Source organism: Spiroplasma endosymbiont of Cantharis rufa (genome assembly GCF_964019665.1).
Taxonomy (GTDB): Bacteria; Bacillota_I; Bacilli_A; order Mycoplasmatales; family Mycoplasmataceae; genus Spiroplasma_A.
The window spans coordinates 1,095,761-1,153,431 of sequence record NZ_OZ026459.1; the positions used below are offsets into that span (position 1 = coordinate 1,095,761).

Genomic DNA, 57,671 nt, shown 5'->3' on the forward strand with positions numbered 1-57,671 from the left:
TCAGCTCTAATCTCAACACCTTTTTTTGGAGCTAACATCATTCCAATAAAAACTCATGAGGCTAATCTTAATAGTTTAAACATATATTAATACCTCCTCATCTAATCTTTTGAATTTGCAAATTCTCTTAATTTATCAACTAACTTATAAACAACATCCTTATTTTTAGTTGCAACTTTAACTCATGATTTAACATTTCTTTTAGCAAAAGCATCAAAAATATCTGCATAATTGGTAACTCTTGCAACTGTGTCAACTGTTGCATTTAGCATTTCTGACTTATAAGTTAAATCCTCAAAAAAGTAGTCAACTTTTTTTGCTGCAATACCTACTTTTCTTAAAGTAATTATTGTATATAAAGTTAAAATTATCGCTAAAGCTAATAAAATAATTATCATAACTGTTTGTGTTTTTTCAACTGCCGCTGATGCATAAATTAATGTTAAGTTCATATCTAAATCTCCTAATAATTATTAAAATTATATAACACTAACGTGGCTTTTCAAAAATAAATTGACATATAAAAATACCTGATAATAAAAAACTATTCATCATCAAGTATTCCAAGTCTCTCCATTCAATTTTCACTTTTTCTTTTTGAATTTTCCTTAACTTCTTTTTTAATTTGATTTGTTCAAGTAGCTCTATTTTTATTTCTTAATTCAATAAGCTTTCTTGCTCTTTCAGTTTCTGCATTGTAGGCTTTACTATAAATATGTTTTCTTCTATCTTTAAGAGGTATATTTTGCTCTCTCAACACAATTGTATCTATATTAACGCTAACCTTATCAAAGGCCTTTAAGTATTCCTCTTGCAATTCTACAGTTCTTTCTAATTGCTCTGTATCTTGTTTGAAAATTAAACTACCAATCTTTCTATTAGTTTTAAGAATTAATCTTGATAATTTTTGCTCTTCTTTTAAAAGTCTCTTTTCAAAAATTTTATTTGATTTATCAAATACTCTATATTCTGATTGTAAATTTGTAATTGTTTCTTCAATTTCTCTTTGTTGTTCAGGACTAAAAGGAAGGTTTTTTTTCTTTCTTGGCTTTATAATAGCAACTTTCTCTAAATGAGAACTTTTAGTTTTTCTTTTAGGAACATAAAAATCATTAGCTGTTGATTGTGAACTCATTAATATATTACTATTTTTAATTTCATCAAGTCGTTTTTTTGTTTCTTCAGTTTCATACGTTTTCTTATCTAAAATAAGATCATTATTTTTCTTGTCCATTTAAAATTCACCCTATTTCTTTTTATTTTGAACTCTTCTTGGCTTAATAAGTTCAAGTTCAGGTTTTCTATTTTCTTTAGTACTATTTTTCAATAACTTATCAAATTCCTTTAGTTTTTCTTCAAAAAACTCAGCTTTTTTATTGTCATCTTTAAATTGTTTTGAATCAATTTCTTGAATAGTAAGTTCAATTTCTTCTTCAATGTTTCTAAATTTTACCTTTTTAATTTCTAACAACTTATTTTTTAATTCCTGTTCTTTAGTAATCTCATATGTATAAGATCTTCTTGGTTCGATTTTAAAAATACTTTTAACAACACGCGGTTCTTTATCTACTCTCAATTCTTTAACAAATTCTCCATTTTCTCTTTTTTGTTCTTCTCTTCTAATTTGAGTTTCTTGGGATAATCTTCTTACTCTATCTAATTCACTTTCTACTCCCTTACTTGTTGTATGTTTTGAATAAAATTCTTTTGCTCTATCTGCATAGCTAACAGTGCTACTTTTAATTTTTTCAACATCAGTGTAAAGGTCTTCATCTACTCCTCCTGATTTTCTTAAATTCTCAATCTTAAGTAATTTAGCAATTACAGGATCATTTTCAAGTACCTGAGTTTGAATATCTTGTGAGTTTTTTCTTGCTCTATCAATAATTGAACCTAATACTCCCTCTGTTTTTTGAGCAGTTACTTGTTTTGCTCCGACAATTTTTCTTAACTGTATCAGCTTATCTCTTACAACTAAATCTGAGTTATTTGATTGGTCCATATTTGAAGAGGCAGAAAAGTTTTTAGAAAGTTTGCGAGCCTCAGGGTCATCTGAAAATAAAGGTTCCATATTCAATAAAGGGTCATCATTATAAGTTCAATGATTTGGAGCTCTGTCTTCTTGTTTTTCATTAGAATTTTCAAGTACACTAATTTTAGTTTTTTTCTTTCTAAATAAATTCATAAGAAACCGCTTTCTATACAATATTACCTATATTTTATACTTTTTATCTTGTTTGAAAAGGCATTTTCTCTACCAAATTTAGATTGTTTTTTACCATCAATTAATACAATATCTCCTGTAAAACCAATTTTATTTTTAGTAATAGCGTCTCCTACACCATAAATATCTACAGGAACCTTGTTTTTTTCAAAATAACTAATCTTATTTTCATCAAATCCTGAAGAAACAATAATTTTTACATCTTTATGACCATTTAAATCTAATTTTTCTCTTAACATTTTTACTAAGGTAGGATTGACTCCATGAAGCTCATTACCCTTTTCTTTTATATTTGCTAATGACTTATCTACTAAATTTGAAGAAGTATCCAATCTTAGCGCCTTAATCTCATTTTTAAAGTGATTACAAACCATTATAGAATCATTTATACAATCATTATTATAGTCAACAAGCACAACTAAGTCATTATTAGGAAAAACCTCTTTATAAGCCTTAGTAGCAGCAATCAAATCTCCATTAAATGATGCAATTAATGCATGAGGCATTGTTCCATTTAGAACTGTTTCTTCTTTCAAATACTCAAAAGATGCATATGTTACCAAATTTTTAATTCCTCCAATTGAAGAAGCATAACCATCAATTTGTTGATTTGTATAATAATCCATTCTATCATTCATATTTAAAACCTTTTTGCCATTTGCAGCAATTAAAATATTCCTTGCATTTGTTGCAACAGTAGAAGCTCTTGAAAGAATTCCATCAAAAAGACCTTCAAAATGTGCAAAATCACTATACTTCCCTGTTATTTTTAGAACAGGTTCTAGCGAATTTACAATTGCTCCTTCTTCAACTGCTTCAACAATTAGATTTTTAATATTAGATAATTTTAAAATTTCTTTTATTATTTCAATGCCACAAATCACTGTGTTTTCTTTTCTTTGAAACCATTGCATTGTAACTAATTGATTAGGTTTAAATTTATTAAGAATCTCTCTAGTTTTTTTAAAATAATCAGCTGAGTAATAATCTTCAAATATTCTTAAATCAATATTAAACTTATTTTTCATTTAAAACCTCTCAAATTGACTTACCAATATATGAATCATCAACTTCTCATTCCATAATTCCTTCATTATTATATTTTTCATTATTAATTTCTAGTTCCCTTGCTGAACATAACATGCCAAATGAATCAAAACCTTTAAGTTTCCCGGGTTTAATTTGAGTTCCATCAGGCATCCAACAACCTATTGTAGCCAATGTTGTATAAATATTTTTTCTTGCATTTTTAGCTCCGCAAATAATTTGAATTTCTTTTTTTCCAATATTAACTTTACATTTTGATAAATGAGTTTCAGGAATCTTTTCACATTCAGTTATTTTAGCAATAATAAACTGTCTCTCAAATTTAAAATCTCCTAAATATTTTTTTAAAATTGGTCTTACTTTTCTTTTTAAGTTTTTATCTTCTAAATGAAATACTTTATTAGATTTGAAATTAAATATATTGAAACCAACAATTTCTTTATGATGAAATAAAATTGCTAACTGTAAATCTTTTTCAGTTCTAGTAATTTTTTTATTACTCAAAATAACACTTATTGTACTAAAGTTTTTAATATACTTTATAAATAATTTCATATTAATTACCTGGCTTTTCTATTGGAATAATATCAAAACAATTATATAATATATTAAGTCTTTTATATAGAGGAGGAATTATGAAAATTGCAATTTTAATTGATTCTTCTTGTGGAATAAAGAATACTAAAGATTATAAAGACCTGTATTTAGTTCCACTAATGATCACAAAAGAAGATGGAAAACAAATAGCTGACGATCAAAAATTGAGTACAGATGATTTTTATAAATTAAATGATTCACAACTTTTGAAAACTTCTCAGTCGATTCCAGGTGATGTTATGACAAAATGAGACGAATTATTAAAGGAATATGATCAAGTTGTTTGTTTATTACTTTCAAAAGGTCTTTCAGGACAATTTAATACATTCAGAATGTTTTCTCAAGAGGAAAAATATATAAATAAAGTACACGTAATTGACAATAATGGCGTAAGTATCGTTATTAAGCGTCAATTAGAATTAGTTCAATCACTAATTCAAGAGGGTAAAACTGGAGAAGAAATTAAAGATATTATTGAAAAATATTATAATGATATACACGGTTATATCATTCCTAAGTCTCTTGTCCAATTAGTTAGAGGTGGTAGAATTAGTAAAGCTGCTGCTGGACTTGCAAAAATATTGAAAATAACTCCAATTCTAAAATACAATGGAGAAATTGATAAACAAGGTAAAACTAGAACTTTTAAAAAAGCTGTTGAAGAAGCATTAAGGTTATTAAAAGTACTTTATCCTGAAAATAAGAAAATAGATATTTCTTATTCAAGAACCGATGAAGAGACTATAAATCTTGTTAAAAAAATAGTAACAGAAGCCGGCTATGAAATTGGACTGTTAGATAATCTAGCAAATACAATTATTTGTCATACTGGTAGGGAAACGTTTGCTTTTATGCCGTTTCAAATATGAGGAGAAAAACTATGAAAATAGCTGTAATTACTGACTCGTCGTGTGGAATTAATGATATAAATAGTATTAAAGATCTTTATCTAGTACCTTTAATGATTACTAAAGAAGATGGAGAGCAAATTGCTGATGATGAATCTTTCAAACCAGATGACTTTTATAGTTTAAATGATTCACAACTATTAAAAACTTCACAATCAATCCCAGGTATAATGATGGAAAAATGAGATGAATTATTAAAGGAATATGACCAAGTTGTATGTCTATTACTTTCGAAAGGTCTTTCGGGACAATATAATACCTGCAAAATGTTATCAAATGAAGATGATTATAAGGGAAAAGTATTTGTAATTGATACAAATGGCGTAAGTATAATTTTAAAAAAACAAGTACATTGAGTTTTACAATTAATTAAAGAAGGAAAAAATGCGAAAGAAATATCTGATTTAATAGAAAAAGCAAATAAGGATTTTAGAGTATTTATCATTCCTAAATCATTAAATCAATTAGTAAGAGGTGGAAGAATTAGTAAGGCGGCGGCTGGACTTGCAAAGTTCTTAAAAATTACACCAATATTAAAATATGATGGAGAAATTGATAAACATGGTAAAACTAGAACCTTCAAAAAGGCAATTGAAGAAGCACTAGCAGCATTAAAACAATTTAGTACTAAAGATACCATAGATATTTCTTATTCAAGAATTGATGAAGAAACATTAAATATGGTAAAAGATGCAGCAATGAATTTAGGATTTAAACTTGGCTTTTTAGATGAAATGCCAAATACTATTACTTGTCATACGGGTAGAGAAACATTCGCATTAGGAATATGAAAATAAATAAGGAGAATATATATGAAAATAGGAATATTAGTAGATAGTTCTACTGGTTTCATTCCAGAAGAGCATAATTCAAAACTTATAAGGGTAATACCATTACATTTAATCGTTAACAACAAAGATGATTATTTTGATACACCAGAAGTTATTAAAGAAAATGACTTAATGAAAGTCTTAGCAAGTAATAATCGTACAACAACAAGTCAAGCATCGCCAGGGGAATTAATGGAAAAATATGATGAAATGTTAAAAGAATTTGATCATATAATTCATTTAACAATTCCTTCAAACTTATCTGGTATGCATCAAACTGCTGTGATGCTAGCAAATGAAGATGACTATAAAGGAAAAGTTACAATTATTAAACATTTTATTGCAGCTAATTGTGCACAATTATTAGCTTTAAAATTTGAAGAAATGATTTTATCTGGAATTAATGAAGCTTCAAAATTTCAAGAAGAAACAGATAAATGAGCTAAAGACTCTTGAACTGCAATCATACCAAGTGATTTAAAAAAATTTGCTGAAGGTGGTCGCGCAAATTCTTTGCTAATAGCAATTTTGAAATTTATGAAAACAAAAGTTTCAATTCAATGATTAGAAAAACCTAAGAAAATTGGAATGGGAAGAACTTACAAATCAGTATTAGATAAAATGACTACTGCTTTAAAAAAAGAAATGAAAAGTGAATATGAATTACTTCTTGTTTCATTAGAGGAAATAAATAATAAAATAATTGAACAAATAAAAAATTATTTAAACGAAAATGAATTTGAGTTTAAGGAAGCTAAAGTACCTACCGTGTTTCCTTGACATGCAGGTATTGATACAATAGCACTTATAGCAATTAAAAAATCTTTACTACCTAAAAAAATAAAATAACGTTTTGCATTTAAAAAAAATGCAAAACGTTATTTTTTCTTTTATTTGGCAAGGGTAGCAGGATTTGAACCCACGACACTCGGATTTGGAGTCCGATGTTCTACCAACTGAACTATACCCCTATTTAATAAAAAAATACCTAAAAATTATTTAGGTATAAATTAGTTTTTTATTTGGCAGGGGTAGCAGGATTTGAACCCACGACACTCGGATTTGAAGTCCGATGTTCTACCAACTGAACTATACCCCTATTTAAAAATACCTTTTAATTATATCATTAAAAAATATTATGTATAAATTCAACATTAAATTATTTACATTTTTTACAAATTCCATGGAGTTCTAATTTAAAATGCTCTAAAGTCATATCCTTATCTTTTAATATTTCAGAGAATCTTAAAAATAATTCATTTGCTAAGGAAGGACTTTCTAGATCTTCTAACCCTCCACAATTATCACAAAAAATGTGCATAAGTTGCGGCGAGATTGCTTCATAGATTATTTGCTTACCATTAATTGTATTTGCAAATAATAAATGTAATTCCAAAAATAGATCTATATTATTATATATTGACATTACGTTTACAGAGCCTAAATCATTTTTTACCATGTCAATTACTTCATTAATTGTAAAATGCTTCTTTGAGATTATAATATTTAACATAGACATTCTTACATCAGTAAGTTTTATTTTTTTACTTTTAAAAAGTTCCAAATACTCTTTAAGGTTCTTTCCCATAAGTTATTTTTTCAATTTCTCAATAATTTCTAAAAGATCGCTTACTTTTTTAATATCTAATAAGTCTTCATCTGAAACAGTAATATTTAATTTTTCCTCTAAAGTAACAATCATATCCATTAAATCAAGTGAGTCTAACCCCATAGATTTGAATTCTGTTTTATTAGTAATTGTACCTTTTGCACCCTTATTTAAAAGCGCCTTTTTAATTTCTTCAAAATAATTCATCTAAATCACCTATAATAATTATAACTTAAATAAGTTTAAAATTTCAAGTATATCTATGATTTTCACATTGATAAAGAACATAAATCTGCTTGGGATATTCTAAATTACTTACTGAAAACTTAATATCAATATTATTATTTTTAGGACCTAACTTATTAAACTCTAACAAAAAATAATATTTAAACTCATTTAAAATAAAATATCTCTCATTTGAAAAATTAATAATATACATTTTCTGCTCTAAAGTAAAATTTATTTTTAGATTAGTTTTAACAAAATCATTTTTATCATTTACTGGAGGATTTTTATCTTCTTCCACACTTGTATCAGTTTCAATAACAGAACTACTAGATTTTATATAGTAAAAAATTACAAAGCTAAAAGTAGAGATAATTGATAAGAAAAATATCAACAGGAATAAATATTTATAAAGTTTTTTGATTTTCATTTATGTAGTTTATAACGCTCTCTTTTTCATTTCATCCTATTGAATTTATCTCAGCTACTTTTCAATTTATTAAAAAATCAAATCTCCTATTTATGACCTCATCACTATAATTTATTTCATATGACTTTTTATTTAAGTTTTCCGAAATATAGTCTATTGATAATTCTCTTGAGTTAAGGTCAATAACTCTATTATAAATAATTGAATTATTATATAAAGGATTTCATAAAATCCCAGCATTTCCATTTTCATCCTCTTCAACAATGTTTTTTATAAATTTGTATGTAGTAAAATTATCATTATTTATAACATATTGATTATCTTGATATACAAATTTATCTTTAATTTTTTTTATATTATAATATTTTGAAAAATTATCTGAACTCTTTAATTTTGGTATTGAAGATAGTTTATTTGTTCTATTAACTCCTTCTAAAAACATACTAATAAAAGTATTCATTTTACTACCTAAAACTGGTAATTGAAGTTCATTTCATAAAGAATACTTACTTCTAATTTTCATTTTTGGGTCAATAGTATTCAAGGAATTTGATTCTACTCTAATATTTAAATCATTTTTTACTAAATCAAAGTAATTTTTTTTATATTTATAATTAAAATCATAATTCAAATAACCATAAGCAAGATTAGAGATTGTAATAGCAGTATTATTAGTTTCATATTTATGCTGAGTTAAATTTCTTCGGTCTATTTCAATTGTGCCATAATTTGAATGAGGTTTTAGTCTATAACCATTAATATTATAACTGGCACTATATGTTATAAATAATTGTTGTTGACCATCTACTAAATCAGCTGGTATATTCAATTGCATAAAATCAAAATTGCTTACGCGAAAGGTTTTATTACTTCATGCTGTTATGCTATAACTTGGAATAATAACTAAATCATCCTTACCCACTTTTATAACCTCAGCTCCTGTTGGCGTCTTTATGTAAAATTTAATTGCTGCAGACTTGAGATTAATAATTGTTTGAAGAGCAATCGAATGAGAAAAAAATGTTTGAAAATAATCATAACCATTTTTGTTTGATAAACTTGGACGTATAAATAATCTATAGTATTCTTTTTTATTAAATGTATATTTTTCATTAAAAAATATAGTATCTAAATTTAAAGTGTCATTTTTAACTTCACTTATCTTTATAAACTCTTTATCTTTAAATTCACTTGTAAATTTAATTTCATCTTTAATATTTATATCTAAAATAAAAATCACCTCAATTAAGTTATCGATATTTTAAATAAAAAAGTCTCTTTTTAATAAAAAGAGACTTTAAATTCTTTAATGGGGCGTATAAAGGGAATTGAACCCTCGAGTGCCGGAACCACAATCCGGAGCGTTAACCACTTCGCCATATACGCCATAAAATATTGCACTTACTTATTATACTAAAAAGAGCAAAAAAAATACAACAATTTTGTTGTATTTTAAGAAACTGTTAAAATTTCAGGTTTTTCAAGAATTGCTTTAACTTTTGATAAGAATTTACCAGCTTCTGCTCCATCAATTATTCTTTGATCAATTGTTAAACTCATATGCATAATTGCCTTAATTGCTAATTTTTCATTATCAACTACTACAGGTTTTTTAACAACTTTTCCTACTCCAATAACTGCAGCATTTGGGTAAAAAATTGTTGGTGTTGCTTGAATTGCGCCTATATTACCATAATTAGAAATTGTAATTGTACTTCCCTCTGATTCATAATTCAAAAGTTCTCCAGCACGAAGCCTTGATGTCATCTCTTTAATATCAATCGCAACTTCCTTTATTGATAATCTATCAACAAATTTTAAAACTGGAATAATTAAACCCTCACTTGTTTCAGTTGCAAGGCCAATATTATGATATTTTTTAATAATAACTTCGTTTGTTTCTGGATCATAACTTGAGTTCAATTTTGGATATTCCTCAAGAGCAATCGAGATAGATTTAGCTATAAATGAAATTGTTGTAAATTTAATATGATTTTGAGTTTGCTTCAACATATGTTTTAGTTTTAAGATAGAACTCATATCAATTTCTGTTGAAATTGTTAGTGGAGGAATAAAATTTTGGCTTAAAATCATTGATTTTACAGCAGAATTTCTATTTTTATTAACTTTTTCTCTTTCAATAACTTTATTTTCATCATTAGATTCAAATTGTAAATATCCTACAGAGTTATCTGGTTTATCAACTTCAAAGTTGATATCTCTAATATTTTCTTCTTTTCTTTCTAGTCTCCTTACTTCTTTTTGTTCCTGATGCAATTGTTCTTCTTGATATCTTTCTCTCTCATATTTTTCTCTAAACTGTCTTTCAACTTTTGCAATGACTTCTTGCTCTAAAAGAATTTGCTCTTCTTCTTTACATTTTTTTTCTTTTAGTTCATTAGCAAATGAATTAATTTCCTCTTTAATCACTGATTTTAAATCACTTGCACTAATATCTCTATTTGAAACTTTATTCTGATTCATATTTTGCATCATATTTTGCATTAACATATATTGCATCATTTGACCAAAAGTATCAGGACCAGCATTAAAATTTGACTGTTGATTTAATTTAGAAGTAGCAGCATGTAATTGATTTTGTTCTTTTAAAGTTCTATGTAACTCTTTAATTTCAGCCTTTAAAAAGTCCAATGTTTCATCAGCAATTTTTTTATCATAGACTTTCACTAATTCATCATCCTTTTTACTTATTTGAGTTTTAATTTCCTTTTGAATAACTTTTGGTGTTTCTTCAGGAATCTCATTTATATCAAATTCAGCTGTATTAACAGTTTCAAATGACATATTTTGGTCAAGTTCATTATCAATAGTTTTTAAGTTTTCATTTTCAGAAATTTTTAAATGTATTTTTTTATATAGATCATGTTCTCTATTTTTATATAAATCTTGTTCCTTATTTTGAGCTAAGTCTTTATTATTTATTTGACCATCAAATTCTAATCCTTGATTCCTTTCAATAAAACGCTTTTCAGCTTTATAAGCCGAATATAAATTTGTAGTTCTTAATCAATTTTCAAATTCTATTCTACCTTTTGGAGTCTCATTATATAAAACATATGTTGTAGCTCCACTTTCTGGATCTTGATATAAAACTTCTCTCAAAAATTCTTGAGGTATTCCTATTTCTTTTATTTTTTTACTAAAACTTAAATTATCTTCAGTTAAACCTTGTTCGATTGCTTCTCTTCTTTGTCTAATAGCTGCTCTATCATCATGATTTTTTATAACATTTCATCTTTTTCTTGTGTCATGAAGATTAGAGATTTTTGTATCTGCATAATTTCAGTTGCTTTTTGAGTTAATTTCTTTGTCAAATTTATTTGAATTGTCTTTACTCATTATGGCCTCACTATAATCAATTTCATCATCAGAATCTACTAATGTTGATTTTTTTTCTTTAAAATATGATTCATTTGATACATTACTTTCCCTTTTAAAAATTGCTTCAGTTTCAATATTTTGGTTTTTTACATCAGACCCTTGTTTAAATTCATTATTATTCTCTTGTAAGTGTTTTTGTTGCTCGCTATTATTTTCAACTCTCTGGTGGTCTAATATAGCATTATCTTTGGTAGCTACAATGTCAGATTGTAAAACTCTTGTGTCTCCCCCAGCACCATTAAGTTTTTCAATTCTTGCTTGAATTATATTTCTCATAATTAAAGGACGACCCTTTTCGTCTGTTTTTGACATTGCATTTATTTCACCTGCATTGTCTTTAAATTCTTTAAAATTATTTTCTTCAAGCAGCTTTTCTTTTCTTGCTTCTACAAGTTGTCTAAATTTACTTACGCCACTAACATTATCTGTTGAAAATAAATTAGTACTATCTGATTTTTTTACCTCTTCTGGAGTAATTTTTAGCAGGTCTTCTTTTGATAAATCACCATTATATTTATGTTGAGGAGCATTTTTAATTGATTCTTTAATACTTAATCTCATTTGAGCAAATTTATCTTTTGGTTGCATATTTGATTCACTCATAATTTCATTTACCTCTTTATTTTCTTGTAACTTTATTGAACTATTATCTATATCTTTTTTGTTAAAATCACTTATTATTGTTGATTCAATATTTTTATTAGAAATTGCATTATTATTAATAGTATTAAACTTTATATACTCAGTTTTTTCAATCTTATTTGAATTTAAGTTTTCACTTTTAATATCAAGTTCTTGCTTATTAATTAATTTAACTTCTGCTTTTTTAAGACTTTCCTTTTTATATTTTTCAATTTCTAAATCTCCAATAACAATATTTGCTAAAATACTACCATTCTTGATATGACTACCTATTTTAATGGTTTTTGCAATAAGACCGTTATAGTTAGACTTTATTTTAACTTCACTGCCATCTTCTAATTCAGCAAGGGCAAAGTCCTCACCAAAAATAACTTCTTCTCCAGAAAATAATCATCTTTTTAAAATTGCTTTTGACTTCAAATTTCTAGCTCTTAGATGCACCATAACCCCATTGCCCCTTTGATGTTTTATATACCAACTATTATTATATAAAAAATAAAGGTAAATTCCTACCTTTATTAGTTAACATATTTAGTTTTAAATATCAAAACTCCGTTTTTAACAAGTTTTTTGTATCGTTCAGCTTCTCTTAAGTTTTCCTTAACAAAAGATCTATCTTTATAATTAAGTGATAATATTCATTCCTTAATTTTAATTTTATTATTTTTTTGAGCCTTTTTTTCATTTTTAATAGAAGCAATTTCTAACTTATGTTTTAAGATTTTTGACTTGATATATTCATTTTTTTTCATTTTTCTTTCATTTTTTTCTAGTGATTTAATTCCCTTTAGAAAAACTCTATATTCTGTTTTTTTATGAATTATATCCATTTTATTTTGATTTTTTAATCTAATTTTTTGTAATTTTCTTTTTTGTATACGATATGCATGTTCTTCTCTTGTAATTAGCTTTCCTTCAATATCATGTCATCTATAAAACTTACCATTATTTCATTTTAGATAAATAAATTGCAATCCTACAACTATTAAAGTTATGCATAAACAAGCGAATAAAAAAGTACATATAACTAATCATTCTGGACCAAAACTTTCTCCAGCAATATATTTTTGCCCATCAACTGTATAAGATAATTCATACTGATGAATATTTAAAAATCAGTATGGATATCACATTTGATCAGTAAAATGTCTTGATTTATCAATAACTCCATTTTCTGGACTTCAAATATTATTTCAAAAATAATTATAACCAGGAGCAGTTGGATTTAGAATATCACTTGGGGGACTATAAATTCTTGAATAGAACTCAGGAGAATAAAATTTATATCTCAATTCTCCTCTTATCATTGCAAATATTAAATATCCTGTTGGATAAAAACAATTCATTGGTAACGAGAACTTTGAATATCTTCTAGGAGAATAATATTGATCTCCACAAGAAAAAATAAAATAACCAATCATAATACTTGGAATAAAAACATGTAAGACACTTGTTGAAACCCAACTTGACGGATAATAAGCACCCATTTCATCAACAGATGCTACTAATCCAAATCAGAAAACAATCATAGTCAAACTTATATATACTGTCATTGCTAATTCTACTGAGAATGGCGGTTTTGTATTATATATTTTTTTCATAAAAATAGCCATTGCTAAATAAAAAACTACAGCATAATTTGATTGAGTTGTAAAAAAAGAATAATAGATATTTAATCTCTCTAATGTAGGAATACCTTCAAGATTTTTTTTAGGTGCATAAATTTGTAAAACAAAATCGAAAGCCAAAAAAGAAAGTAAAACCATTAAAATCATTACTTTTAAAGAAAACTCAAAATCTTTATTAAATTTCATAATATATCACCTTACTTTTCATTGTAAAAATTATATCTAAATACAATAAAAAAACCAAATCGATATACTATTTGTATTAGACATTTTTTTATAAAAATTTTAGAGTCTGATTACAAATCATTAACTCTTCATTAGTTTTAACTTTTAAAACTGGAATTTTTGATTCATTAGAAGAAATTAATAAATAGTCAGAATATTTTTCATTATTTAATTTATATTCAATATGTAAATCTAATAACCTACATTTTTGAGATATTTTTTCTCTAATTACTCCTGCATTTTCGCCAATTCCTGCAGTAAATATAATTCCATCAATATTATCATTTATTTGGTTTGCAAATTTAACTATAAAATCAGCAACTATTTGAGTATAAAGTTCAACTGCTAAGGAAGCTTTTTTATTACCTTTTTCAGAAGCTGAAATTACATCTCTCATGTCACTACTTACTTCACTAACGCCTTGTAAACCAGATTGTTTATTTAAAATATCTGTAATTTCATAGATATCCTTGCCAGTTTCTTTTGAGATATATTGAATAATTGAAGGGTCAATATCTCCACTTCTTGTTCCCATCATTAATCCTGCCAATGGAGTTAATCCCATAGTCGTATTATAAGATTTACCATTTTTAATAGCACAAATACTTCCACCATTCCCCAAATGACAAACAATTAGATTTAATTTTTCTTGCTTTTTGTTAAATATTTCTTGAGCTTTATACGCAATATATTCATAACTAATGCCATGAAAACCATACTTTCTAACTTTATAATCTGTATACCATTGATATGGTGTCGTATACATATAGTTAATTTCTGGCATTGTTTGATGATATGATGTATCAAAACAACCTACAAGCTTAGCTTTTGGCAAACTTTCTTGAAAAGCATTAATTGATGTTAATGCTCCTGGATTATGTAACGGAGCCAACCTTATATTTTCTTCAATGGTTTTTTTAATTTCCTTTGTTAATTCTACTGTTTTAACAATTTTATCTCCACCATGAACTACTCTAAAACCAATTCCTTTAATATCATCAGCTTTATCAATTACTTTTAGTTCTGTAAACTTAGTTAAAATTAATTTAACTGCGTCTAAGTGATCTTTCATTTCATTTTCAAATACATGTTTTTTATCATTAATTTCAATTGTCAATTTGCCATCTACTGAAATTCTCTCTGCTAATCCCTCAACAGTTGAAATAGGATTTTTTTTATTTGCTATATCAAATAATTTAAATTTAATTGAACTACTTCCGGCATTCACTACTAAAATCATTACTTATCTCCTCCATTAAACATTGATGTATATATTGTTACTATTGATGTTTGTTTAATATCTTCTAAAGTTGCACCTCTTGAAAGATCATTTACTGGTTTATTTAATCCTAAAATAAAAGGTCCTGCAGCTTGAAAATTACCAAATCTTTGAGCAATTTTATATCCAATATTTCCAGAATTTAAATCTGGAAATACGTAAACATCTGGATGCTCTTTTGTAATTTTTGTTTTTGGGTATTTTTTTATTCTTACACTTTTTTCAAAAGCAGAATCAAATTGCATTTCTCCATCAAAAGTTATCCCTTTTGACTCTTTTGACTTTAATATATCCACAGCTTCTTTTACTTTTTCTACACTCGCACCCATACCTGAACCATTTGTCGAGTAACTCAACATTGCAACTTGAACATTTTTTTCATTTAATTGTTGAGCAAAATCAGCTGACATTGAAGCAATATCTGCCAATTGATTTGCATTTGGATCAACATTTAAAGCACAATCTGTAAATAAGTAAATCTCTTCTTCTTTTGACATTAAGAAAACAGATGAAGCTATTGAATATTTTTTACTTGTTTTAATAATTTGCAGAGCAGGTCTTAAAGTATCAGCAGTTGTATACTCCAAACCACAAATCATTGCATCAGCTAAATCTAATTTCATCATCATTACACCAAAGTAAGTTCTCTGCTCCATTAGTTTTTTTGCCGTTTGTTCATCAGCTTTATCTTTTCTTACTTCCAAAAATAATTTAATCATTTTATCTTTATCATATTGGTCCATAATAACAGTTTCTATTTTTTCGTTTAAATTATTTGGTACCTCATTTTTTGTATTAAATAATAATACAGGCATTGCTAAATCATTTTCTACTAAAAAATTAGCTGTTTGTTGTATTTTTTCTTGTGTCCCTTCAGGAAAAACAATTCTTTGTTTTTTCTTGATTGCTTTAATTTTATTCTCTATTTCTTTAATTGATCACATATAAATTCCTCACTTTTATACTTTTCTATTTCTTTTAATAATGTCGACGAAACTTTTCTATTTTTATTATCTGATAAAAATAATACAGTTTCTAATTCATCATAAATACTTTTATTTCCATCATAAAGCTCTATTTCATAATTTAAAGTTTGAGAATCTCTAATTCCCCTTACAATATATTTTATTTCTCTTTGTTTTGCAAAGTAAGCAGTTAATTCATTTTCATTTATTTCAATTTTTACATTTTTTAATCCTTTAGTCATAGATTTGATTTTATCAATTCTATACTTCAGATCAGGATTCTTATTTTTTGAAATATTTTTTGTAATAACAACTATAACTTCATCAAATAGCATTGCAGCTTTCACTAAAATATTTAAGTGTCCCTCATGAAAAGGATCAAAACTCCCTGGATAAATAGCTCTTTTCATATTAACCCTTCCTTAATACATTTATAATTTTATATTTATTTTAGTGAAAAAAGTGTCTTTATTTTATTTTATGTAATAAAATAAAATAAAGGAGTATATAAATGAAAATACTACTAGTTGATATTGGAAATACCACTGCAGATTTCCGTTTGTGAAATAAAAAAACAAATGAATTGAAAAAAATAATTAGGCCAGAAACAAAGGACCCTAAATGAAGAAGAAGTAAAGTTTTAGTTAAATATTTCTTAGACAATAATATAGAAATTGATAAAATTAGTTATGTTTCTGTTGTACCTGAATGAAATGATATTATGAGAGCATTTGCAAATAATATTGGAGTATCAATATCAAATTTAAGAGATGACTATGATATCGAAAGAGAATTATTTAAAGTAGACAATATTAATAAACTTGGAGCTGATTTTATATCAAACTTTTATGGAGCTATGGATAATTATGAAATTAAAAATGGAGCAATAATTTCTATGGGTACAACTTCAACTATTGCAATAATTGAAAATAAAGAATTTAGGGGAACAATAATTTGTCCAGGACTAAAAAACTCATTAAATTGTTTAATCTCTAGTGCAGTTCTTTTACAAAATAATAACTATAAAAAGTCAAATAAACTTTATGGAAAAAATACAATAGATGCTATAAATGTTGGCGCTTTTAATGCTCACTATTTAATGCTCACTTCAGTTATTAAAAAACTAAAATTAGATTTTGCAATTTTTACTGGTGGAAACTCAATAGAATTCAAAGAAGATATCATAAAAGATGGTTTTACTTTCGATGAGTCACTAATTTTTAAGGGACTTATAAAATTTAATAAATAAAAATTGATATAAATATTTATATCAATTTTTAAATTTTACTTAAAAAGTTTAGAGTATCTTCAAAAATTAATTCCTTATCAATATCAAAAAGTATTTCATGTCTTAAGTTTTCATATATTTTCATCTCTACATTTAATTTTACCTTTTTAAATTTTCTATAGGTTTTAATAACTTTTTTTCCATAATTTCCTACTGGATCATCCGAGCCTGAAACTAAAATTATTGGCAAATCTTTTCTAATTTTTAAAATATTTTTTTTATTTTGAATATATAAAAGACCCATAAAAAGATCTTTAAAGGCAGATGTTGTAAATATTTGACCACATAATGGGTCTTCATTAAAACTTTTAACATTGCTCGAGTCAATAGATAATCACTCATTCCCCGTATTTCCCTCTTTATTAAATTTTTTATTAAATTTTTTGTAACTTAAATTTCATATAAATTTATCAATATTTTTTGAACCATATTTTTTCTGTCTTGACTTTGCAACTTTAATACCAAACTTTAAAGATAACTTACTTTCCCAAGCAGTTCCACTAAGAACTAACCCATCAATTGATAATCCATAATCAATTGCATAATTTCTTGCTAAAAAACTTCCCATTGAATGACCTAACATAACTATTTTTTTGTCTGCGTAATTTTTTTTAATAAAAATATTTACTAAGTATAAATCATCAACTAGAATTTTCCAACCGTTATTATCTGAAAAATAACCTAGTTCTTGATTTTTTAAATCTGCTGTTTTACCATGACCTCTATGGTCATTTGAAATTACAACTCAATTATTTTTATTTAAGAAATTTGCAAATTCGTCATATCTTTTTGAGTGTTCACAACTTCCATGAACAACTTGCAGCACTCCTTTTACTTCTTTAACTTTATCTCAAATATAAGTATAGATTTTTTTACCATCTTGAGCTAATAATTCTATTTCTTTCATTAATGCACATCCTTCTTTTTATATTATATGATACAGAAAATAAAACCCCTTAAATTATTTTAAAGGGTTTTATCTATGCTATTGCTTGCTTTGCTGTATTAAATACTTCCTTTAATTGCTCACAAGATTTATTAAATAACTCCTGTTCATTATTTGCAAGTTTTCATTTAATGATTTTTTCAATTCCATTTCTTCCAATGATACAAGGAACACTTGTATAGATATCCTTATTTTCATATTCGCCATTTAAAAGAGCTCCAACTAATAGCATTTTCTTTTCATTTTTAAGAACTGCTTTTACAATTATAGTCAAACAAACTCCTACACCATAATATGTAGCTCTCTTTTTCTCAATAATTTTATAGGCTAAATGTGTAGCTTCATCTTTTATCTCTGAAAGATCCTTTTGAGTAATGCTACCTTCCTCTATATACTCTTGAACTGTTTTTCCCATTACAGTAGCTTTACTTCAAGCAGCAACACTTGAATCACCATGCTCTCCTAATAAATAAGCTTCTACACTATTTGGCATCACATCAAGTTTAGTTGCTAATAACCTTCTTAATCTTGCTGAATCCAAAGTTGTTCCTGAAGAAATGACTTTAGAACTATCATATCCAGTAACTGTTTTATATACATAAGTTAAAACATCTACTGGGTTTGAAGCTATTAATGTAATTCCATTAAATCCAGACTTCTTAATTTGTTCAGCAATTTCTTTCATAATTTTTGCATTATCTGCAACCATCTCTAATCTAGTTTCACCAGGTTTTTGTGGTCTTCCAGCAGTTATCACAATAATATCTGCATCTTTGCAATCTGAATAATCTCCTGCCTTTATTGAATTAAATGATATAGGTAAAACTGCCTGTGCATCTGCAATATCCATTTCATTTCCTTCTGCTGCATCTTTAAAAACATCTATTAACACATATTCTTGTGCAATTCCTTGGTTTACAGCTGAGTAAATAAAACTTGTTCCGACAGCTCCACAACCTACTAACACTACTTTTTTATTTTTTAACATATTTTTATCGCTCCTACACTTATATACTAATACAAACTACACTTATATTTTTATAAATAAATAATTAATACAAAAATGAAAAAAAATTTTATAGAAGTAAAAAAAAATACTCATAAATGAGTATTTTCATATGTACATCTGATAGTCAATTAACGTTTTGAGAATTGTGGTGCTCTACGTGCTCCATAAAGTCCGTATTTTTTACGTTCTTTCACACGAGCATCACGTGTTAATAAACCATTTCCTCTTAACTCTGGTTTGTAATCTTTGCTTGCCTCTAATAAAGCTCTTGCAATCCCTAAGCGAGCTGCACCAGCTTGACCAGTAAATCCTCCACCTTTAACAGTAATTTTGATTGAAAAATCTGATTTTGTACCTGTAGCATCTAAAGGTTGTTCCATATCTTGAACTAATGTTGGATATGGGAAAAACTCTAAAGCTGGTTTTCCATTAACTATAATCTCACCTTGACCGGGACTTAGTATAACTTGAGCAACGGAAGACTTTCTTCTTCCAGTTCCTCTATACATAACAACTTCTTTTTTTGCTGCCATTATTTACTATCTCCTTTTTTTGAATGAACCATTAAAATTTCTGGATTTTGTGCCTGGTGTGGATGTTCATTACCTGCATAAACGTGTAATGCACGGTATTGATTTCCTCCTTGAACATTTTTAGGTAACATTAATCTTACTGCACGCTCAATAATTCTTTCAGGGAATAATTTACGTTGTGTTGCAACGTTTCTAGATTTTAATCCCCCTGGGTGCATTGAGTGGTGGTAATAGTTTTTATCATTTTCTTTTTTACCTGATAAAACTATTTTTTCAGCATTAATTACAATTACATGATCACCATTGTTAATATGGGGTGTAAATGTAGGTTTATTTTTTCCTCTTAGAACCATAGCAATTTGAGTAGATAATCTACCTAAAGTTGCTCCAGTTGCGTCAACTACATATCATTTTTTAGCAATATCTGCTGTTTTAATAAGTGTAGTTTGTTTCATGTGCTTGTTCTCCTTACCTTCCGGGGCTAGTGAGTAAGCAAATATATTATACATTAATTATTAAAACTCACAAATAAAAAATGGAATAAAGTATAAAAAACCATTTAATATAACTATCAAACGGTTTATTTTCATCCTTCTTTTAATTAAAATAATATATAAAAATAGCTTAATCAAAATAACTAAAAGTTAATTCAATTCCCTGTTTATCATTTAAGTAATGAGCCTTTTTATCATAATCTCCATTTTGCTCTTCTGAAGTTTCTGGCAATGACATCTTTTGATAATCTTTTGAATAAAATCTAATCATATACTGATTTGAACTATTTTCAATAGGTTGTGCTTCAAAACTATCTAAGTCAAGGTCATTGACAAATAATGCTCAATAACTAGGATTTGATAAATTTTCAATAATAAAGTGCATTAGTACTGTATATTTATCTTTTCCTTCCAATTTACCAAAACTAGTTGTTGGTAATTTATTATTTGATATTTTTACCATTTCTGAAATAGTCATTGGAAATGGTTGGCCTCCAATTTCTTCTTCTAGAAATGGAGTTACTTGGTAATTTAAGTCTAAAGACCCATAGTAATTCTCTGGTCTTTGTTTGGGAACTTCATCATTAATTTTGATTATAGCCCCTTTATTATTTTTTTTATATTCAAATTTATTTACATCAGTTAACTCATCACCAACTTTTGATAATTGATTGATCATATCCATATTATTAAACATTAAAGCCATCATAATTGTTCTTGGTCGATTATCATAAATATTACCAATAGTTGATACTTTAAAAACATCTTGTAAATGAACTGAATTTGATATTTTAATTGCTGCAGTAATATTATCATTATTATTTTCTTTATTAGTAATAATAAATTTATATGAAGCATTTCTATACAAATCCTCATCTAAACTTATTTCACTGTTATTTTTAAAAACTTGTACCTTTAAGTTTTCCTCCTTATATCCTCCCAGTTCTAAACTTTCAATAAGAGCTTTTAGTAGTTCATCTGTATAATATATTTTTTCAATATTTATACTATCCAAGCTTGCTTTTTCAAAACCATTTTTAGTTATTGGCATAATTGGATCGGGTCTAAAAATATCATCATATTTATTATTTGTACATGAGACTACATTGGCAGTTATTGTTTGAATAAAAACAATTGAAGATAGTCCTACTAGAATTTTTTTAAATTTATTACTCATTTTTTTTATCCTCCTTGAACAGCTAACAACATACTAACTTTTTTAAGTGAAGTTCAACTTAAAGCATTACTTATGGAATATAATAATCAAGTTCCTAAAACTCCTGGAATAATATATCAAATATGAAAACTTAATGGTAAAACTAAGCTAACTGAAAGAGCTTTAACTACTAATAAAATTATTACCCAAGCAACTCCAAAACCAATAAATGAACTAATAATTGCAACTGGTATGTAGATACCTATAAACAATTTACTAATGTATAACTCTTTATATCCTAATATTTTCATTACTGCTATTATTTTGGCATTCTCTGAAATTACTAGATTTATTGTTAATAAGATAATGATAGCACTTAGAAAAATTGTGATAAATACAACAAAATAAATTATCATATCAACTGTATTATTAATTCTATCTATAACTTTTAAAGCTTCATCTACTTTTAAAGCATTTTCAATAGAACTAGTTGATTGGCCAGTATAAGAAGTAATATTGTCACTACCTCCATTTAAACCAATCATTGAATAATCACCATATTTTTGTTGTGTTGAAACCCCTTTTGAAATATCAGTAAAACTCCTATCAAAAGAACTTTTATAATTAAACAAAGGATATTGGGACTCAAATAGTTTCGCATATATTTGATTTTCTGGTTGAGATGTAAATTTTTTAAAGTCTTGAAGCAGTATTGAATTGTTGCTTTGCTTTTCATTTTCTTTAATTCAGTTTACTAAATTACTTATTTGTGTGTCAGGATTTTTAGGATTGCTTCATTCCTTTATAAATAATCTAAAAAGTAATTCTTCTGTCTTATTATAATTTGAAATTACTTTTGCATTCTCATTATTAATTCATGCTTTATTATTCCCATATTGATCAACAATTCCTGATATTGTATATTCAAAATCTTTTTCAAAATTTTTTGTTGATACTTTTCCACTAGCAATATTTTTTGACATAGCATTTGCTCCTACTAAACTAGGACTACTAAAATCAATATTTGATTTATATACTCGTTTATCAATTTCAGAACTAATTAAAGAGTTCTTTCACCCTCTTCCATCATCAGTTAACATTGAAGTAGTATATAAATTTTTAGAAGAAGTATAATCATTTTCTTTTGAAGTAGCATTCATAGAAGATGAATCTCAACTCTCTATATCCAATAAATTTTGTTCATAACTTAAAGCTGTCATTATGTGACTTATATTTACTTTGTCACCAACTTTTAGTTTCAATCTTTTGGCAAGTGATTGATTAATTAAAATTGAATCATTAGTCTTAAACAACTCTTGTTTTAAATCTTTTTTGTTACTATCTTGTAAAATTTGAGTTTTATTATCTTCTTTAATTCCATACAACTTAAGACTTTGATTTTTTAAATAACCATTTAAATATATTCCTAAATCTTCTTTTTTGTCATTATAAGGAATTAATCCAAAAGTAACATTAAAATTTCCATCTTCTTTTTTATACTCTTCTTCAATAGTTTTTTTAATTGAAGCTGGGGAATCATTATAAATTCCTTGCAAAAATGCTTGTTGTAAATTATTAAAAAAGTAAGCTATTATTCAATTATAAATTGGAACAATAGTTGCTAATCTTTTTTCAGTTCAATTCTCTTTATCAATATAATCATAAAGAGATTTTTCAAAAGGTTCATCATTTTTTATTTGCCCTGTTGAAGTAACATCAACTTGAGTAAAAGTAAAACTTCTTCCAAAAGCAGCGTAATAATCAGCTTCACTAATCATAGGTTTTCCCACTTCCGCAGGTCCCCCTCTGTTATCCAACCTTGTTCCATTAGAAATAATATAACCCTTTCTTTTATTATCTAAGCCCATAGCGTTTTTATATTTTAAATAAAATTGTCTTATTTTTTCTAAGTCTTCTATATTGTCTTTTGACTTTGAATCGCTTGCTAAAATTTCTATTATAGCTTGCTTACTTCAGTATTTATCTAAGTTGAAATTTTTTAAATCTGATCAAAGATTAAATATAACTGTTTTATAAAAATTATTTTTTACATCTTGTGGCATATCTTCTAACTCAATTGTTAAGTTATCATTTTTCAAATAATCAATATCAATTGATTTATATGTCATATCATTTAATGATCCAACATCAATTGATGGGTTATATATTTTTTCTGATACATTATTTTGTAAAAACATATCAAAAATATTTTTAGATTCATTTAAATCTTCTTTCATTGTACTATAAGGATTATATGTCTTATAGAAACTTGTTGGAGAATTATAAATGGGATTTTGATATTCAATCTGATTATCAAAACCATTAATTAAATATGTTTTATCCTTATTCTCATGTAAAACATTTGGCATGATGGCTCCTATTGTAATTAAACTCGAAGAAACTAACATTACAGAAAATACTGAAAGTAATTTTAAAATCGAACCTGATAAGATTGCTCCTTTGAATCTGCCATCAAATTTTCTACCCTTTGTTAAAGTTTTTTTAATAGCTAGTTTAAATTTATTTGTAGAGCTTCTACTTTCAAAATTTATCATTTGCAAAGGTGTATATTTATCAAACATATAGAAATAAGTAATTAGAGTAACTATTTCCAAGAATATAAACATTCCCAATACAGTAATAACTATTGATTCCCAAGAAAGATTAAATACTTCCATTTTTATTGAGAAGAAATTATTTGTTAAACCAATTACTAATTCTTGCATACTCATTCCAAAAATATATCCTAGCAATCCTCCAGTAATAGAAATAACTAAGGGGTAAAGTCCATTTGCTCAAATTAAAGAGGATTTTTTATATCCTAAAGATAATAAAACCCCAGATTGACCAAATGATTTTTTTATTTGATTATTTAACATTATTACTAGCATAACAATTCCAATAGATAAAGTTACTAACATAATAATATAACTAAAAGTCTTATAGGACTTAATTGTTAAAAGTAGCATTTGTGTTCTATTACTAAATTTGTATTTAATATCTCCCCTTTGGATTGCTATTGGTATATCTCTATTTATAGTATTTTCATACCCAGCATATAATTCAATCTCTTTTGATTTTTCTAAGTTAGTTAGATACTCATTAATTAAGATAGTTGAGTTTTTAATATCTTTATTACTTTTAAATTTTAAAACAAAACTAACTTCTTTATCTAAATTTGAAGATGCTGATATTATCTCTTCATTTTTTGTTTCACTATCTGTATATCAAATTTTTTGACTTTCATAATTTGAAAGATTAAATTCGTTTTCAGAGTATATACTCTGATAATAAATATTTTTAAGACCTAAATGTGATGGATCAATATATACAAGACCTTCTTGTTTTGTATTTGGTAAAGGTTTTGCTTCATTAATTATTGGAGTTGAGAAATCCGCACTTGAACCAAAACCAACAACTTGAAATCAATTTTCATTAGCATATTCAGTATTATGAATTCAAGAGTTAATATCTATTTTTTCATAAAGATTGAAATCAACTTCTTTTTTTTCACTATCTTTTACTAAAATGCTTGTTCCATAGTTATCATCTTGTAATCTAATTATGTCATTTATTTTTATATTATTTGCAGTTGCAAATTGTTCATTAATATATACTCATCTCTTTGTATTTATATTAGTTGCTTGAGTATATTTTTTTCAAGTATCAATACTCATTCCTTTACTAACTACAAGTTTATCAACTTTTTGTTCTGGATTCAGTGCAAAAACTTTTAATGTCTTATTTGAAGATAAAGTTGTAATTCTTGACTCAACCCTATCAAATTCAAAATCCAAATTTGAGTCTCTTAATTTATTTTGTAAATATGTTATTAATAAATTATCTCTAACTTCAGAATTTGAAATATTTTTATTAAATAAATCTTTTTCAAAATCATTAATATATGAAGCATTTGATAAATCAATTACTAAGTCATGGATGTTACTATTTTTTTCAGAAATAAAATTCTCATAGGATCTTTCAACTCTACTAGTAGAAGAATAAGATAAAGTAAATACAAAAGATGTTAAAAAGACTAGAACAATAATTGTAATTAATTGAATTTTATTTCTTAATAAGTTTTTAAAAGAATTTTTAAAAAATGGTTTTTGATTTTTCATTTTCTTAGTTTACTTTTACTTTAAATGTATGTGTTGTAAATCCATTAACTTTAATAGTAATAGTAGGTTCTTTTGCTCCTAAAAAACCAGTAGTCACTTTTTTCCCTGTAAGTTCAATAACATATTGGTAATTCTCATTTTTTATTAAGTTTACAGAAGCTACACTTGAATCACTTGATTCAACTGTAACCATATATTCAGATTTCATATTTTCCAAATTAAAGTTTACATTATTTGTTTTTCCATTTCCCACTGTTTGATATTCAATTGGAGTAGTTAATTTCTGATTTAACTCCATAATATTATGCCCTTGATAAAAATTACCACTAGTAGATCCACCAAGAGTAAATCCTCCCATTCCTGCTGTATATTTTTCATCAAACTTTTTATTGTCTTCATATTTTTCTAAATTACCACCACCAGTTGCAATGCCTGCCACACCACTGGCATTAATATATCCATTTCATGCAGCGCCATCATGGGCATACAATTTATCTGAACCAGGTAATACATCAAATTTAAAGTCCACTGGAATACTTTTTGAAGGTATTCCAGGAGATATAACTTCATAGGTATCAAAAATTATATTTGTAAATTCAATAAAGTGATTTAAACTAATCTCATTTTTAAATTTTTCACTTAACTGATTATAAATTTGTTCCTTAGCACCTCTTTGAGCTGATTTAGATTTATCAGTCAATTTATCTGCATCCACAAGTACTTTCTTATTTTCAGGTAAAGATTCAAATAATGTTATTCTATCTTCTAATACAAATTTATATGTAAATTCCACATCTATACCCTCTTTAAATATTCCTCCAAGAGTTGGCATATTTGTAATTTGGAAAGTAGTTGCTGTAGTTTTGGCATTTTGCATAATTGCTTTACCAGCTTCTCCAAGATTTTGAATAAAATTAGCTTTAACGTATTCTAGTTGAGTATTTTTTGCACCAACTTGCTCAAAAATAATTGCGCCTAAACTTATAACATCTTTTGATTCTAATACCTCAGGAAGTCTATTATAAGCTCCTGCAAATAATCTAATTTCTCCTAAATTTTTATTTGCAAAATATTCATTTGGGTCAATATTTTGATTAAGTAATAAAAGTGTTTCACCTTCTACAACTTCACTATTTGCTTTTGCTCTTATGATTACAGAAGTTCCAATCCCATTATTACCCTCTGTAGTACCTTCTCCTTCTCTATCAATTTCTAACTCTTGTTGATCTATATTTGAATTGTTCATAGTATTAAATCCATTAATAATGGCTTCATCAGTTATTGTAAAACCTTCTTTTCCTACAGCAATACTTGAATCAATTAAACCGTTTTGCATATTTCCTGCAGCTATATTTAAAATTAAACCATCTTGGGCTAAATTAAACTTTGAAGCTTCAATAGTAATTAGAACTTCTTCAAGATGACTATTATCTTTTGAAGTAACTATTAATTTTAAATTATTAGCCACTTGTGATTTTGTTTCTATTTTAATTCTCTTATTTGCACTATCTAAAGAAGCGCTTGCCAGTCCTTCATTTTCAAATTCAAATTTATCTGGTTTTGAATTTTCCTCTAGAGCATCTCAATTCGTAATTTTAATGTAACTTGATGAAGATGTTTTCATATTTAAAGAATTTTTTTCTAACTTAAATTTAGACTCTTGCTCTATTTTTTTAACCTCTACTGTTATTTCAACTGAATGAACTTCAGAAGCCACTGTTATTTTTACTGAACCAACTTTTTGTGATAATGGTGTAATTACAAGTTGATCACCTTTTAAACTTTTTGTAACTTGAACTATGCCATCTTCACTATAAGTAAATACACTTGGTCTTGATTTACTATTTAAAATACTTCAGTTAGTTATATTTATATAACCAACTTCATTACTATAAATATCAATATTTTTTTTATCTAATTCAAAATTTGCATTTGGAAGAGTGTCATCTTCGCCACCTTTACTAATATTTCCCCCACATGCGATAACTGATATTGACGAAGTTGCAAACAAACTTGTTGCAGCTAATATAGTTAATAATTTTTTCATATATTTTTTTCTCCTTCTTTAATATATTTTTGTATTTAAAAAATTACTCTTATATCATAAAAATATAAATTGAGTACAATAAAAATTACTATTTAAATAGTTTGCTAATAAATAGCTTTTCAAATAAATATATTAAATTAGAGGTGGAGTTGTTGCCTTTTTTGTATCATTTAGAAATACTGCTAAATGATGATTAAATAAGATATTACTTTCTTCATTTTTAGTTGATAAAAATATATCAATTTCTTTTTTTAATTCAGTAAAGTAATTGTCTTGATCAAAATTTGAAATATCAAGGAACATTGAATTAAAATAAATTGATTCAATTAAAAAATTATACTCTTTTTCATAAGTATTAATTCATTTTCTTTTTACAATAAAACTATAAGCAATATACATAGCAATTAAAGCAACGATTAAAAGAACTGCAGCTGATGCATAAAATAAAATTATAATTTCAAATTCTAATACACTAGTTTGTTTTGTAAAAAATTTAACTAAATAAATAACTGCAAAAGGAAAAGTTAAAACAGCTAATTTAGATAAGGAAACTAAATTATCTCTTTTAATTACTCATTTTAAATTCTTAGTATTGCCTATATTTATCTCAATATAATACATAAATTTACTGAATTCAATTGTTAGAACAAGAAGTAAAATAAACATAAATATCGTATTTAAAAAAACATTAAAACTATTAAAAATTATATTTGCTTTATTATTTAAAAAAACTTCAAATTCAGAGATTGTAGACAAATAAAAATATAAAAGTAAAGATAATACAAAGGTGTTTTTTATTAAAGTTTTACTAAGATTTCTTATCTTTAACATTTTTAATATCTCCTATTTTTTAATTTTAACAACATAAAAAGTTAAAAGCAAGTTTAATAAAAACAATTAAAGTAATCATAAAAAATTTTTATTTATTGTTAATATAATTTAATTATTATTTAAGCCCTATATTAAAAAACCAGCAGTCAAAACTACTGGTATATTTTGAATAATTATACTTGATTTACTTTATAAGAAGTTGGCTCAAATTAGACTATAATTTTTTAATAGTTATTACTATACTAACTAAAGTTCTTGATTTCATGTAATGTTTTTGCGGACAATAGTAGTAGTTAATTATAAAATCCCTGATCTCACTTGTGTTTTTCTTCATCAAAAATTTTACTATCATAATTTTCTTTTTCGATAATTTGATTAATTTGATTAATTAAAGCATCATTTTTACTTAGATACTTAGCTTGTATAAAACCTTCAATAATCTCATACATTAAACCAATACCAATAATTCGACCTCCAAAACCAACAACATTTGCATCATATTTTTGCCTAGCATCAATAGCTGTCAAAACATCTTTTGCAAGAACTACTCTTGCTCCTTTAACTTTTTGAGCACTATTTGTAATTCCAACTCCAGTTCCACAAATTACAATTCCAAAGTCAGCTTTTTTTGTTACTACATTTACAGCAACTTGATGACCATATATTGGATAATGAGTTCTGTTAAAATCATTAGTTCCACAGTCAATTACCTCAATTTTATTATCTTTTAACATTTCAATTATTTTATCTTTAATATCTGTAACAATGTGATCACATCCTATTGCAATTCTCATTTTATTGTCCCTCCAACATATTTTCTAACATATTAATTCTTACCATATGTCTTCCAGCTTCAAAAGTAGCACTTAAATATGCATCAATTACATTTAACATATTCTCTTTACCTATTATAGAAAAACCTAACGATAAGACATTTGAATTATTATGTTGAATTGTCATCTTTGCAGAATGATAATCTGATACTTGAGCTACTACAACTCCTTTTTTTTGAGCCATAATCATAAATGGTAAAGTTCCAAAATCGTCAATAACAATTACTCTATCTATTTTTTTATGACTTAGCTTATCACTTAATTTATTTAAGTCATTAAATATACTAATCTCCTTTTGAAATGTAATATCAAAGTTTTGCGATTTAATATTTTCTAATAAAAAATTTTCATACTCTTTATCTATTTTATTATTTATATATACTATAATTTTGTTCATTTATACTTTCCTTTCCACTTAAAGATTAACACAGGAAAATAAAAAATGATAAAAAATTATCATTTTTAAACAACCTTTGTAGTTCTAGAGATTTTTCTTAGTAAGTCTCTTTCTAGATGTTCATCTAATACTAAAATATTAATTCTATCAATATTGCATATTAAATTTCCCTTTTCAACTTTACTAATTTTAGTTGAATCAATTAAACAAATAGTTTCATTTGTTAAATTAATCAGATTATTAACAAACTCTGCTTCATCTTCATGATTATTGTAAAGATATAAATTTTTATCAAGATTAGTTACAGTTATAAAAGATTGAGAGAATTTTAAACTTTCTAATGCTCGATTAGCAATTGGACCACACATTGCAGTTGATTGTGGTCTTAATCTACCACCAATTATAACAACATTTTTAACATTTGCTGAGTTGTTAGCTATTCTTGCTATTTCCATTCCATTGGTATATAAAACATTAATAGTTTTTGTAATAGATCTTACAAAAGTTTCACAAGTTGTTCCTGGACCTACAAATATTTCAGATGAATTAATTAGCTCATTTGCTTTAATAGAAATTTTTTGTTTCTTTTTTTTATTCGTTTGCAACTTTTCAGCTCTAGTAATTTCATAGCCCTTATTTCTAAAGAAATTAATTAAACCCATATAAATTTTTATATATCCCATTTTTTCAAGAAATTTAACATCCCTTCTAACAGTTATTTCAGGAATATTATAATCATGTCCTATTTCAATAAAAGATTTCATATTAAGATTTATTTGATCACTAAGATTTGCTAAATAAATATTAATACGTTCTGCCTTGTTATGGTTTTTCATAAAGCACCTCAAAATAATTTTAACCTAGAATAATATTAATTTAATTTTTTTTTATTTACACTAAAGTTTTTATTAAAAATTAAGTACCTATAATTTGTGTCTTCTAAAAAATAAAAAAAATCTTATATATAAATATATATAAGATTAGTTTTTAATCCTTATCTTTCAAAGCTTCTAATGGATTAATTCTTTGAATATTTTTTCATCCAATTGCAAAAGTTACTATATAAATTGTTGCAATAACTGCAAATACTGTAAATGGCAATCACAGTGAGAAATTTACTGGTAAAACTCATGCAGTATTTAAAGCTAAGAAATCAGCTATTATTACAAAAATATATCATCCTGCTATAAAACCAATAACATACATAACTAGAATTGGTAGTATATACATTCCTAAAATTTGTCTTACAACATAAGAATTTGAATATCCTAGAGTTTTCATTGTTGCAATAAATTGTTTATTTTCAAAAATAATTAAACTCGTTGTTAAAAGAATTATTGTTGCAGAAACAATAATTGCTATTGTGATAAACATAATAATAATTAAATTTATTAAGTCAGTAACTTGACCTAATATTTGTCTAGTTTGTTCTTTTGGTAACATTGTTGAAAGTGTTCCAATTCCATAGCCCTGATTAAATTTTTCAGGATTTACTACTGTACATTGATTTTCATCATCTCTTGTCAAATTATCTTCTGAACAAGGCACGGACATTGTTTCAAAACTACCATTTAAACCAACTGAACTAAAGTCACCTATCTTCGAAGACACTGAAAATCCCTGAGTTAGGTCAACAATATTATTATCATAACTATACTTATAATTAAATACAGGATATAAATTTTCATAAAGTTGATTCATGTTTCTTCAACTTGATCCTTTTTTACTTCTTTGTACATTAGCTATAAAATCTTCATACGTTCTATTATGGTTATAAACTTCTTGAATAAATCCTTCTAATGTAGTTCCTTGTATTTTTTCTTCATCATTATTTGAAAACTCAACAAAATTATATAATGGATTACCCTGAGGATATTCTCTTACAAATCAATTCTCAAAATTATACTTTTTAACTTTATCATATTCCATTATTTTATTTGCATTTTCATTTGAAATTCAACCTTGTGGTTGACCATAACCATTTTGAACTCCTGCTATTATAAATTCAACATCATCGTATTTTGAATTTATTCTAATGTTACCATTTTTATATTTTTCATAAATATCAATTGGCTTTGTTGCATCTTCTGCTCAATTTGCAGCAATTTTAATACCATCAATTGTTGAAGAATCTACTGGATTTGCCAAAGGAATTTTATTTGATGAACTATTTGCATATGAACCACCGTTAGTATAATAAGCATAAGTTGATTGTGTTCTTAATTCATTTTTAAAATTGACTCTATTTCCCTCAACTAAATTATGACCATATTTTATATCTTTTTCTAAAGTTAAAAACTCTGCATCATTTGAAAGCAGTTCTCTTAAAACAGAAAGTGATACTTTTTGCCCAACCTGTTTATTTATCTTTTTGTAAAAACTTTCATTAATTATTAAAGGGATTGTGTTACTATTATTTTCTAAAAATAATTCATTTTTTAAGTTATTATTTCTTTGATTAACTAAAGATACTCTTTTTGAATCAGCATCAATACCAAATATTTTAGCATTCTCTGTTTTACCATTTCTGGTTTTGAATTTTGTATTAATCATTGTACCTATTTCATCTTGTTTATTATCATAAGGAATTAAATTAAATGTTATATTATAATTTGATTCATTTTCAATTGCTGATTTTAAATATTCTTGAACGAAATAAGGTGACCTTGTATACGTTGTTTGAAGTACTGCCATACCCATTCTTCCATCCATAACTGATCCAAATCATAAAGTTAAAGCTGTATTTAAATTTTTTATTATTTTTTCATCACTAATTTCATCGATATCACTATCATTGATATCTAATGGATTAATAAATTCATTTTCTAATTTAAAATTAAAGGCTGCAGTTTCTTTTTCATTTATTTCCATATAACTAACTAAATCATTAACATTATCTCCTTGATCTCAATATTGATTTACACCTGATTTTGATGGTTTAGTATTATATTTATTTTTAAAAATAGAGTTCATTTTTGATTTAGCCTTTTTATAATTTATATAAGTTCCTTTATCATCGGTAATAATCATACCCTTATTTTTATTTTCATTATTGTAATTTAATTTTAGACCTTTTATATATTTACTATAAAACTTAATCATTATTTTACTATAATCTTTATAATCATCAATAGTCAATTGTGGTTTAGACATAGATGCTAAATCCAAACTTACCAATTTAGTATAATCAGGTCATTGTGCTTGCAGTTGAGATAAAGCCTCCGCCCCTCCTAAAAAACTTGTTACTTCTGCTCTATCCAAGTTTTTCAGTAATTTGGTTGACATATTTTTTCAATTTAGATAAGAAAATTCTGTTCAGAAAAACTTATCATCTGCCGCTATATCATAAGTATAATAATATGGACTAATATCTCCCTTTAATAAAGATGAATAAACCTTTTCTCAATCAATTACAGTTTTATTGTCAGATGTTTTAGTTGTTGGATAAGCAGTTCAACCATTTGTAAAACCAGATGGTCCCCCAATACTATTATCTCTATATCCTGCATTTCTTATTAAGAGCTCTTCTTCATATTGACCTCAACCCTCTTTTTCACTATCTCAATTTGGGTTATATGTTCTTTGAAATGATCATGGATTATTTGCTATTGGTTGAGTATATTCAACCATATTTTCATAGTTCATTCCATTGAAGGTAGCTGTCATGTTGTCCTTCATAACTTTTGGTGCCACAATTGTTGTTGTAATGAGAGTAGCACTTAAAAGCATTGTTGCGCTAACTCCTACTAATTTACCTAAAGAAGTCGTTAACAGAGCTGTTCTTAATCTTGGATTAAAGCTTCTCTTTGAGAATAGAGACTTAATATACATTGAGAATTTATTAATTACTTTATCATCTCCACCTTTTAATAAAGTAAGTGCTGGTAGCCTAATTGTTCAATAACCAATTATAAATGCCAATAGTGTTAAACCAATTCATAAACCAATAATACTTGAACCAAATGAAACAATATTAAATTTAAATCCAAAGAAAGCAATATTAAAGTAATTTGAAAATATACTTACAATTATTGTTTCAATAAATATTGAAATAATATATCCCATTAAAGCTCCAAGAATTGAAACTATTAAAGGAAGCGCAATAAAGTTATTAACAATTTCTCGCTTTTTATATCCTAATGATTTTAAACATCCAATTTGTCTACTTTGCAATTCTACTTGTTTTTTAGTTGTTAATACTGTTGTAAACCCAGCAATTGCAACTATAACAACTATTAATCCTGTTGCCATTGAATTATAACCTGTCATAATTGATTTAAATGTTGTTATTCTAGCTGAAAATTTATATAATGGATCATTTGAAACAAATATATATTTACTATCTATTTTGATATCTGCTCAAGTTTTATATTCTTTTTCTAGATTATTTAAAAGTTCATTGTTACTTTCATTATTTGCTTTTACAGAAATATAGGCCTCTCTATCATTTTCAGAAGTCACAACTACTTTTGCATTTGAAACAATATATGAAGCCATAGTTTTTTGAACAACTTCTTTTTTTGTTATTTCTTCTTCTTTTACTTTTGTAAAATTATATGCAGTACTTTCATATCCCATTCATGATGAATCCATGTACATTAAAACCTCATTATTAATGTTTGGCATTATTGTTGTTTCATCCATTATTGGAGTTGTAAAATCTGCTGATGTTCCAATTCCAACAACTTCGAATCAAACCTGATTTTTATAACTATTACTATTTAAAAAAGTTTGAACATCTTTCATATTTTTTAAATCTTCGTTAAGTTGTTTTACCTCAGTTGCATTGCCCTGCGTATTTTTAATTAATAAATCACTTCCATATTTATCAGAGTTAATTCTAACAATATCACCAGTTTTAATTCCATTTTGTTTAGCATAAGATTCACCAATAACAACTTCTTTGGCATTTCCTTTAAAAGTTCTTCCTTTTGAAATTACAAGTTTATCTACACCCTTATTTAAATCAGAATTAATTTTCGAAATTGCTTTAATTCTAATATCACCTTTTTTACCATATAAACCTGATATTAACCTTGCTTCAGTAAAAGATACATCCAAATCATATTTAAGTGCAATTTGATTCATAATATATTGTTGATAAAGCATATCATCTTTTGCAAGTTTTTTATCGCTTTCTCACTCTTTTATATCTTTACCATTTTCATCAGGTTCTAATATTTTATCTTCTAAATTAATATCTAAAACATAATCTCTTAAATTAGATTGTGTATTTAAATAATTATAAGCTCCAACTACTCTAGTTGAAGTTGCTCCTAAAACAGATATAACTAAAGATACCAACATAACTAAAAGTGATAAACCTATAATTTGTGATTTATTTCTCCCAGCCGACTTAAAAGCGTTCTTTAGTAAAAGTCTAATTCCCTTCATATTTAGTTTCCTCCTATTAATTGATAATTATTCTTTTATTAAAAAATGTTTAGTGGAGGAGTGACTCCTTTTTTAAAAGTTTTAAGATGAGAACTCTTTTTACAATCAACAACTTCTTCTACAAAATAATTTCTCTCTAAAATAGTTTCAAATTCTAAATAAATTTTTTGTAATAGAGATTTTGTAATATTTGAATACTCTGAAAAAAATGATTCCTTTTTAACTATTTTTGAAAAATTAAAAAATACTTGCTCATTCATTTTTAATTTTATTTTATTTATTATTTTTTCATAAACTATATTTAATGAAATAATTACACAAGTAAATGAAACTATTATAGTAAATGAAACTATTAAAAAGAACTCTAAATTTATTATAGTCTGATTTGAATCTCAAAAATATTCTACTGCTTGATATTCAGTTGAAATAAAAATCGGTACTGTAATTAATATTAAATTAAAAAACTCATTTAAATAAGTAAACCTTTTAAAACATTTAAACGTCTTAAAACCAATAAAGCTTTTTTTAAGTCTATGAATTATAACCATTGATTCAATAACTATTCAAAAACATATTAAACTAATTATCACAGTATTTATTATTCATGCAATCTGTATTGCAATATACAAATTTTCATTTGAATATTTAAAAAAAGTTGAAGTAAAAATAATAGTTAGATGAGTTAAAACAAACAACATGTATAATTTTTTTACATTTTTTTTATTATAATTGTTCATATAAACTCTCCTACAAAGCATTCTTCTTTAAAATTATAATAACATTTTAAATAAAAATAACAAATTTCTTAGTTCTAAAAATTATTGAAATAATCTAAAAATAACTTTAAGATATTCTTTATTTATATAGATATTTTATTAGAAAAATGAGTTTTTATTAAAAAATAAAAAAATACGTTTAAAACGTATTTTAGCCGGCTTACTGTAAAAGAAATTTATTACATACCTTTTCCTTCTTGTTAAGAAAACTTATTCAAAAAAGATAAACTAATAAATTTCTATTACTCTTTTTTTGGTGTATTTAAGTTCAGAATAACCGACCTAAGTAAATAATACCTTAAAAAGTAGTTAATAAATAATCTTTTTTAAAATAAGTCCCTCAGGATTTGCAATATATGGCATTTTTTCTTCTTTTAGTTCTAAAACATTTATAATTTTTTTTAAGCTAATTTTGTTTAAACTGTAAGCTATACATGCCCCTACAATCATTCGGATTTGATATCTAATAAAACCTTTTGCTTTAAAAGTAATTAAAAATAAATCATTATTTAAATCACATTCAATTGAGTTAATTTTCCTTTTTGTTTTAATTAAATCTACTTCCTCATTCTTTAAACCTGAGAAATTTAAAAAATCATGATTACCTACAAAGAGACTCAAGGCCTCTTTTAATTTTAAAATATTTAATGAATTCTTCGGCAAAAAGTAATATCTATTTTCAAAAACATTATTTTTTCCTAAGTTTATTTTGTATTCATAAATTTTCTCTTTGCAATTTCTAACTCTAAATTCCTTACTTATGGGAATCATATCTTTTACTTGAATACCCAAAGTTAAACTTCTATTTAATGCCTTTAAAAAACCATCAATATTTGGTTTAAAGTTTAATTCTACTCACGCCTTTTGATCATTTGCATGAACTCCTGAATCAGTCTTTGAAGCTCCGACTATTCTAAATATAGAGTTTTTAGCTACTTTAGCTATAGATTTTTCAATTTCACCTTGAATAGTTAATTGTCTATTTTGTTTAGCTCAACCACAAAAATCAGTTCCATCATACTCAATAGTTAATAAATAATAATACATTGCTGCTTATTAAGAAAATAGAATTGTATCAATTCTAGGAATTTGTACCATATTTTGAAATGAACTGATATTTATATAACAAACAAGAGTTGCAAATAAACCTATTCCAAGAGTAAAAATAATAACATCTAAAAATCTAAATTTTACTTGTCTATATCTTGTTCTTTTGGCATGAGGATCATATCCTCTTGAGTCCATTGCATAAGCTAAATCCTCAGCTTTTTGAAAAGCTGATACCAATAAAGGAATAATTAAAGAAGTCATTGATTTAGCCTTATCAATCAATTTTCCATTTTTAAAGTCAATTCCCCTTGACGATTGGGCTTTCATAATTCTTCCTGCTTCATCAATTAAAGTTGGAATCATTCTTAAAGCAATTGAAATAATTGTTGAGAAAATATATACAGGTATCCCAATTAATTTTAAAGGTCATAATAAATCCTCAATTGCTAATGTTAATTCTAAAGGCTGTGTTGTACCTGTTAAAATTGTAGTTAAAGTAATCATTAAAAATATTCTAATTGTCATGTATAAAGCTGAATATAAAGCTTTTTCCGAAAAACAAATTGCTTTTCATTTATAAATATAACCATAAGCATAAGCACCCGTATCATGTACTCCATTTACTAAATCTTCAAAGCCCTTCGGTTTTAACATAAATATATTAATTAAAATTAAAACCAAAAATATAAATATTATTGGAAAAAATAATTTAATTAACATTTTGAAACTTAATCTACTTATAATATACATCATAAAAATAAAAGCTGCTGTAAATACAAAACCTGTATAGCCAATAGGCAAAAATACAACAACAATTAATGAAATAATCATAAATAGCTTCAATCTTGGATCCATTTTATGAATTATTGAATTATACGGCATATATCTACCAAATACCATTCTCATTATTGAATTTCTCCTTACCTATTTTCTTTTAGCTTTAACAGCTAATTTTATTACTTTTGCAAGTTCTTCAACTGATCTAAACTCAGTTTTTGTAACATCAATACCTGCTTTTTTTAATTTATGAGCAAGTTTATATAATTTTGGTGGTTCTATTTCAATTTCCTCTAATAATTTATTATTAGAGAAAATTTCAAATGGGGTTCCCTTTGAAATAACTTTACCCTTATGCATAACAATTACTTGATCTGCAATTTGTAAAACATGATCCATATTATGAGTTACAATAATAATTCTCTTATTTTTTTCTTTATTTAATTTATTAAATAAATTCATAAAGTCCTCTTCACCTTGAGGATCTAAACCACCTGTTGGTTCATCAAGAACAAGTGTATTTCCATCCATTGCAATAATTCCTGCAATAGCAACCCTACGTTTTTGACCACCACTTAAATCAAATGGACTTCTTTTAGCATAATCTACTGGTAAATCTACCATCTTTAATAATTCAGGAACCTTTTCAAAACTTTCTTTTTTATTTGCTCCTAGATTAATTGGCCCAAAAGAAATATCCTTTTCTATTGTATCTTGGAATAATTGATACTCTGGGAATTGGAATACTAAACCTACTTCTCTTCTTAATTCTTTAACCTGTTTAATTTTTTTATTTGATGCAGGGATTTGAAAATCCCCAATTTTTGTTCTTCCGGTTTCGGTTACTAATAACCCATTAGTTAGTTGAATTAAAGTTGATTTACCACTACCCGTCATACCAATTACTGCTGTAATTTTTTTTTCTTCAATAATTAAATCAGTTCCATTTAAAGCTCTGAATTCGAATGGAGAGTTTTTGCTATAGGTATAAGCTACTGACTCAAATTTAATTTCTCCATTAAAATCTCATTTTGGTTGACTTACCATTTTAAGTTTTCTTTTAAATTCCTTTTTAACTAAAGAGTCTTTTTTTGGTTGACTTATATATCATTCTTTAACTTCCTTAATTCTTTGAGGCATTAGTTCTTTATCTTTTTTTATATCTGCTTTGATTTCCTTTTGATATTGGCTTTGATTTCTTTTATCTTCTTTAATTAATTTTTTTACTTCTTTGTGTCTTTTTTTTCTACTTTTATTATCATGCTTTTGCTTTTCATTTAATTCCTTCAAATGAACTTTATATTCAACTTTATGTTCTTTTTTCTCTGCCAAAGCTTTTGCTTTTTGTTCTGGTGACATTCTTTTTATTTGAGACATATATTTTTCACCAACTCTTCCAAATTTGCACTTCCAGAGATTTTAAGCCCCTCGTTTTGCAAAGCCTCTTCAATTTGAGCTACAAAAGGAATATCTAAATGAATAGATCTTAAGAATTCTTTTTCAGATAGTATTTCCTTTGGTGAACCAAATTTAACTAATTCACCTTTATTCATAACCATAACTTTATCAGCATTTAAAATTTCATCCATATCATGCGTAATAGAAAAAATTGTTTTTTCTCTTGTGTTTTTTAATTCTACCATAATTTCTTTTACTTCATTTTTTCCTTTTGGATCTAACATACTTGTTGCTTCATCAAAAATTAATATATCTGGAGATAAAGCTAAAGCAGAAGCAATTGCGACTCTTTGTTTTTGACCACCACTTAGCATTAAAGGTTCGTGGTCTAAGAATTCTTCCATTCTTACTTTTTTAGCAGATTTCATAATAATATCTGCCATTTTAGAAGGAGCAATTCTTCTATTTTCTAATCCAAATGCAATATCATCTCTTACAGTAGAACCAATAAATTGATTATCTGGATTTTGAAAGACAATACCTAAAAATTTACGAATCATATTGATATTGTTTCTTGTAACTTTATTTCCATATACTTCAATAGAACCTACTGTTGGTTGTAAAACCCCAATAATAATTTTTGAAAGTGTAGACTTACCACTACCATTATGTCCAATAATAGCTACATAATCTCCATGTTTAATTTCAACACTAACTCCATTAACTGCAAAAGGATGTCCTTCTCTATATCTAAACTTAATTTTTTCAAGTTTTAAAGCTGTATCAGATAACTTTGAAAGTAATCCTCCATGGCCTCTGTCTTTAATAGCAACTTTTGATTCTTTATATAAAAAGTCTGCTAACTTATATTCTTCAAATAATTTTCAATATTCTTTTGAATTTTTAGAGGCTTTTTTCAATTCTTGTTTTGCTTTTACTACATTGTCAAAAAAGAAGTTATTATTAGAAACCTCTTTAAATTCTTTTTTTATTATTTTGTACTCATTTTCAGTTGCTTTAACAAAATCCATATCAACTTCACGTCTAGAAAACTTACTTCTTGCAATAATCATTTTTTGACTTGCTCGAATTAATTTATCATTATGTTCATTTAGTTTAAGTCTGAATTCATTTAATTTTTCAGTTCCATTTAAATTGTTGCTTGACATAGTATTACCTCTCATACATTTATTATTATATCAAATATAAATATTTAAACATTATTAGATTATAAAAAATATAATTTAGTAATATTTAGACAGACAGATTTTTACTTAATTTGTTTAGAATATTTTTCTGCTTGTTGAAGACATTTTTTTATAATTTCTTGAAACTTATACTCATATAAAACTTTTTGACCTTCAATAGTTGAACCATTAGGAACACAAATACTATCAATCATTTCCTTCAATTCCATCTGTGAATTTGCAGCATTTTTAATACTTCCAATTATTGACTGTTCAACAATTCTAAAGACTTTTTCCTTTTCAATGCCATTTTCAATACCATAATCTGTAATTGCTTTAAAAAAAGTAAATACATAAGCTGGCAGACAACCAGAAATTGCTGTAAAAGTAGCAAAATTTTTTTCTTCAATTAACTCTACAATACCACAACTTTCAAACATTTTTATGACAAAGTCTAATTCTTCCTTTGCAGCACTATTATATGCAATAGCTGTCACTGATTTTTGTATTGAAGCATTCATATTTGGCATTATTCTTATAATTTTTAAATTTTTCTGCATTTCAAGTTTTAGCTTAATTTCTTCTATTTCTATAGCATTAACCATCGAAATAAGGGTTCTATTTGTTAAGTCTAATCTATTTAAATTTTGACATAATTTATCAAAATCAATTGGCCTAACAGCCAAAATAATATAGTTTATATTTTTGGATACTATTTCTTCTAAATTGTTTAAGGAATTAGCACCACTTACAGATTTTATTACTTTGTCTTGTAAGTCTTTAAGTGTATCATAACCATAAAATTTTGCCTTAATTTGCTTATTTTTAAGCACTCCTTTAAACAAAGATGACCCCATATGACCTAAGCCAATAAATAAAATATTGTTCATAAGCATGCCTCCTCATATATTATAAATCTTTTTATAATAGTATATTCAAAGAAAAATAAATTAATAAAAAAAAGCTCCTCTTGGGAACTTTTTTTTATTATAAATAATTAAACTAACTCTATGATACACATTGGTGCATTATCACCACGACGGTTATCCAATTTAAGAATTCTTGTATAACCACCTTCTCTTGTTTTAAACCTTTTTGCAATTGTTGAAAACAATTTTTGTAATGCAGTTTCCTTTTCAGAAGCATCAACATGTCTTAATCAAGCAGCAGCTTGTCTACGAGCATGTAAGTCACCTCTTTTACCAAGTGTAACCATTTTGTCAAAGTGTTGTCTTAATTCTTTAGCTCTAGTTTCAGTAATTTCTAATCTTTCTGAAATTATTAGCTCTGTAGTTAAGTTTCTCATTAAAGCAACTCTTCAAGCAGTGTTTTTACCTCTTTTTTGAATATATGACATATAACTACACCTTCCTTCTAGTCTTGTTTAAAAGTTAATCCTAATTGAACAACTTTATCTTTAATTTCTTTTAATGATTTTCTACCCAAGTTTCTGATTTCTTGAATATCATCTTCAGTACGAGAAACTAAGTCACGCAATGAATTGATGCTTGCTCTTTTTAAACAGTTTAAACTTCTTTGTGTAAAGTCTAAATCTTCGATTAAACGATCTAATTCTTTTTCATCTTCTTCATTTGTTGCCCCAATTACATTTAATTCATTAATTTCATCATTTAAATTTACAAAGAATTGTAAGTGTTCAACTAATATTTTTGCAGCTGTTGCAACTGCATCACTTGCAGTAACAGTTCCATCAGTTTCAACTTCTAAAACAAGTTTCTCTAAATCTACTGATTTTCCAATTTTTGTTGCATCTACATGATATGCAACTTTAACAATTGGAGAATAATTTGAATCAATTGTAATTGCATCTGCAACTAATTTCTCTTTTTTATTATCTTTAAATGATCTATAACCTCTTGAATTTTTTGCAAATAAAGTTAAATCTAAAACTCCACCATCTGCAATTGTACATATGTGTAATTCTGGATTCATAACTTCAACTCCAGTAGGTAAACTAATATCTCCTGCAGTTATTTTTCCAACTCTTGTGGAACTAACTTTTAACTCAACAAACTCCTCATCTTCAAATATTTTTGAATCAATTTTTAATGCTAGTTTTTTTAGATTTAAAATAATTCTACTTACATTTTCAACAATTCCATTTATTGATGTAAATTCATGGGCTGCACCTACAATTTTAATTGCATAAACAGCAGCTCCTGGTGTTGAAGAAATTAATGTTCTTCTAATTGCATTACCAAGAGTTGTTCCAAATCCTCTTTCAAGAGGTTCAACTTTAAATTCCCCATAGTTTCTGTTTTTCTCTTCTTTTAATAATTTAAATTCTGGTCTTGAAAATTGTTTCATATTTTTTTATTAACCTCTCGGGCGTTTACGTGGACGCACTCCATTGTGGGGAATTGGTGTTGTATCTTTAATTGAAGTTATTTCTAATCCGATACCCTGTAAACTTCTAACAGCAGCATCTCTTCCTGGACCTGGACCTTTTACTTCAACAGCAATAGATTTAACTCCATTGTCCATAGCCCCTTTACCAGCAGCTTCAGCAATTAACTGAGCAGCATAAGGTGTTGATTTTTTACTTCCTCTAAATCCCATTACTCCAGCACTTGATCAAGCTATAACATTACCTTTTTCATCTGAAACAGTTACGATTGTATTGTTGAATGTTGAGTGAACGTGAGCTATACCTTTAGCAATATTCTTTTTAACTTTTTTCTTGTTGTTTTGTTTATTATTTGCCATAGTTTATACCTCTCTAACTATTTTTTCTTATTAGCTACAGTTTTTCGAGGACCTTTTCTTGTACGTGCATTTGTCTTAGTTGACTGTCCACGAACAGTAAGTCCTTTTCTGTGTCTCATTCCTCTGTAACATCCAATTTCCATTAAACGTTTAATGTTTAATGCTGTTTCTCTTCTTAAATCTCCTTCAGTTTTTACTTTAGAAATTTCTTGAGAGATTGATTTAATATTCTCTTCTGATAAGTCTTTAACTCTTGTATCTTCGCTTACTTTTGTAGCCTCAAGGATTTTTTGTGAAGTTGTTAAACCAATACCATAAATATAAGTTAGAGCAATAACTACTCTTTTTTCATTAGGTATTTCTACCCCATTTATACGAGCCATTATTAATTTCCTTTCTAATAAGATTAACCTTTTTTACTTTATTTTATTAATAAAATAATTAACCTTGTCGTTGTTTATGTTTTGGTTGTTCACAAATAATCATTACACGGCCTTTACGTCTTATTACACGACACTTGTCGCAAATTTTTTTGACAGATGATCTAACTTTCATCTTTTCTAACCTCCTGATTTTGTGTACTTAATTTATATTTACATTGTTGATTGAAATTACTTATTTACCATTTTTAAAACGATATGTAATTCTTCCACGTGTTGGGTCATATGGTGAAATTGCAACAGTAACTTTATCTCCTGGTAAGATGCGAATGTAATTCATTCGGATTTTACCAGACACGTGGGCGTCTATAACTATTTCATTTTCTAATTTCACCTTAAAAGTAGCATTTGGTAGTACCTCTAAAACGGTACCATCCACTTCTAAATAATCTTCTTTTGCCATTATTCTGTTTCCTCCTTGGTTTTAAATAAAGTTAATACCTCTGGATCTCCTTCAGTGATCAAAATAGTATGTTCAAAGTGGGCAGTCATGCTACCATCTTTTGATGACACTGTTCAATCATCATCATCAGCAACAATAGTTTTATCTGTTCCTATTTGAACCATTGGTTCAATACAAATAGCCATTCCTGGAACTAATCTCATTCCAGTATTTTCTATTCCTACATTAGGAACAAAAGGATCTTCATGCATTTCCAATCCAATACCATGTCCTGAATAATCTGTTGGCAAATGATAACCATTTTCTTCAATAAATTTTTGAACAGTAGAAGAAATAGTTCCGATGCGTACACCAGCTCTTACCTGCTCAATTGCCAAGTATAATGACTTTTCAGTCAACTCTATTAGTTTATCATACTTTTTATCTTTTGAGTTACCACAAATTGCAGTTATTGCTGCATCTGCATGATATTTTTCAAAAACACATCCTGCATCAATTGATACAATATCTCCATCTTTTAATATTCTATTTCTAGGTATTCCATGAATTAATTGTTCATTAATTGATATACATATATGTGCAGGAAATCCACCATAACCTTTAAAATTACTTGTACAACCTTTTTTTGTAATAAAATCTATAAAAAATTTATCTAATTCCAAACAATTAATGCCTGGTTTAATCATTTTTTTTAGCTCTTGTAAGACTTCTCCAAGAACTCTTCCAGCATATCTCATTTTTTCAATTTGTTCAGCATTTTTAATTGTAATAGCCATTTATTAAAACCCCAGAACTTTTTCTACTCTAATATAAAGTTCTTCAGGTGAGCAATTGTCAGCATTAATTTTAATTATTTTATCTTTATAAAATTTTATTAATGGTGCTGTTTGATTATGATATGCTTCTAATCTTATTTTTATTTTATCTTCTTTATCATCAGGGCGCACAATTAAAGTTCCACTATCAAAATCACAAATTCCTTCTTTTAAAGGTTTTCTAGTTATTCTATGATAACTTCTTTTGCAAATTTGACAAATCATTCTTCCTGTTAAACGACCCATTAAAGTGCTTTCATCAATATCCAAGTAAATCACCTTATCAATTTTTTCATCTAATTTTTCTAACATTTTATCCAAAGCTAAAGCTTGATCATCTGTTCTTGGAAAACCATCAAAAATTAAATCCTTTTTTTTACCTTTAAGATATTTTTCAACCATTGAGTTTGTTATTGAATCTGGAACTAACTTTCCCTTATTTATAAACTCTTTAGCCTTTAAACCTAATTCAGTTTTATTTAAAATATTATCTCTAAATAAATCACCAGTTGAAAGTTGTGTGAAAGCCTTTTTCTCACAAAGAAACTCTGAAAGAGTTCCTTTACCACTACCTGGAGCACCAAGTAAAATTATATTCATAATTACCATTTCTCCTTATTATCAAATATGTGAATTATAGGCAGTTTCATTTTCACTAAATTTATCTTGTTTTTTATCCAAGAATGATTGTTGAATCAATCTACCTTTTAATTGTTGAACAGTTTGAATTGCAACAGAAATTACAATTATTAAACCTGTTCCTCCAATTGCTAAGTGAGATGGTAAAGCTGTAATTTTTGAAATTACATAGGGAAGAACTGCAATCCCTGCAAGGAATAATGCTCCAATAATACTTAATCTATTAATTACCCCTGATAAAAATTTTTCAGTTTCTTTTCCAGGCTTAATTCCTGGGATAAATGTCCCAGATTTTTTGAAGTTTTCTGTAATTTTTTCAGGATTAATTTGTACTTGTGCATAAAGGAAAGTAAATAGAATTGTTAATATTCCATAAATTGCAATTCCTCACCATGTACCAAATGATAAGTAATTTTGTGTAAACAACACAAAACCATTGTTTGGGTTTGTAGCTGCAATAATTTGAGCAACTGTCATTGGTGTTGAAATTATAGCTGATGCAAAAATAACCGGAATAACCCCTGCATTATTTAATTTCAATGGCAGATATGGTGTGTGATCTTTTGTATCAACTAATCCCGCCCCAGTTTGTTGAATTGGAATTTTTCTTTCAGCTTCATTCATTAAAACAACAACAAAAATAACTAATAAGAATGAAATAATATATATTAGGAATTTCAATAATCCATCAAATAGAATTGTTGATTCTCCTTTTATTTCAACTCAAAACTTAAATGTGTTTGTAAAGTTATTTGGCATTTGTGAAACAATACCTGTAAAAATAATAATTGAAACTCCATTACCAATACCTTTAATTGTTATTTGATCTGAAATTCATAACATTAAGAATGTTCCACCAAGCATTACTGTTGGTACTAATATGTAATAAAATCATGCAGGTCCAGTTCCTTGTGCATTTGTACCTCATTTAGCATCAATTAGTCCTTGACTTGTTAATGTAAAGATTGTAGCTACAGATTGCATTAATGCAAATGGAATTGCTAATAACTTGGTTAACCTATCTAATTTTCTTCTTCCTCTTTCACCAGATTTACTTCATCTTGTCAAAACAGGAATAACATCAGTTGAAAGTAATTGAACAATAATTGAGGCAGTAATATAAGGTGAAACACCTAATGCCAAGATTGAGAATTGTCCAATACTTCCCCCTCCTAAAGTAGATAATAATTGGAAAAAGTCTTGATTTCCAACTGATTCTTTAAAATTTGCTGAAACTTGAACTCCAGGAACTGTTAATAAAGTTCCCATTCTAATTATTATTAATACTATTAAAGTAAAAACGATTCGTTTGACAAGGTCTTTGTTTCTAACAAAGAAGCCACCTTTAGCGAATTCGTTTTTATATTTAGTTTTTTTAGCCTTTTTAGTTTTATTAACTTTAGCAGCCACCTAAATCACCTCTATAGTACCGCCAGCAGCTTTAATTAACTCTTCAGCGCTTTTTGATACTTTATTTACTTTAACTTTTATTGACTTAGTAATTTTACCATTTCCTAGCACTTTTACTAATGTTTTTTCATTTTTAATAATTTTTTTGTCCATTAAAGTTTTATGATTTACTTCAGTTAACCCTAATGTTTCTAATTTATCTAAATTAATTAATACAAACTCTTTTCTGTTTAAGCTTGTAAAACCTATTTTAGGTAATCTTCTGAATAAAGGAGTTTGTCCCCCTTCAAATCCAGGTCTTACCCCTCCACCAGAACGTGAATTTTGACCTTTATGTCCTCTAGTTGATGTTTTACCTTTACCAGAAGCCATACCACGACCAACACGTGTTGAATCTTTTTTACTTCCTGGTGTAGATTTTAATTCATGTAATTTCATAAATAATTACTCCTTTTTAAGCTATTGTAGCTTCTTTAGTTTCTTTTTTAACTTCAACTTGAGTTCCACGTAATCTTGCAATTTGTTCTGGTGTTTGCATTTGTTGTAAACCTTCTAATGTAGCTCTTATCATATTGATAGGTGTATTTGATCCTAATGATTTTGTATAGATATCTGAAATTCCAGCTAATTCAACAACAGCACGAACTGGACCACCAGCAATAACTCCTGTACCTTTTCTTGCAGGTTTAATCATAACTTTTCCAGCACCATAATGTCCCATAACATCATGAGGTACTGTAGAACCTGCTAATGGAATTCTAATTAAAGATTTTCTTGCTTCTTTAATGGCTTTTTTAATTGCATCTGGTACTTCGTTAGCTTTTCCTGTTCCTAACCCAACTCTACCTTTTTTATCACCAATGACTACAACTGCTGCAAATCTGAATCTACGTCCACCCTTTGTAACTTTTGTAACACGGTTGATAGTAACAACTCTTTCTTCATAAGGGTTGTCTTCTCTATTTCTGTTGAATTTTGAATCTCTTCTTTGTCCGTTAGGTCTATTGTTATTGTTAGTGTTTGGTCTAGTTTCTCTTTTGTCTTGGTTGTTTGAATCTACTTTTGGAGTTGATTCAGTCTTAACAACTTTTTTTTCTTCTGTCATTTTTTCTTAATCTCCTTCTAGAATTTCATACCATTTTCTTTTGCAGATTCTGCAAAAGCTTTTACTTTACCATGGAATAAATATCCACCTCTATCAAATACTACATTAGTTATTTTTTTATCTTTTGCTTTTTCAGCAATATCTTTTCCTACAGCTTTAGCTGCATCAATGTTACGTCCGTTTTTAAATCCCATTTTTATTGAAGATGATGATACTAATGTAATACCACTTGCATCATCAATTATTTGAGCATAGAAGTATGAGTTTGATTTAAATACATTTAATCTTGGTTTAGCACTAGTTCCAGACACTTTATTTCTTACTCGATAATGTCTTCTTTTTCTAGCTTCTGCTTTAGTGTATTTCATATTTACTTCTCCTTAGCAACAGCCTACTTACCAGCTGCTTTACCTTCTTTTCTAATGATTTTTTCATCTTTGTATTTAACACCCTTACCTTTATAAGGTTCTGGTCTTCTATATGCTCTAATATTTGCTGCTACTTCTCCAACTAATTGTTTATCAATTCCTGATATTTTAATTTCTGTTGGTTTTGGGATTTCCACTAAAATTCCATTTGGAACTTCGTATTCTACAGGGTGTGAGAACCCTAACGATAAGTTAATTTTATTGCCAGCTAATGCAGCACGATAACCAACCCCAACAATTTCAAGTTCTTTTACAAATCCTTCGCTAACTCCAGTTAACATTCCTTTAATTAATGAGTTTGTAGTTCCATGTAATTGTTTTGTATGTTTTTGTTCGTTTTTTCTAAGAGTTTGTAATTCACTACCTTCAACTTTAATTTGAATTAAAGGGCTGAAAGTTTGAATTAATTCACCTTTTGATCCTTTTATAGTTACAACGTTATTTGTTTCAACTTTAACCTCTACTCCGGCAGGAATACTTAATATTCTGTTTCCTATACGTGACATATATTAATTCCTCTCCTTATCAAACAAATGCTAGAACCTCTCCACCAATGTTTTGGTGACGAGCTTCCTTATCTGTCAAAATTCCGTTTGAAGTTGAAACTATTGCAATACCCAAACCATTTAATACTTGAGGTAAGTCATGAGAATTTGAGTAAACTCTTAATCCTGGTTTTGAAATTCTTTTTAATCCTTTAATAACTCTAATTTTCCCCTTGTATTTTAAGCTTATAGTAATGTCTTTCTTAAAGTCATCTGCAACTTTGAAGTCTTCGATGAAACCTTCTTTTTTAAGAATGTTTGCTATTTCCAATTTTACTTTACTTCCTGGAATTAGAACGTCTTTGTGAAAACGTTGGTTTGCATTTCTAATTCTAGTAAGCATATCTGCGATTACATCTGTTGTCATAATTTCTTTTTCCTTTCACTATCATGAAGCTTTCTTAATACCAGGGATTTGACCTTTGTATGCTAAATCTCTGAAGCATACACGGCATAGATTAAATTTTTTCAAAACTGAATGTGGTCTACCACAATTTCCACAACGTGTGTATTCTCTAACTTTGAATTTTTGGACTTTTGCTTGTTTTACTTTTAATGATTTTTTTGCCATTTTATCCTATTCTCCTCAATTATTTAACGAAGGGCATTCCTATTTTTTGTAATAATGAGAATGCATCGTCCTTTTGGTTTGCTGTTGTAACTATTGTGATATCCATTCCACGAACTTTCTTAACTTTATCATAGTCTATTTCGGGAAAGATGATTTGTTCTTTGATACCCATTGTGTAGTTTCCTTGTTTATCAAAACTAGTTTTTGGTACCCCTCTAAAGTCACGCACACGTGGTAACGCAACTGAAATTAATTTATCTAAAAATTCATACATTCTTTTTCCTCTTAAAGTAACTTTTGCTCCAATTGGCATACCTTCACGCAATTTGAATACAGCTAAAGACTTTTTAGCCTTAGTTACAAGAGGTTTTTGTCCTGTAATTTGTTGTAATTCGATTACTGCATCATCTAATTTCTTAGTGTCTTGTACAGCATCTCCAATACCCATGTTGATAACGACTTTTGCTATTTTTGGAACTTGCATGATTGATTTGTATTGCTTTTCTTTAAATAATTCTGGGATGACTTTTTCTTTATATTTTTGTTCTAATCTATTAACATTTGCTTTTGCCATATTAACTTGTCCCTTTCCTATTTAACTTCTACGCCAGATTTTTTAGCAATTCTAACTTTTTTTCCATCTGCAATTTTGTATCCAATTTTTGTAAAGCCATTTTTATTTTTTGGATCAACTAATGAAACATTTGAAATATCTACTGATGCAGGTATTTCTTTCATTCCACCTTCTTGATCTGTTTGTGAAGGTTTAGCATGTTTAATTGCAACAATTCCTTCAACATAAACTCTTTTTTTATCCTTTGATACTTTCACTACTGGTCCAATTTTTCCTTTGTGATTTCCGGCGATAACTTTTACGACATCTCCTCTTAAGATTTTTGATTTATTCATAAAAGTTCTCCTTCTATAGCACTTCGGGAGCTAGAGAGGCAATTTTTGCAAATCCAGCTTCCTTTACTTCACGTGCGATTGGACCAAAGATACGAGTACCTCTTGGTGTTTTATCATCTTTGATGATTACTGCAGCATTTTCAGAAAACTTAATGTATGTACCATCAGCTCTTCTTAAACCTCTTACAGTTCTAACAATAACAGCTTTAATAACTTGACCTTTTTTAACAGTTCCACCAGGAGCTGCTGATTTAACAGTTGCAACAACAATATCACCAATATTTGTGAATTTTCTAACACTTCCACCTAAATTACGAATAACTAATATTTCTTTAGCACCTGAGTTATCAGCGACTTTTAATCTTGATTCATTTTGTATCATTCTGTCGTACCTCTGAAATTAGATAATTGCTTTTTCAACAACTCTAACAAGTCTAAAGTTTTTAGTTTTACTCATTGGGCGAGTTTCCATAATTTCAACTCTGTCTCCCATTTGAGCACTCGAATTTTCATCGTGCGCTTTGTATTTCTTTGAATACTTAACACGTTTCTTGTAAATTGGGTGGTTTTTATATGTTTCAACTAATACGGTAATAGTTTTATCCATTTTGTCTGAAACTACTCTACCAGTATAAGTTTTTCTTAAATTTCTTTCCATGGTTATTTAGCTCCTTTAATTAATGATTTTGCTGCTTGTTGCTTAGCTGCTTTTCTTTCAGCTAACTTTTTATTAGCTTCTTCAATTTGTCTTCTTGCTTCTACTACATTTGATCCAAACGTATATGTTTTAGCATTAGCTGGTTTTTTTGAAAGTTTCAAATCAATACCTTCAATACCATCACCTTTAATTACCCCAACCTTAACAGATTTAATATTTACATCTTTTAATGATGCTTTTCCTTTTCCAGTTGCTTTTGCTTCTCCAGCTGGAACCACTTTGCTATTTACTTTTGTACTAACTGGTTTAGGTTTAGCAACTACTTCCTTCTTAGGAGCAGGAGCTGGTTTAGGTTTAGCAACTACTTCCTTCTTAGGAGCAGGAGCTGGTTTAGGTTTAGCAACTACTTCCTTCTTAGGAGCAGGAGCTGGTTTAGGTTTAGCAACTACTTCCTTCTTAGGAGCAGGAGCTGGTTTAGGTTTAGCAACTACTTCCTTCTTAGGAGCAGGAGCTGGTTTAGGTTTAGCAACTACTTCCTTCTTAGGAGCAGGAGCTGGTTTAGGTTTAGCAACTACTTCCTTCTTAGGAGCAGGAGCTGGTTTAGGTTCAACAACCACTTCCTTCTTAGGAGCAGGAGCTGGTTTAGGTTCAACAACCACTTCCTTCTTAGGAGCAGGAGCTGGTTTAGGTTCAACAACCACTTCCTTCTTAGGAGCAGGAGCTGGTTTAGGTTCAACAACCACTTCCTTCTTAGGAGCAGGAGCTGGTTTAGGTTCAACAACCACTTCCTTCTTAGGAGCAGGAGCTGGTTTAGGTTCAACAACCACTTCCTTCTTAGGAGCAGGAGCTGGTTTAGGTTCAACAACCACTTCCTTCTTAGGAGCAGGAGCTGGTTTAGGTTCAACAACCACTTCCTTCTTAGGAGCAGGAGCTGGTTTAGGTTCAACAACCACTTCCTTCTTAGGAGCAGGAGCTGGTTTTTCTTCTTTAACTTCTATTTCAATTGGTTCTTTTGTTTCCTCAGTTGCATTTTTCATTGCTGTCATAATTGCATCCTCTGAAACTTGCTCTCCAGTTCCGAATTGCTCTTGTTGAAGTTTTTCAATCATGTCCTTATGTTTTTTACGCACTTCTTTACCAGCTTTTTCAGCTTCAACAACTGCTTTTGAATAATCTGCTTTAATAGTTTTATTTACTTCTTCTCCAGCTGATTTTCTTTCACCTAATAACATTTCAATTCTTGCAATGTCTTTTCTAAGTGAAGGGATTCTGTGAGTTTGTTCTAAACTACCTACAGCAGCTTGAAATTTAAGAGCGAATAATTCAGCACGACGATCTTCACCAAGTTTGATTAAATCTTCCACTGATTTTGTTCTTAATTCTATCATGAAGTCTACTGCTTTAGACATTATTCATCACCTCTCTTAACGATTTTGCAACGCACTGGTAATTTATGCATTGCTAAACGTAAGGCTTCACGAGCAACTTCTTCTGAAACTCCACCAACTTCAAACATGAATTGGCCAGTTTTAACAACTGCTACTCATTCTTCAGGAGATCCTTTCCCTGAACCCATACGTACTTCTAATGGCTTTTTAGTTATTGCCATATGAGGAAAGATTCTAATTCAAACTTTACCAAAACGTTTCATATAACGTGTCATAGCAATACGAGCCGCTTCTATCTGTCTTGAAGTAATTCAATTACCATCTAATGACATCAATCCGTACTCACCAAATGCGATAAATTTTCCACCTTTTGCTTTTCCTTCGTAACTCACTCTGTGAGGACGACGGAATTTAACTCTTTTGGGCATTAACATAACTATTTAACCTCCCTTGGTGTTCTTTGAGACTTTTTGTCCTCAATCGCTTTCGAATTGTTTTGGTTTTGTTTTCCTATAATTTCCCCGTGGTTAATTCAAACCTTAACCCCGATTTGTCCATATGTAGTTCTTGCTTCATATAGAGCATAATCAATATCACTTCTTAAAGTTGATAATGGTACTGAACCTTCAAGGTATCCTTCAGTACGAGCCATTTCAACTCCTCCAAGTCTTCCAGAAACTGCAGTTTTAATTCCTTTAGCTCCAGCTTTTAAAGCCTTTCTAATAGCTAATTTTTGTACAGTTCTAAATGATGCACGATTTGTAATTTGTTCTCCAATAAATTGTGCAACTAATTTTGCATCAACATCTGGAATTTTTATTTCAATTACTTTAACTTTTACATCAGCTTTTCTATCTTTTATTGTTTTTCTAACTGTTAAAACGATATTTTCAACATTTTTTCCTTCTTGCCCAAGAACAATAGCTGGACGTGCAGAACGAATTACTAGAGTGATTTCTTTTTTAGTTCTTTCGATTTCAATTTTTGAAACAGCAGCGTTTTTTAATTGTTTTTCAACAGCTTTTCTAATTTTGATATCTTGATGCAATCACTTAACATATTCACCTTTTTCAGCATATCAGCGGTTATCTCAACCTCTAATAATACCTATTCGTAAAACATTTGGAGATACTTTTTGTCCCATACTCTATAATTCCCTTCTATCTTTCGTCACTAACCACTATTGTAATATGGCTAGTTCTTTTCAAAATTTCATAAGCTCTTCCATGAGCTCTTGGTCTAAAACGTTTTAATGTTGGTCCTTCATTTACGAAGATTGTTTTAACAAATAATTGATCGGCTTCCATACCGTTATTGTTAACAGCATTTGCTACAGCTGAATTTAATAATTTTAATACTGGTTCTGAAGATCTTTTGTCTTGGTTTTGAAGAATTGCTACAGCTTCTGATATTTTTTTACTTCTGATAGTGTCCGCTACTAGTCTAACTTTTCTTGGTGAGATTCTAATCATTGTTAATTTTGCTTTTGCTTCCATATTTTGAAACTCCTATTTCCTAATGATTATTTTTTCTTTTTCTTATCATCACCATGACCACCAAACTTACGTGTTGGTGAAAATTCTCCTAATTTGTGACCTACCATATCTTCTGTAACATAAACTGTGATAAATTCTTTCCCGTTGTAAACTCCAAATGTGTGACCAACAAAACTTGGAAAGATTGTTGAACGACGTGATCAAGTTTTAATAATTTCTTTTTTTTCACCTATTGCTTCAACTTTTTTAATTAAATAGTCATCTGCAAAGGGACCTTTTTTTAATGATCTTGACATTTCATAATCCTCCTATTTGTTATCATTTCTTCTTCTTACTATTAATTTAGTAGAAGCTTTCTTTTTATCACGTGTTTTTACACCAAGAGCTTTTTTACCTCATGGTGTTAATGGAGCTTTACGTCCAATTGGAGCACGACCTTCTCCCCCTCCGTGAGGGTGATCTATTGGGTTCATAACAGAACCACGAACAGTTGGTCTAATTCCTCTTCAACGATTTCTTCCAGCTTTTCCTCAGTTTACTAAATTATATTCTTCATTTCCTACTTCACCAATTGTTGCATAACATTCGGCAAGTACTTTTCTAACTTCTCCTGAACCTAAACGTAAAGTAATGTATTTACCTTCTTCATCTTTACCTAAAATTTGTACTGAACTTCCTGCACTACGTGCAATTTGTCCACCTTTTCCTGGTCTTAATTCAACATTGTGAATTAATGTTCCTTCAGGAATATTTTTTAGTGGTGCTGAATTACCAGTTTTGATATCTGCATTTTCACTAGAAATTACTTCTTGTCCTACTTGCATTCCTTTTGCAAATAAGATGTATCTTTTTTCCCCATCAATATAATTTACTAAACAAATAAATGAATTTCTGTTTGGATCATATTCAATAGTTGCGATTTTTCCAGCAATATCCAATTTATTACGTTTGAAATCGATGATACGATATTTTCTTTTATGTCCTCCACCTTTATGGCGAGTAGTTATTTGACCGTGATTATTTCTTCCAGCCTTTTCATTTAGTTTTGAAACTAATGAACCTTCCGGCTTTGAAGTTGTAAGGATACTATAATCTAAGCTAGTCATGTTTCTACGACCATTGGTCGTAGGCTTATATTTTTTGATTGGCATAATATATCCTCCTGTTTTCGCCTAATCTTTTCCATCTCTTAATAATTAATTTCTTAATTTTATAAGTCTGATAAGATATCTAATGTTTCTCCATCTTTTAATACTATTACAGCTTTTTTAAAAGATGCTTTTGTTCCAACATATTTACCCATTCTTTTTTCTTTTCCGTCATAGTTCATAGTTCTTACATCTTTAACTTTGACTTTAAATATTTCTTCGAATGTTTTTTTAATTAGAGTTTTGTTAGCTTTTTTATCAACAATGAATGTGTACGCACCATTTTGTTGACCTAAATAAGTCTTTTCAGTTAACAAAGGTTTTTTAATAACTTGTGTTAAATGCATTATGCATACACCTCCTCTATTTTATTAACAGTATCTTCAGTAACAACCAATTTTGTTGCATTTAATAAATCAAATATATTCATTTTTTGGAAGTCTAATGTTTTAACTCCTGGAATGTTACCTGCTGATTTAACAACTATTTCTTCGTGTTCTTTAGTTACTATTAATGTCTTTTGATCTTCAATTTTAATATTTTTCATAACACTTAGCATTTCTTTTGTTGAAGGTTTTGAGAATGCAAATTTATCTAAAATTACTAAATTCAATTCCTTTGCTTTAATACTTAAAGCACTTTTAATTGCTAATTGTCTAACTTTTTTATTTACAGCTTTTTTGTAGTTAATGTTTGGTGTAGGACCAAATACAATTCCCCCACCTCTTCATTGTGGAGATCTAATTGATCCTTGACGGGCACGTCCTGTACCTTTTTGTCTTCAAGGTTTTCTACCTCCACCACGCACTTCTGCTCTAGTTTTTGTTTTTCTTGTTCCTTGTCTTAATGCAGCTTGTTGTGAAACAACTGTATCAAAAATAGCTTGTTGATGAGGCTCTACACCTCAAACTTTATCGTTTAATGTAATTTCTTTAAGAGATGTTCCCTTAACATCTAAAACTTTTGCTTTCATGTTAATTCTTTCCCCCTAATTATTCAGCTGCAGGAGCTGTTTCTTCAACTACAGGAGCTGGAGTTGGTTCAACTACAGCTTTAGTAGCATTGTTTCTTGATAACAATGAAACAGCCTCTTGCGCTTTTCTACCTTTAACGTTTTGTTTAATTACAACAAAGCCTTTTCTTGGACCCGGAACAGATCCTTTAACTAAAACTAAATTTTTTTCAGCATCAATTTTTACTACTTCTAAGTTTTGGATTGTCACTTGTTCATGTCCCATGTGACCTGCCATTTTTTTAGATTTGAAGATTCTGTTAATAATTGCTCCCATTGACCCGATACCTCTATGATACCCTGACCCATGACCCATTGGTCCTCTTGAATAATTATGTCTTTTAATTGCTCCTGCAAATCCTTTACCTTTTGATATACCTGTAACGTCCACAAATTCACCAGCGTTGAATACGTCGGCTGCATTAATTACTGCACCAATTTCGTATCCTTCCATATCTCTGATTTCTTTTACGAAGCGCTTAGGTTCTGAGTTAACTTTTTTAAATTGACCCATATCTGGTTTATTAAATAAGTTAGCTCTTTTATCGATTGTTCCCAATTTTAATGCTTGGTATCCGTCTTTTTCTACTGATTTTACTTGTAAAACTGTGTTTTGTTCTACTGCAATAACAGTGACCGGAATTAATTTACCATTTTCACTAAAGATTTGAGTCATCTCTAACTTACGCCCTAAGATTCCTTTCATGATATTTCCTCCTGTTTTTTTTATGATGTTCATGTATATCTTGATCGTCTACTATAATTTAATTTCGATGTTAACACCAGTTGGTAATTGAACTCTTGTTAATGAGTCCATTGTTTTTGGTGTCGGTTCAACTATCTCAAGTATTCTTTTATGTGTTCTCATTTCGAACTGCTCTCTACTATCTTTATATTTATGAGTAGCTCTTAATATTGTTATAATTTGCTTTTCTGTTGGTAATGGAATTGGTCCACGAACTTTAGCTCCAGTTGATTCAGCTGCTTCAATAATTTTTGCAATTGATTGATCAACAATAGCGTGGTCGTAACCTTTTAATTTAATTTTTATTTTTTGTTGAGCCATTAGGTCCTCCTTCAACATTGACAACCCTTTCCAGTGTGTTGTCTAAATGAACATAAAATATACATGCTTTCCAATTATCACACAACATTAATGGAAAAGCAATAAGAAAATTAAAAAAGATTAAATTAAATAAATAATAAGAATTTAGAACAGTTTCTCATTTTTTTAACTTTTAAAATGAGAAAAATCGACCAAAGTCGATTTTTAATCTCTACTCATTTCCTATTAAAGAAGCTAATTTAACTCTTCTAATAGATAACATAATTACTGTATAACCTAATAAGAATATTGCCAATCCCACAATAAAGACAATAGGCATAATTGTTCAGCCCATTATCATAGGGACTGCTATATCAATTGAAAGCAATATTTGAGGGACTAAATAACTTAATAAAAGTCAAATAATTGTTATTCCCAATGTCACACCAATTGCAGCTATAGGTAAAAATATTCACATAATAATTGAGTTAATTTCTCTCATTGAATATCCTTGAATTCGCATATAGCTCATAAATCGCTTATATCTTCCTATAAACATTTCAGTAATCAAATAAATTATAATAATAGCTGTTATTAAAGATAACGAAACAAATATAACAGATATAGATATTACTGAAGTAATTAGATTACTCATGGCCATTTTTTTCATTTGAATATAGTCTG

At 27.6% G+C, this 57,671-nt stretch carries 66 protein-coding genes, 3 tRNA genes and 1 pseudogene (2 of these 70 running past the window's edge); 4 read left to right on the top strand and 66 right to left on the bottom strand.

Features of this window, described 5'->3' with window-relative positions; translation table 4 throughout:
• The 6 genes from AACL15_RS04740 to ytpR all read right to left on the bottom strand — a co-directional run.
• On the bottom strand, nt 1-83 hold the 5' portion of the coding sequence (locus tag AACL15_RS04740; protein ID WP_339033925.1) for a hypothetical protein. 424 nt of this gene lie to the left of the window's left edge; 83 of the gene's 507 nt are visible here — the first part of the coding sequence; it begins with the start codon at nt 81-83; the stop codon falls past the left edge of the window.
• Between the two features lie 18 nt (nt 84-101).
• The gene (locus AACL15_RS04745; protein ID WP_339033927.1) at nt 102-452 is read right to left on the bottom strand and encodes a hypothetical protein; all 351 of its coding nucleotides are present in this window, start codon (nt 450-452) and stop codon (nt 102-104) included.
• Nucleotides 453-544: 92 nt separating this feature from the next.
• Nucleotides 545-1,234, bottom strand: a complete 690-nt coding sequence (locus tag AACL15_RS04750) for a hypothetical protein (RefSeq protein ID WP_339033929.1) — start codon at nt 1,232-1,234, stop codon at nt 545-547.
• A 12-nt stretch (nt 1,235-1,246) separates the two neighbouring features.
• Nucleotides 1,247-2,185: a hypothetical protein gene (locus tag AACL15_RS04755; protein ID WP_339033931.1), complete on the bottom strand. Its 939-nt coding sequence runs from the start codon at nt 2,183-2,185 to the stop codon at nt 1,247-1,249.
• Between the two features lie 23 nt (nt 2,186-2,208).
• Entirely contained in the window at nt 2,209-3,252 is a 1,044-nt protein-coding gene (locus AACL15_RS04760) for a nicotinate phosphoribosyltransferase (RefSeq protein WP_339033933.1), read from the bottom strand.
• Complete coding sequence (gene ytpR / locus AACL15_RS04765) at nt 3,242-3,826, bottom strand: YtpR family tRNA-binding protein (RefSeq protein ID WP_339033935.1); 585 nt, start codon at nt 3,824-3,826, stop codon at nt 3,242-3,244. The genes AACL15_RS04760 and ytpR overlap by 11 nt, the downstream gene beginning before the upstream one ends.
• 80 nt (nt 3,827-3,906) lie before the next feature.
• Here ytpR and AACL15_RS04770 point away from each other — a divergent pair, with 80 nt between their 5' ends.
• Genes AACL15_RS04770 through AACL15_RS04780 form a run of 3 tightly spaced genes read left to right on the top strand, consistent with a single transcriptional unit; the run spans nt 3,907 to nt 6,455 of the window.
• On the top strand, nt 3,907-4,758 hold the full coding sequence (locus AACL15_RS04770; protein ID WP_339033936.1) for a DegV family protein: 852 nt from the start codon (nt 3,907-3,909) through the stop codon (nt 4,756-4,758).
• Nucleotides 4,749-5,573: a DegV family protein gene (locus AACL15_RS04775; protein WP_339033938.1), complete on the top strand. Its 825-nt coding sequence runs from the start codon at nt 4,749-4,751 to the stop codon at nt 5,571-5,573. Before AACL15_RS04770 ends, AACL15_RS04775 begins: the two co-directional genes overlap by 10 nt.
• A gap of 15 nt (nt 5,574-5,588) precedes the next feature.
• On the top strand, nt 5,589-6,455 hold the full coding sequence (locus tag AACL15_RS04780) for a DegV family protein (RefSeq protein WP_339033940.1): 867 nt from the start codon (nt 5,589-5,591) through the stop codon (nt 6,453-6,455).
• 46 nt (nt 6,456-6,501) lie between these two features.
• Here AACL15_RS04780 and AACL15_RS04785 read toward each other — a convergent pair.
• From AACL15_RS04785 to coaD, 12 genes are all read right to left on the bottom strand, one after another.
• Nucleotides 6,502-6,577, bottom strand: a tRNA-Trp gene (locus AACL15_RS04785).
• A 52-nt stretch (nt 6,578-6,629) separates the two neighbouring features.
• Nucleotides 6,630-6,705 (bottom strand) — tRNA-Trp (locus AACL15_RS04790).
• Nucleotides 6,706-6,765: 60 nt separating this feature from the next.
• Nucleotides 6,766-7,194 carry a Fur family transcriptional regulator gene (locus AACL15_RS04795; protein ID WP_339033942.1) on the bottom strand — a complete coding sequence of 143 codons (429 nt, stop codon included), beginning with the start codon at nt 7,192-7,194 and terminating at the stop codon, nt 6,766-6,768.
• Nucleotides 7,195-7,197: 3 nt separating this feature from the next.
• Nucleotides 7,198-7,422: an acyl carrier protein gene (locus tag AACL15_RS04800; protein WP_339030208.1), complete on the bottom strand. Its 225-nt coding sequence runs from the start codon at nt 7,420-7,422 to the stop codon at nt 7,198-7,200.
• Between the two features lie 25 nt (nt 7,423-7,447).
• On the bottom strand, nt 7,448-7,870 hold the full coding sequence (locus AACL15_RS04805; RefSeq protein WP_339033944.1) for a hypothetical protein: 423 nt from the start codon (nt 7,868-7,870) through the stop codon (nt 7,448-7,450).
• The gene (locus tag AACL15_RS04810) at nt 7,848-9,110 is read right to left on the bottom strand and encodes a hypothetical protein (RefSeq protein ID WP_339033946.1); all 1,263 of its coding nucleotides are present in this window, start codon (nt 9,108-9,110) and stop codon (nt 7,848-7,850) included. The genes AACL15_RS04805 and AACL15_RS04810 overlap by 23 nt, the downstream gene beginning before the upstream one ends.
• Before the next feature lie 70 nt (nt 9,111-9,180).
• A tRNA-His gene (locus tag AACL15_RS04815) sits at nt 9,181-9,256 on the bottom strand.
• A gap of 66 nt (nt 9,257-9,322) precedes the next feature.
• Nucleotides 9,323-12,358 (bottom strand): 2-oxo acid dehydrogenase subunit E2, encoded by a 3,036-nt coding sequence (locus AACL15_RS04820; protein WP_339033948.1) that lies wholly within the window; start codon nt 12,356-12,358, stop codon nt 9,323-9,325.
• 74 nt (nt 12,359-12,432) lie between these two features.
• Nucleotides 12,433-13,728 (bottom strand): hypothetical protein, encoded by a 1,296-nt coding sequence (locus AACL15_RS04825; RefSeq protein WP_339033950.1) that lies wholly within the window; start codon nt 13,726-13,728, stop codon nt 12,433-12,435.
• An 88-nt stretch (nt 13,729-13,816) separates the two neighbouring features.
• Nucleotides 13,817-15,007, bottom strand: coding sequence for an acetate kinase (locus AACL15_RS04830; protein ID WP_339033952.1), 1,191 nt, complete (start codon nt 15,005-15,007; stop codon nt 13,817-13,819).
• On the bottom strand, nt 15,007-15,990 hold the full coding sequence (gene pta, locus AACL15_RS04835) for a phosphate acetyltransferase (protein ID WP_339033954.1): 984 nt from the start codon (nt 15,988-15,990) through the stop codon (nt 15,007-15,009). The genes AACL15_RS04830 and pta overlap by 1 nt, the downstream gene beginning before the upstream one ends.
• On the bottom strand, nt 15,969-16,421 hold the full coding sequence (gene coaD, locus AACL15_RS04840) for a pantetheine-phosphate adenylyltransferase (protein ID WP_339033956.1): 453 nt from the start codon (nt 16,419-16,421) through the stop codon (nt 15,969-15,971). Before coaD ends, pta begins: the two co-directional genes overlap by 22 nt.
• Nucleotides 16,422-16,522: 101 nt before the next feature.
• On the opposite strand from coaD, the gene AACL15_RS04845 reads away from it, so the two are divergent.
• Nucleotides 16,523-17,260: a type III pantothenate kinase gene (locus AACL15_RS04845; protein WP_339033957.1), complete on the top strand. Its 738-nt coding sequence runs from the start codon at nt 16,523-16,525 to the stop codon at nt 17,258-17,260.
• A gap of 28 nt (nt 17,261-17,288) precedes the next feature.
• On the opposite strand, the gene AACL15_RS04850 is transcribed toward AACL15_RS04845, so the two are convergent.
• From AACL15_RS04850 to AACL15_RS05085, 48 genes and pseudogenes are all read right to left on the bottom strand, one after another.
• Nucleotides 17,289-18,206 (bottom strand): alpha/beta fold hydrolase, encoded by a 918-nt coding sequence (locus AACL15_RS04850; protein WP_339033959.1) that lies wholly within the window; start codon nt 18,204-18,206, stop codon nt 17,289-17,291.
• Between the two features lie 73 nt (nt 18,207-18,279).
• Complete coding sequence (locus AACL15_RS04855) at nt 18,280-19,233, bottom strand: L-lactate dehydrogenase (RefSeq protein WP_339033961.1); 954 nt, start codon at nt 19,231-19,233, stop codon at nt 18,280-18,282.
• A 149-nt stretch (nt 19,234-19,382) separates the two neighbouring features.
• The gene (rpsI, locus tag AACL15_RS04860; RefSeq protein WP_422398393.1) at nt 19,383-19,787 is read right to left on the bottom strand and encodes a 30S ribosomal protein S9; all 405 of its coding nucleotides are present in this window, start codon (nt 19,785-19,787) and stop codon (nt 19,383-19,385) included.
• Nucleotides 19,787-20,242 carry a 50S ribosomal protein L13 gene (gene rplM / locus AACL15_RS04865; protein ID WP_339033963.1) on the bottom strand — a complete coding sequence of 152 codons (456 nt, stop codon included), beginning with the start codon at nt 20,240-20,242 and terminating at the stop codon, nt 19,787-19,789. The genes rpsI and rplM overlap by 1 nt, the downstream gene beginning before the upstream one ends.
• A 169-nt stretch (nt 20,243-20,411) precedes the next feature.
• Entirely contained in the window at nt 20,412-21,458 is a 1,047-nt protein-coding gene (locus tag AACL15_RS04870) for a hypothetical protein (protein WP_339033965.1), read from the bottom strand.
• Between the two features lie 5 nt (nt 21,459-21,463).
• Nucleotides 21,464-25,558: an FtsX-like permease family protein gene (locus AACL15_RS04875; protein ID WP_339033967.1), complete on the bottom strand. Its 4,095-nt coding sequence runs from the start codon at nt 25,556-25,558 to the stop codon at nt 21,464-21,466.
• 4 nt (nt 25,559-25,562) lie between these two features.
• The gene (locus AACL15_RS04880; RefSeq protein WP_339033969.1) at nt 25,563-27,605 is read right to left on the bottom strand and encodes a lipoprotein; all 2,043 of its coding nucleotides are present in this window, start codon (nt 27,603-27,605) and stop codon (nt 25,563-25,565) included.
• 132 nt (nt 27,606-27,737) lie between these two features.
• Nucleotides 27,738-28,436, bottom strand: coding sequence for a hypothetical protein (locus AACL15_RS04885; RefSeq protein ID WP_339033971.1), 699 nt, complete (start codon nt 28,434-28,436; stop codon nt 27,738-27,740).
• 293 nt (nt 28,437-28,729) lie between these two features.
• Nucleotides 28,730-29,230, bottom strand: coding sequence for an RpiB/LacA/LacB family sugar-phosphate isomerase (locus tag AACL15_RS04890; RefSeq protein WP_339033973.1), 501 nt, complete (start codon nt 29,228-29,230; stop codon nt 28,730-28,732).
• A 1-nt stretch (nt 29,231) separates the two neighbouring features.
• Nucleotides 29,232-29,666 carry an RpiB/LacA/LacB family sugar-phosphate isomerase gene (locus tag AACL15_RS04895; protein WP_339033975.1) on the bottom strand — a complete coding sequence of 145 codons (435 nt, stop codon included), beginning with the start codon at nt 29,664-29,666 and terminating at the stop codon, nt 29,232-29,234.
• Nucleotides 29,667-29,731: 65 nt separating this feature from the next.
• Complete coding sequence (locus AACL15_RS04900; protein WP_339033977.1) at nt 29,732-30,502, bottom strand: hypothetical protein; 771 nt, start codon at nt 30,500-30,502, stop codon at nt 29,732-29,734.
• A 151-nt stretch (nt 30,503-30,653) separates the two neighbouring features.
• Nucleotides 30,654-35,060 (bottom strand): ABC transporter permease, encoded by a 4,407-nt coding sequence (locus tag AACL15_RS04905; protein ID WP_339033978.1) that lies wholly within the window; start codon nt 35,058-35,060, stop codon nt 30,654-30,656.
• 38 nt (nt 35,061-35,098) lie between these two features.
• Entirely contained in the window at nt 35,099-35,797 is a 699-nt protein-coding gene (locus AACL15_RS04910) for a hypothetical protein (protein ID WP_339033980.1), read from the bottom strand.
• A gap of 348 nt (nt 35,798-36,145) precedes the next feature.
• Nucleotides 36,146-36,883 carry a tRNA pseudouridine(38-40) synthase TruA gene (gene truA, locus AACL15_RS04915; protein WP_339033982.1) on the bottom strand — a complete coding sequence of 246 codons (738 nt, stop codon included), beginning with the start codon at nt 36,881-36,883 and terminating at the stop codon, nt 36,146-36,148.
• Nucleotides 36,884-36,892: 9 nt separating this feature from the next.
• Nucleotides 36,893-37,792, bottom strand: coding sequence for an energy-coupling factor transporter transmembrane component T (locus tag AACL15_RS04920; RefSeq protein ID WP_339033983.1), 900 nt, complete (start codon nt 37,790-37,792; stop codon nt 36,893-36,895).
• Nucleotides 37,793-37,810: 18 nt separating this feature from the next.
• Nucleotides 37,811-38,710: an energy-coupling factor transporter ATPase gene (locus AACL15_RS04925; RefSeq protein ID WP_422398410.1), complete on the bottom strand. Its 900-nt coding sequence runs from the start codon at nt 38,708-38,710 to the stop codon at nt 37,811-37,813.
• Nucleotides 38,711-39,027: 317 nt separating this feature from the next.
• A complete protein-coding gene (locus AACL15_RS04930) occupies nt 39,028-40,230 on the bottom strand; it encodes an energy-coupling factor transporter ATPase (protein ID WP_339033987.1) in 1,203 nt (400 codons plus the stop codon).
• 101 nt (nt 40,231-40,331) lie between these two features.
• Nucleotides 40,332-41,138 carry a pyrroline-5-carboxylate reductase family protein gene (locus AACL15_RS04935; protein WP_339033989.1) on the bottom strand — a complete coding sequence of 269 codons (807 nt, stop codon included), beginning with the start codon at nt 41,136-41,138 and terminating at the stop codon, nt 40,332-40,334.
• A 107-nt stretch (nt 41,139-41,245) separates the two neighbouring features.
• The gene (rplQ, locus tag AACL15_RS04940; RefSeq protein WP_053946566.1) at nt 41,246-41,605 is read right to left on the bottom strand and encodes a 50S ribosomal protein L17; all 360 of its coding nucleotides are present in this window, start codon (nt 41,603-41,605) and stop codon (nt 41,246-41,248) included.
• A gap of 17 nt (nt 41,606-41,622) precedes the next feature.
• Nucleotides 41,623-42,576: a DNA-directed RNA polymerase subunit alpha gene (locus AACL15_RS04945; RefSeq protein ID WP_339033991.1), complete on the bottom strand. Its 954-nt coding sequence runs from the start codon at nt 42,574-42,576 to the stop codon at nt 41,623-41,625.
• Between the two features lie 9 nt (nt 42,577-42,585).
• Nucleotides 42,586-42,975 carry a 30S ribosomal protein S11 gene (gene rpsK / locus AACL15_RS04950; protein WP_339030141.1) on the bottom strand — a complete coding sequence of 130 codons (390 nt, stop codon included), beginning with the start codon at nt 42,973-42,975 and terminating at the stop codon, nt 42,586-42,588.
• A 17-nt stretch (nt 42,976-42,992) separates the two neighbouring features.
• A complete protein-coding gene (gene rpsM, locus AACL15_RS04955) occupies nt 42,993-43,358 on the bottom strand; it encodes a 30S ribosomal protein S13 (protein ID WP_339030139.1) in 366 nt (121 codons plus the stop codon).
• Between the two features lie 58 nt (nt 43,359-43,416).
• Entirely contained in the window at nt 43,417-43,530 is a 114-nt protein-coding gene (gene rpmJ, locus AACL15_RS04960; RefSeq protein ID WP_020834730.1) for a 50S ribosomal protein L36, read from the bottom strand.
• Between the two features lie 60 nt (nt 43,531-43,590).
• Nucleotides 43,591-43,818 (bottom strand): translation initiation factor IF-1, encoded by a 228-nt coding sequence (infA, locus tag AACL15_RS04965; RefSeq protein ID WP_053946570.1) that lies wholly within the window; start codon nt 43,816-43,818, stop codon nt 43,591-43,593.
• Nucleotides 43,818-44,594 carry a type I methionyl aminopeptidase gene (gene map / locus AACL15_RS04970; RefSeq protein ID WP_339033993.1) on the bottom strand — a complete coding sequence of 259 codons (777 nt, stop codon included), beginning with the start codon at nt 44,592-44,594 and terminating at the stop codon, nt 43,818-43,820. The genes infA and map overlap by 1 nt, the downstream gene beginning before the upstream one ends.
• A 3-nt stretch (nt 44,595-44,597) precedes the next feature.
• The gene (locus tag AACL15_RS04975) at nt 44,598-45,233 is read right to left on the bottom strand and encodes an adenylate kinase (RefSeq protein ID WP_339033995.1); all 636 of its coding nucleotides are present in this window, start codon (nt 45,231-45,233) and stop codon (nt 44,598-44,600) included.
• Between the two features lie 18 nt (nt 45,234-45,251).
• Entirely contained in the window at nt 45,252-46,682 is a 1,431-nt protein-coding gene (gene secY / locus AACL15_RS04980) for a preprotein translocase subunit SecY (protein ID WP_339030133.1), read from the bottom strand.
• The gene (rplO, locus tag AACL15_RS04985) at nt 46,683-47,120 is read right to left on the bottom strand and encodes a 50S ribosomal protein L15 (RefSeq protein ID WP_339033997.1); all 438 of its coding nucleotides are present in this window, start codon (nt 47,118-47,120) and stop codon (nt 46,683-46,685) included.
• A gap of 16 nt (nt 47,121-47,136) precedes the next feature.
• Nucleotides 47,137-47,787: a 30S ribosomal protein S5 gene (rpsE, locus tag AACL15_RS04990; protein WP_339033999.1), complete on the bottom strand. Its 651-nt coding sequence runs from the start codon at nt 47,785-47,787 to the stop codon at nt 47,137-47,139.
• 17 nt (nt 47,788-47,804) lie between these two features.
• A complete protein-coding gene (gene rplR, locus AACL15_RS04995) occupies nt 47,805-48,155 on the bottom strand; it encodes a 50S ribosomal protein L18 (RefSeq protein WP_339034001.1) in 351 nt (116 codons plus the stop codon).
• A 23-nt stretch (nt 48,156-48,178) separates the two neighbouring features.
• Complete coding sequence (gene rplF / locus AACL15_RS05000; protein WP_339034003.1) at nt 48,179-48,721, bottom strand: 50S ribosomal protein L6; 543 nt, start codon at nt 48,719-48,721, stop codon at nt 48,179-48,181.
• A 16-nt stretch (nt 48,722-48,737) separates the two neighbouring features.
• A complete protein-coding gene (rpsH, locus tag AACL15_RS05005; RefSeq protein WP_339030124.1) occupies nt 48,738-49,127 on the bottom strand; it encodes a 30S ribosomal protein S8 in 390 nt (129 codons plus the stop codon).
• Between the two features lie 18 nt (nt 49,128-49,145).
• Nucleotides 49,146-49,331 (bottom strand): type Z 30S ribosomal protein S14, encoded by a 186-nt coding sequence (locus tag AACL15_RS05010; protein WP_053946578.1) that lies wholly within the window; start codon nt 49,329-49,331, stop codon nt 49,146-49,148.
• Between the two features lie 19 nt (nt 49,332-49,350).
• A complete protein-coding gene (gene rplE, locus AACL15_RS05015) occupies nt 49,351-49,905 on the bottom strand; it encodes a 50S ribosomal protein L5 (protein WP_339034006.1) in 555 nt (184 codons plus the stop codon).
• Nucleotides 49,906-49,922: 17 nt separating this feature from the next.
• Complete coding sequence (gene rplX / locus AACL15_RS05020; RefSeq protein WP_339034008.1) at nt 49,923-50,240, bottom strand: 50S ribosomal protein L24; 318 nt, start codon at nt 50,238-50,240, stop codon at nt 49,923-49,925.
• A 13-nt stretch (nt 50,241-50,253) separates the two neighbouring features.
• Nucleotides 50,254-50,622, bottom strand: coding sequence for a 50S ribosomal protein L14 (gene rplN, locus AACL15_RS05025; RefSeq protein ID WP_339034009.1), 369 nt, complete (start codon nt 50,620-50,622; stop codon nt 50,254-50,256).
• Between the two features lie 18 nt (nt 50,623-50,640).
• On the bottom strand, nt 50,641-50,898 hold the full coding sequence (gene rpsQ, locus AACL15_RS05030) for a 30S ribosomal protein S17 (RefSeq protein ID WP_339030116.1): 258 nt from the start codon (nt 50,896-50,898) through the stop codon (nt 50,641-50,643).
• 1,004 nt (nt 50,899-51,902) lie between these two features.
• Nucleotides 51,903-52,286, bottom strand: a pseudogene (gene rpmC, locus AACL15_RS05500) (50S ribosomal protein L29); the annotation flags it as partial.
• A 20-nt stretch (nt 52,287-52,306) separates the two neighbouring features.
• Nucleotides 52,307-52,720, bottom strand: a complete 414-nt coding sequence (rplP, locus tag AACL15_RS05040; RefSeq protein WP_053946583.1) for a 50S ribosomal protein L16 — start codon at nt 52,718-52,720, stop codon at nt 52,307-52,309.
• Nucleotides 52,721-52,722: 2 nt separating this feature from the next.
• Complete coding sequence (rpsC, locus tag AACL15_RS05045; protein ID WP_339034013.1) at nt 52,723-53,430, bottom strand: 30S ribosomal protein S3; 708 nt, start codon at nt 53,428-53,430, stop codon at nt 52,723-52,725.
• Between the two features lie 16 nt (nt 53,431-53,446).
• Complete coding sequence (gene rplV / locus AACL15_RS05050) at nt 53,447-53,782, bottom strand: 50S ribosomal protein L22 (protein WP_339030110.1); 336 nt, start codon at nt 53,780-53,782, stop codon at nt 53,447-53,449.
• Nucleotides 53,783-53,808: 26 nt separating this feature from the next.
• Complete coding sequence (gene rpsS / locus AACL15_RS05055) at nt 53,809-54,078, bottom strand: 30S ribosomal protein S19 (protein ID WP_339030108.1); 270 nt, start codon at nt 54,076-54,078, stop codon at nt 53,809-53,811.
• Nucleotides 54,079-54,090: 12 nt separating this feature from the next.
• The gene (gene rplB, locus AACL15_RS05060; RefSeq protein WP_339034015.1) at nt 54,091-54,933 is read right to left on the bottom strand and encodes a 50S ribosomal protein L2; all 843 of its coding nucleotides are present in this window, start codon (nt 54,931-54,933) and stop codon (nt 54,091-54,093) included.
• A gap of 59 nt (nt 54,934-54,992) precedes the next feature.
• Entirely contained in the window at nt 54,993-55,277 is a 285-nt protein-coding gene (gene rplW / locus AACL15_RS05065; protein ID WP_339030104.1) for a 50S ribosomal protein L23, read from the bottom strand.
• Nucleotides 55,277-55,903, bottom strand: coding sequence for a 50S ribosomal protein L4 (rplD, locus tag AACL15_RS05070; protein ID WP_339034017.1), 627 nt, complete (start codon nt 55,901-55,903; stop codon nt 55,277-55,279). The genes rplW and rplD overlap by 1 nt, the downstream gene beginning before the upstream one ends.
• 19 nt (nt 55,904-55,922) lie before the next feature.
• Nucleotides 55,923-56,648: a 50S ribosomal protein L3 gene (gene rplC / locus AACL15_RS05075; protein WP_422398394.1), complete on the bottom strand. Its 726-nt coding sequence runs from the start codon at nt 56,646-56,648 to the stop codon at nt 55,923-55,925.
• A gap of 51 nt (nt 56,649-56,699) precedes the next feature.
• Nucleotides 56,700-57,008 carry a 30S ribosomal protein S10 gene (rpsJ, locus tag AACL15_RS05080; RefSeq protein ID WP_020834754.1) on the bottom strand — a complete coding sequence of 103 codons (309 nt, stop codon included), beginning with the start codon at nt 57,006-57,008 and terminating at the stop codon, nt 56,700-56,702.
• A gap of 211 nt (nt 57,009-57,219) precedes the next feature.
• A protein-coding gene (locus AACL15_RS05085; RefSeq protein WP_339034020.1) for an ABC transporter permease crosses the window boundary here: on the bottom strand, nt 57,220-57,671 show its 3' end. It continues 3,820 nt past the right edge of the window; the window shows 452 of its 4,272 coding nt (coding positions 3,821-4,272); the start codon falls outside the window, past its right edge; the stop codon is at nt 57,220-57,222.